General features: G+C 39.2%; 52 protein-coding genes, 2 tRNA genes and 2 pseudogenes (1 of these 56 only partly in view). 12 read left to right on the top strand and 44 right to left on the bottom strand.

Annotation, left to right across the window (positions count from 1 at the left end; translation table 11 throughout):
* Both HT724_RS07355 and HT724_RS07360 read right to left on the bottom strand, forming a co-directional pair.
* On the bottom strand, window positions 1-2,599 hold a 2,599-nt coding region (locus HT724_RS07355), incomplete at its 3' end, for a YSIRK-type signal peptide-containing protein (protein ID WP_173293572.1).
* 470 nt (window positions 2,600-3,069) lie between these two features.
* Window positions 3,070-3,777 (bottom strand): glucosamine-6-phosphate deaminase, encoded by a 708-nt coding sequence (locus HT724_RS07360; protein WP_173276866.1) that lies wholly within the window; start codon window positions 3,775-3,777, stop codon window positions 3,070-3,072.
* Between the two features lie 150 nt (window positions 3,778-3,927).
* Here HT724_RS07360 and queA point away from each other — a divergent pair, with 150 nt between their 5' ends.
* Window positions 3,928-4,956, top strand: coding sequence for a tRNA preQ1(34) S-adenosylmethionine ribosyltransferase-isomerase QueA (gene queA, locus HT724_RS07365; protein ID WP_050077733.1), 1,029 nt, complete (start codon window positions 3,928-3,930; stop codon window positions 4,954-4,956).
* A gap of 76 nt (window positions 4,957-5,032) precedes the next feature.
* Here the strand turns inward: queA and HT724_RS07370 are convergent, their stop codons facing one another.
* From HT724_RS07370 to HT724_RS07390, 5 genes are all read right to left on the bottom strand, one after another.
* Window positions 5,033-5,893, bottom strand: coding sequence for a YihY/virulence factor BrkB family protein (locus tag HT724_RS07370; protein ID WP_173276867.1), 861 nt, complete (start codon window positions 5,891-5,893; stop codon window positions 5,033-5,035).
* 178 nt (window positions 5,894-6,071) lie between these two features.
* On the bottom strand, window positions 6,072-8,126 hold the full coding sequence (locus HT724_RS07375; RefSeq protein WP_173276868.1) for a cation:proton antiporter: 2,055 nt from the start codon (window positions 8,124-8,126) through the stop codon (window positions 6,072-6,074).
* A gap of 11 nt (window positions 8,127-8,137) precedes the next feature.
* Window positions 8,138-8,392, bottom strand: a complete 255-nt coding sequence (locus tag HT724_RS07380) for a hypothetical protein (protein WP_000361085.1) — start codon at window positions 8,390-8,392, stop codon at window positions 8,138-8,140.
* Window positions 8,385-8,942, bottom strand: coding sequence for a class I SAM-dependent methyltransferase (locus tag HT724_RS07385; protein ID WP_173276869.1), 558 nt, complete (start codon window positions 8,940-8,942; stop codon window positions 8,385-8,387). Before HT724_RS07385 ends, HT724_RS07380 begins: the two co-directional genes overlap by 8 nt.
* A 1-nt stretch (window position 8,943) precedes the next feature.
* Window positions 8,944-9,882, bottom strand: coding sequence for a TIGR01212 family radical SAM protein (locus tag HT724_RS07390; protein WP_173276870.1), 939 nt, complete (start codon window positions 9,880-9,882; stop codon window positions 8,944-8,946).
* Window positions 9,883-9,973: 91 nt separating this feature from the next.
* On the opposite strand from HT724_RS07390, the gene HT724_RS07395 reads away from it, so the two are divergent.
* Window positions 9,974-10,333 (top strand): DUF3397 family protein, encoded by a 360-nt coding sequence (locus tag HT724_RS07395; RefSeq protein WP_033676723.1) that lies wholly within the window; start codon window positions 9,974-9,976, stop codon window positions 10,331-10,333.
* A 233-nt stretch (window positions 10,334-10,566) separates the two neighbouring features.
* On the opposite strand, the gene HT724_RS07400 is transcribed toward HT724_RS07395, so the two are convergent.
* The 5 genes from HT724_RS07400 to HT724_RS07420 all read right to left on the bottom strand — a co-directional run bounded on the left by HT724_RS07400 (window position 10,567) and on the right by HT724_RS07420 (window position 13,838).
* On the bottom strand, window positions 10,567-10,875 hold the full coding sequence (locus HT724_RS07400) for a hypothetical protein (RefSeq protein ID WP_173276871.1): 309 nt from the start codon (window positions 10,873-10,875) through the stop codon (window positions 10,567-10,569).
* A 190-nt stretch (window positions 10,876-11,065) separates the two neighbouring features.
* A tRNA-Thr gene (locus tag HT724_RS07405) sits at window positions 11,066-11,138 on the bottom strand.
* A 100-nt stretch (window positions 11,139-11,238) separates the two neighbouring features.
* Entirely contained in the window at window positions 11,239-12,024 is a 786-nt protein-coding gene (locus tag HT724_RS07410) for an ABC transporter permease (RefSeq protein WP_173276872.1), read from the bottom strand.
* 1 nt (window position 12,025) lies between these two features.
* Entirely contained in the window at window positions 12,026-12,844 is an 819-nt protein-coding gene (locus tag HT724_RS07415; protein WP_173276873.1) for an ABC-2 family transporter protein, read from the bottom strand.
* Between the two features lies 1 nt (window position 12,845).
* Entirely contained in the window at window positions 12,846-13,838 is a 993-nt protein-coding gene (locus HT724_RS07420) for an ATP-binding cassette domain-containing protein (protein WP_173276874.1), read from the bottom strand.
* Window positions 13,839-14,316: 478 nt separating this feature from the next.
* Here HT724_RS07420 and HT724_RS07425 point away from each other — a divergent pair, with 478 nt between their 5' ends.
* Window positions 14,317-15,843, top strand: a complete 1,527-nt coding sequence (locus tag HT724_RS07425; protein WP_173276875.1) for an IS1182 family transposase — start codon at window positions 14,317-14,319, stop codon at window positions 15,841-15,843.
* Between the two features lie 405 nt (window positions 15,844-16,248).
* Here HT724_RS07425 and HT724_RS07430 read toward each other — a convergent pair whose 3' ends face one another.
* The 19 genes and pseudogenes from HT724_RS07430 to HT724_RS07520 all read right to left on the bottom strand — a co-directional run bounded on the left by HT724_RS07430 (window position 16,249) and on the right by HT724_RS07520 (window position 37,656).
* Window positions 16,249-16,635, bottom strand: a complete 387-nt coding sequence (locus tag HT724_RS07430; protein WP_240156734.1) for a DUF2513 domain-containing protein — start codon at window positions 16,633-16,635, stop codon at window positions 16,249-16,251.
* 168 nt (window positions 16,636-16,803) lie between these two features.
* The gene (locus HT724_RS07435) at window positions 16,804-18,543 is read right to left on the bottom strand and encodes a DUF262 domain-containing protein (protein ID WP_173276876.1); all 1,740 of its coding nucleotides are present in this window, start codon (window positions 18,541-18,543) and stop codon (window positions 16,804-16,806) included.
* Complete coding sequence (locus HT724_RS07440) at window positions 18,543-19,547, bottom strand: restriction endonuclease subunit S (RefSeq protein WP_173226531.1); 1,005 nt, start codon at window positions 19,545-19,547, stop codon at window positions 18,543-18,545. The genes HT724_RS07435 and HT724_RS07440 overlap by 1 nt, the downstream gene beginning before the upstream one ends.
* Entirely contained in the window at window positions 19,537-21,498 is a 1,962-nt protein-coding gene (locus HT724_RS07445; RefSeq protein ID WP_173226533.1) for an N-6 DNA methylase, read from the bottom strand. The genes HT724_RS07440 and HT724_RS07445 overlap by 11 nt, the downstream gene beginning before the upstream one ends.
* A 77-nt stretch (window positions 21,499-21,575) precedes the next feature.
* Window positions 21,576-21,836 (bottom strand): annotated as a pseudogene (locus HT724_RS07450) (DUF5960 family protein).
* Window positions 21,829-22,191 carry a hypothetical protein gene (locus HT724_RS07455; RefSeq protein ID WP_173276803.1) on the bottom strand — a complete coding sequence of 121 codons (363 nt, stop codon included), beginning with the start codon at window positions 22,189-22,191 and terminating at the stop codon, window positions 21,829-21,831. Before HT724_RS07455 ends, HT724_RS07450 begins: the two are co-directional and overlap by 8 nt.
* Window positions 22,188-22,649, bottom strand: a pseudogene (locus HT724_RS07460) (DNA polymerase); the annotation flags it as partial. The gene HT724_RS07455 and the pseudogene HT724_RS07460, both read right to left, overlap by 4 nt.
* A gap of 187 nt (window positions 22,650-22,836) precedes the next feature.
* Window positions 22,837-23,718 (bottom strand): class II fructose-bisphosphate aldolase, encoded by an 882-nt coding sequence (locus HT724_RS07465; RefSeq protein WP_173276802.1) that lies wholly within the window; start codon window positions 23,716-23,718, stop codon window positions 22,837-22,839.
* Between the two features lie 140 nt (window positions 23,719-23,858).
* Window positions 23,859-25,187, bottom strand: a complete 1,329-nt coding sequence (gene vncS, locus HT724_RS07470; protein WP_173276801.1) for a sensor histidine kinase VncS — start codon at window positions 25,185-25,187, stop codon at window positions 23,859-23,861.
* Window positions 25,184-25,840, bottom strand: a complete 657-nt coding sequence (gene vncR / locus HT724_RS07475) for a response regulator transcription factor VncR (protein WP_173276800.1) — start codon at window positions 25,838-25,840, stop codon at window positions 25,184-25,186. The genes vncS and vncR overlap by 4 nt, the downstream gene beginning before the upstream one ends.
* A 164-nt stretch (window positions 25,841-26,004) precedes the next feature.
* Complete coding sequence (locus HT724_RS07480; protein ID WP_173293573.1) at window positions 26,005-28,809, bottom strand: LysM peptidoglycan-binding domain-containing protein; 2,805 nt, start codon at window positions 28,807-28,809, stop codon at window positions 26,005-26,007.
* A gap of 322 nt (window positions 28,810-29,131) precedes the next feature.
* A complete protein-coding gene (vex3, locus tag HT724_RS07485) occupies window positions 29,132-30,511 on the bottom strand; it encodes an ABC transporter permease subunit Vex3 (protein ID WP_055387837.1) in 1,380 nt (459 codons plus the stop codon).
* 55 nt (window positions 30,512-30,566) lie between these two features.
* Window positions 30,567-31,214 carry an ABC transporter ATP-binding subunit Vex2 gene (gene vex2, locus HT724_RS07490; RefSeq protein WP_173276176.1) on the bottom strand — a complete coding sequence of 216 codons (648 nt, stop codon included), beginning with the start codon at window positions 31,212-31,214 and terminating at the stop codon, window positions 30,567-30,569.
* A gap of 117 nt (window positions 31,215-31,331) precedes the next feature.
* Complete coding sequence (locus HT724_RS07495) at window positions 31,332-32,609, bottom strand: ABC transporter permease (protein WP_173276177.1); 1,278 nt, start codon at window positions 32,607-32,609, stop codon at window positions 31,332-31,334.
* A 142-nt stretch (window positions 32,610-32,751) separates the two neighbouring features.
* A tRNA-Leu gene (locus HT724_RS07500) sits at window positions 32,752-32,837 on the bottom strand.
* Window positions 32,838-32,916: 79 nt separating this feature from the next.
* Window positions 32,917-33,492, bottom strand: coding sequence for an isochorismatase family cysteine hydrolase (locus HT724_RS07505; RefSeq protein WP_166728039.1), 576 nt, complete (start codon window positions 33,490-33,492; stop codon window positions 32,917-32,919).
* A complete protein-coding gene (codY, locus tag HT724_RS07510) occupies window positions 33,492-34,280 on the bottom strand; it encodes a GTP-sensing pleiotropic transcriptional regulator CodY (RefSeq protein ID WP_000940732.1) in 789 nt (262 codons plus the stop codon). The genes HT724_RS07505 and codY overlap by 1 nt, the downstream gene beginning before the upstream one ends.
* 377 nt (window positions 34,281-34,657) lie before the next feature.
* Complete coding sequence (locus tag HT724_RS07515; RefSeq protein ID WP_173276178.1) at window positions 34,658-36,232, bottom strand: DEAD/DEAH box helicase; 1,575 nt, start codon at window positions 36,230-36,232, stop codon at window positions 34,658-34,660.
* A 197-nt stretch (window positions 36,233-36,429) separates the two neighbouring features.
* Window positions 36,430-37,656 (bottom strand): OFA family MFS transporter, encoded by a 1,227-nt coding sequence (locus tag HT724_RS07520; RefSeq protein WP_173276179.1) that lies wholly within the window; start codon window positions 37,654-37,656, stop codon window positions 36,430-36,432.
* A gap of 193 nt (window positions 37,657-37,849) precedes the next feature.
* Between HT724_RS07520 and HT724_RS07525 the strand changes: the two genes are divergently transcribed.
* The 4 genes from HT724_RS07525 to HT724_RS07540 all read left to right on the top strand — a co-directional run bounded on the left by HT724_RS07525 (window position 37,850) and on the right by HT724_RS07540 (window position 42,600).
* Window positions 37,850-39,166, top strand: coding sequence for an FAD-containing oxidoreductase (locus HT724_RS07525; RefSeq protein WP_173276180.1), 1,317 nt, complete (start codon window positions 37,850-37,852; stop codon window positions 39,164-39,166).
* Between the two features lie 98 nt (window positions 39,167-39,264).
* The gene (murT, locus tag HT724_RS07530; RefSeq protein WP_001050225.1) at window positions 39,265-40,608 is read left to right on the top strand and encodes a lipid II isoglutaminyl synthase subunit MurT; all 1,344 of its coding nucleotides are present in this window, start codon (window positions 39,265-39,267) and stop codon (window positions 40,606-40,608) included.
* Complete coding sequence (gene gatD, locus HT724_RS07535; protein ID WP_173276181.1) at window positions 40,608-41,390, top strand: lipid II isoglutaminyl synthase subunit GatD; 783 nt, start codon at window positions 40,608-40,610, stop codon at window positions 41,388-41,390. The genes murT and gatD overlap by 1 nt, the downstream gene beginning before the upstream one ends.
* A gap of 127 nt (window positions 41,391-41,517) precedes the next feature.
* The gene (locus tag HT724_RS07540) at window positions 41,518-42,600 is read left to right on the top strand and encodes a Xaa-Pro peptidase family protein (protein WP_173276182.1); all 1,083 of its coding nucleotides are present in this window, start codon (window positions 41,518-41,520) and stop codon (window positions 42,598-42,600) included.
* Window positions 42,601-42,618: 18 nt separating this feature from the next.
* Here the strand turns inward: HT724_RS07540 and HT724_RS07545 are convergent, their stop codons facing one another.
* Both HT724_RS07545 and HT724_RS07550 read right to left on the bottom strand, forming a co-directional pair.
* A complete protein-coding gene (locus HT724_RS07545) occupies window positions 42,619-43,887 on the bottom strand; it encodes a GHKL domain-containing protein (RefSeq protein ID WP_000961370.1) in 1,269 nt (422 codons plus the stop codon).
* Window positions 43,887-44,594: a LytTR family DNA-binding domain-containing protein gene (locus HT724_RS07550; RefSeq protein ID WP_050242000.1), complete on the bottom strand. Its 708-nt coding sequence runs from the start codon at window positions 44,592-44,594 to the stop codon at window positions 43,887-43,889. Before HT724_RS07550 ends, HT724_RS07545 begins: the two co-directional genes overlap by 1 nt.
* Window positions 44,595-45,034: 440 nt before the next feature.
* Here HT724_RS07550 and HT724_RS07555 point away from each other — a divergent pair, with 440 nt between their 5' ends.
* The 4 genes from HT724_RS07555 to HT724_RS07570 are packed head-to-tail and all read left to right on the top strand — an operon-like array spanning window position 45,035 to window position 48,322.
* Entirely contained in the window at window positions 45,035-46,168 is a 1,134-nt protein-coding gene (locus tag HT724_RS07555; RefSeq protein ID WP_023936973.1) for a ThiF family adenylyltransferase, read from the top strand.
* The gene (locus tag HT724_RS07560) at window positions 46,165-47,076 is read left to right on the top strand and encodes an ABC transporter ATP-binding protein (protein ID WP_079252898.1); all 912 of its coding nucleotides are present in this window, start codon (window positions 46,165-46,167) and stop codon (window positions 47,074-47,076) included. The genes HT724_RS07555 and HT724_RS07560 overlap by 4 nt, the downstream gene beginning before the upstream one ends.
* 1 nt (window position 47,077) lies before the next feature.
* A complete protein-coding gene (locus tag HT724_RS07565; protein WP_000191422.1) occupies window positions 47,078-47,800 on the top strand; it encodes an ABC transporter permease in 723 nt (240 codons plus the stop codon).
* A gap of 48 nt (window positions 47,801-47,848) precedes the next feature.
* A complete protein-coding gene (locus HT724_RS07570; protein ID WP_000155488.1) occupies window positions 47,849-48,322 on the top strand; it encodes a GNAT family N-acetyltransferase in 474 nt (157 codons plus the stop codon).
* A gap of 146 nt (window positions 48,323-48,468) precedes the next feature.
* Here the strand turns inward: HT724_RS07570 and HT724_RS07575 are convergent, their stop codons facing one another.
* The 8 genes from HT724_RS07575 to HT724_RS07610 form a co-directional block, all read right to left on the bottom strand.
* Entirely contained in the window at window positions 48,469-48,930 is a 462-nt protein-coding gene (locus tag HT724_RS07575; RefSeq protein ID WP_000814970.1) for an ECF transporter S component, read from the bottom strand.
* The gene (locus HT724_RS07580) at window positions 48,908-49,681 is read right to left on the bottom strand and encodes a bifunctional hydroxymethylpyrimidine kinase/phosphomethylpyrimidine kinase (protein ID WP_000794765.1); all 774 of its coding nucleotides are present in this window, start codon (window positions 49,679-49,681) and stop codon (window positions 48,908-48,910) included. Before HT724_RS07580 ends, HT724_RS07575 begins: the two co-directional genes overlap by 23 nt.
* Window positions 49,671-50,420 (bottom strand): tRNA pseudouridine(38-40) synthase TruA, encoded by a 750-nt coding sequence (gene truA, locus HT724_RS07585; protein WP_000199190.1) that lies wholly within the window; start codon window positions 50,418-50,420, stop codon window positions 49,671-49,673. Before truA ends, HT724_RS07580 begins: the two co-directional genes overlap by 11 nt.
* 318 nt (window positions 50,421-50,738) lie before the next feature.
* Entirely contained in the window at window positions 50,739-51,890 is a 1,152-nt protein-coding gene (locus tag HT724_RS07590; RefSeq protein WP_054392605.1) for an MFS transporter, read from the bottom strand.
* 239 nt (window positions 51,891-52,129) lie between these two features.
* Window positions 52,130-52,759 carry a Pr6Pr family membrane protein gene (locus tag HT724_RS07595; protein ID WP_000033949.1) on the bottom strand — a complete coding sequence of 210 codons (630 nt, stop codon included), beginning with the start codon at window positions 52,757-52,759 and terminating at the stop codon, window positions 52,130-52,132.
* Between the two features lie 2 nt (window positions 52,760-52,761).
* Window positions 52,762-53,100, bottom strand: a complete 339-nt coding sequence (locus HT724_RS07600; protein ID WP_001061591.1) for a zinc ribbon domain-containing protein YjdM — start codon at window positions 53,098-53,100, stop codon at window positions 52,762-52,764.
* 130 nt (window positions 53,101-53,230) lie between these two features.
* Window positions 53,231-53,902 carry a (d)CMP kinase gene (gene cmk, locus HT724_RS07605; protein ID WP_173276183.1) on the bottom strand — a complete coding sequence of 224 codons (672 nt, stop codon included), beginning with the start codon at window positions 53,900-53,902 and terminating at the stop codon, window positions 53,231-53,233.
* 8 nt (window positions 53,903-53,910) lie between these two features.
* Window positions 53,911-54,384, bottom strand: coding sequence for an SAG1386/EF1546 family surface-associated protein (locus tag HT724_RS07610; protein ID WP_173276184.1), 474 nt, complete (start codon window positions 54,382-54,384; stop codon window positions 53,911-53,913).
* 51 nt (window positions 54,385-54,435) lie between these two features.
* On the opposite strand from HT724_RS07610, the gene HT724_RS07615 reads away from it, so the two are divergent.
* Window positions 54,436-54,642: a ferredoxin gene (locus HT724_RS07615; protein ID WP_173218573.1), complete on the top strand. Its 207-nt coding sequence runs from the start codon at window positions 54,436-54,438 to the stop codon at window positions 54,640-54,642.
* 50 nt (window positions 54,643-54,692) lie between these two features.
* Here HT724_RS07615 and HT724_RS07620 read toward each other — a convergent pair whose 3' ends face one another.
* The 3 genes from HT724_RS07620 to HT724_RS07630 form a co-directional block, all read right to left on the bottom strand.
* Window positions 54,693-55,658: a glycosyltransferase family 2 protein gene (locus tag HT724_RS07620; protein WP_173276185.1), complete on the bottom strand. Its 966-nt coding sequence runs from the start codon at window positions 55,656-55,658 to the stop codon at window positions 54,693-54,695.
* Between the two features lies 1 nt (window position 55,659).
* A complete protein-coding gene (gene galE, locus HT724_RS07625; RefSeq protein ID WP_173276186.1) occupies window positions 55,660-56,679 on the bottom strand; it encodes a UDP-glucose 4-epimerase GalE in 1,020 nt (339 codons plus the stop codon).
* 102 nt (window positions 56,680-56,781) lie between these two features.
* A protein-coding gene (locus tag HT724_RS07630) for an FAD-dependent oxidoreductase (RefSeq protein ID WP_173276187.1) crosses the window boundary here: on the bottom strand, window positions 56,782-57,671 show its 3' portion. 214 nt of this gene lie beyond the right edge of the window; only the last 890 of its 1,104 coding nucleotides appear in the window; the start codon falls outside the window, past its right edge; its stop codon occupies window positions 56,782-56,784.

A 57,671-nucleotide genomic window follows, 5' to 3' on the forward strand; every position in this document is an offset into this window, starting at 1 on the left:
CTACTTCTGCTTGTGTCGCGTTTGGATCTTTTATTACAATATTTCCCTTCGTAATCGCTGAATCATATGCATCCCTTTTCGTTTTGTCTGTATTATAATATTTAAAGTTTCCTTTAACAGTAGATTCTTCTCTTACTACTTTTTCTAACTCTGTTTTGTTTCCTTTATCAACTAACAATCCTGCAGCTGTATCTAATTTTGTTTTTATTTCGGCTACCTTGCTTAATGCCGTATCAACCTCTGCTTTAGTTACATTATTCCCTTTAGCTATAATATTAGACACTTCTGTTTTTATCGAATTGAAATCTTGTTCAAACTTTTTAAACTCTTTATTGTATTCATCAATACTCTTTGGTGTTTTATCTGTTGTATCAGCTTTTATTAATGAATCTACATCTGCTTTTAACTTAGCTTTTTCTGCTGTTGTTGCTGCTGCGATTAATCCATCTTTGGCTTGTTGTAAAGCTGTTTTTTTGGCATTAACTGTTGCTAAAGCATCTCTAACCCCTACTACAGTTGCATTTTCGTCATTAATAACTGTTTCTGCTGCTTGAATTGCTTCTTGTGCAGCTGCTTTGGCATCGTTATATACTTTGGCACTATCTGCTGTTTTTCCAGGTGTTGGATCTGTTGCTGTTGCTAAAGTGTTTAACGCTTCTTTTGCATTTCTTAACTCTGTTTTATCAGTTTTCAAACCTAATTGTTTAGCTAACAAATCTTGTAAAGCTTGCTTGAAATTAGGAGTTCTAGTAGCAGGATTGACTAATAGTGTTTTAACTTTTTCTAATTCTGCTAAATACGCAGATTTTGTTTCATTTGTCTTTCCATCTGTATCTGCTGATTCTGTAGCTTTTAATTTATCGTAAATTCTTTGTAAAAGATTTCTCGCTACATTACTTGTATCTTGAGCAATCGAAAAATCTAATCCCGTAACAGGTAATGAATATTTTTCATCCCATGCTTGATAACTCATTCCTGTACGATTTTGATCTGCTAAAGAAATTCTAACTTTATAATGATCTGCACCTTTAGGTAATGCAATAGGCTTACTAGTAAATGTCCCAGCCGCTCCATTTGGTTTATTTCTAGGTTGTGCCATTAACTTTTCTGCTGCACTTTTTCCAATAAAATCTACACGTTGAGTATGATCTACTCCACCATCTATTGTAGTTCTATTTGGTGTTTTTGAAATTATAATCTTGGAGTTATTTGTTCCATCCTTTGCTTTTGTAACAATTTTTTGGGCATCATTTGCATCTTTTGAAGGATCAAAAGTTGTTTCATATACTAATTTCTCTTGATTTCCTGTAATACTATAGACTTGAACTTTATAGTTAGCTTTAGAACCATCACTATCTCCAACATAACCAGGTTTAAACTTAACTACTACATCTGAACCATCTAAAGTTGAATAAGCTGTAAAAGTTTTTTCAATCCCGTTATATCCAGCAACGTTCTTGGTAACTCCACTAGCTACTCCAGTTGGTCGATATACACTACTATCCCAAGCTGCTTCATTTCGATTTTTTCTAGTTATACTCTTTGAAAGTAGTAAAGTGTACTCTGTTCTTCTATCCAATGCTTGTTCTTGCAACCAAACAGTGTCATTTAAAGTTGAATTAATTGTTTCTAAAGGATAAACTCCTTCTGCAGTTTTTCTAGCAATAGCAAATTTCCCTGCAGTACCATCTGGTTGATTAATCGCTTTCCAACCACCAAATTCATCAATTTCTTTAACAGTACCTGCTTCGACATTTTTAGTTGCGCCTATACTATCAATATCTTTAATTTTATCATTATTTTCGATATGTTCTTCTAAATTTTTTAGTTTCTGAATTAATTCAGCTAAACTAGCATTCTCTGCCGGTGCAATATAAGTTTGATTCGCAGATGGATCATCATTTGTAGTAGTTGCATCTGTACGGAATGGATTATTGGTATCTAATGCTTTTCCATTACGTTCATCTTTAGAACCTGAGTTTGGAATAGAATTTGATTCTGTGGCTTTTTCAGTATTTGTTGCTTTAATACCTACAGTAGCTTTTCCATTTGTCGTATCAACTGCTGGTGCTTCTTTTTTCTCTTCTGGTTTTGTTTTTAGCTGTGTAGTTACTGTAACAAGTTTATTGTATGCTCTAGTTAATTCTTCTTGTATTTTTGCATTGTTTAATACAGACTTAGCTTCATCTAAGGCTGTTTTTAATTGATTCACACTATCTTCTGTTTTAGAAGCATATTTCCCGTTCGTAAATTTCCCATCAATATCTTCAATTAATTTTGTTAAGGCTGTTTTATTTAGAGTTTCTTTTGAGCTTCCTACCACATCTCCCTCTGGTTTATTCTCAACATTTGCAGCAGAAACTGAAGTATTAGTTTCTTCAGTAGACACACCTGTAGTAGATGAGTTACTCAATATAACAGGATCAGGAGTTTGTTTATTCTCATTCACACCCACTACATTTTGACTTTGTTCAGCCGCTTGTACATCTTCAACTGAACTAACTGCAAAAAAGACTGACCCTAATAAGACAGATGCAGCACCCATTGAAAATTTGCGAATGGAGAAACGTTGACGCTCATTAAATTTAAATTGTTTCATTGTTACCTTTCTTTTTATCTTATTCAAAATATCTCAAAAGCATATTGTACTCTAAGATTTTTAAAAATAAGAAGCGACCTCCTTATATCTTTCAGAAAGTAAGAAGCCTAGAACGATTTTATAATTTTATAACCTATTATATCAATTTTTATATCATTTGAGTATTAAAAACTCTTAAAAATATTGATTATATACGAGAGGTAACTTCCACCATAGCGGAACTTAATCTGAAACGCTTTCAGATAAGGGGATTTTGTGCGCTCTTTTTTCGATTCCTTTCGGCTACAAAATCTATAAAATCAAGCATGATTAAAACCAGTAGAACTTACCCTGACACGGATTTCCACTGGTTTTTAGGATTTTTATCAGACTAACTTCCACTTGGATTAGCGGTGGAACTTAGTTTGGGAATTTACCATTTTTTCTTCCATTTATACAAAAGTTGAAAGCGTTCAATAGAACATTGCTTTTTATTTTTCAAGTAAGCTGAGCGCTTCAGCATCTGCGATGATGGTCACATCAGGGTGATTTTGTAGGCTACTTGCTGGTAGACTCTCAGTCACTGGGCCAGACACTGTTCCAGCGATGGCTTCTGCTTTTGACTCACCGTAAGCAAAGAGAAGGATTGACTTGGCATCCAAGATGTTCTTAATCCCCATTGAAATAGCTTGGGTTGGGACGTCTTCAATCTTGTCAAAGAAGCGCGCATTGGCTTCAATAGTAGATTGGTCCAGTTCGACTAGATGCGTTTGACTGTCAAATGGAGTACCAGGTTCATTAAAGCCGATATGCCCATTGCGACCGATTCCCAAGATTTGGAGGTCAACTGGATGGTCAGCCAAAATTTGGTTGTAGCGTTCAACTTCAGCTTCAGCATGATCCTTAACCCCACGAGGCAAGAAACTTTCTTTAAATGGTTTTTGGTTGAACAAGTTTTCTTGCATGAAGTAACGATAAGACTGTGGATTATCTCCATCAAGACCTACATACTCATCAAGGTTGACACTGGTTAGATTTGAAAAATCGAGGTCACTTTCAACAATTTCCTTGTAAAATTCAAGTGGGCTACTTCCTGTCGCAAGTCCTAGGGTTTGAGCGCCATTGGCTAATTTTTCCTTCAAAATCTCAAAAGCTACTTTTCCACCTTCAACTTGGTTTTCAACTTTAATGACTTTCATCTTTTCATCCTCCATTTCTATCTATATTTATTATATGGTATAGACCAATTTTTGTCAAGTGAAAACGATTTAATTTTCAAAAAAAGAGCGTCCAAACTTGAAACATGTTATAATGGATAGGATTAGAACTTAGAAAGAATGAACACATATATGAATACAGCTGATTTTGATTTCCACTTACCCGAGGAATTGATTGCCCAAACGCCCCTTGAAAAACGAGATGCCTCTAAACTCCTCATCGTCAATCGTGAGACGGGAGAAATGCAGGATAAACACTTCCACTCTATTATTGATATGCTGGAACCTGGCGATGCTCTTGTTATGAATGACACCCGCGTTCTCCCTGCCCGTCTCTATGGTCAAAAAGAGGAAACAGGAGGCCATGTGGAACTTCTCCTGCTCAAAAATACTAGTGGAGATGAGTGGGAAGTTCTGGCAAAACCTGCCAAACGCCTCAAGGTCGGTACTCGTATCAGCTTTGGTGATGGTCGCCTCAGCGCTGTCGTTACAGAAGAATTGACCCACGGGGGCCGTATTGTCCGCTTTGAATACCAAGGAATTTTCCTAGAAGTCTTGGAAAGCCTGGGTGAAATGCCGCTACCACCTTATATCCACGAAAAACTGGATGACCGTGAACGTTATCAAACCGTCTACGCCAAGGAAAGTGGCTCTGCTGCAGCACCGACTGCTGGTCTTCACTTCACCAAAGAACTGCTGGCAGAAATCCAAGCTAAGGGTGTTCATCTAGTCTATCTGACTCTTCATGTCGGACTCGGAACCTTTAGACCTGTTTCTGTGGATAATCTGGACGAACACGAAATGCACTCAGAATTCTACCAACTTTCTGAGGAAGCTGCTGCCACCCTTCGCTCTGTTAAGGAAAATGGTGGTCGCGTCATCGCTGTCGGAACCACTTCTATCCGCACCTTGGAGACTATTGGTTCCAAGTTTGATGGGCAAATCCAAGCAGATTCTGGCTGGACCAATATCTTTATCAAACCTGGCTATGAATGGAAGGTCGTGGATGCCTTTTCAACCAACTTCCATCTGCCAAAATCAACTCTGGTCATGTTGGTTTCTGCCTTTGCTGGCCGTGAATTAGTCTTAGACGCTTATCACCATGCCATCCAAGAACACTACCGCTTCTTTAGTTTTGGCGATGCCATGTTTATCTATTAATTGTCATAATCAAAAAGCGCATATTATCAGGTATTATAGAACCTTGATACTATGCGCTTTTGTAATGGATAAATAGTTAGTCTTTTTTAAAGGCCGGATCTTTCAAACTCTGCACACTGGCATTGATAACCGCGCCTAGGATAACAATTTTAGCAATCAAGATAAACCAAAACATCATAACAACAAGAAGAACTGAACCTAAAATTCGGACGTCCACTAAATGATGGACATAGTAATTGAGATAACTAGAGAACAGAGTTAGTAGAACTAAAATCACTAAGAGAACAAAGGCACTGCCTGGTAGGGTATAACTAATTTTCCTGTTAGATAGATTGGGAAGAAAATAATAAAGCATGACCAAGATAGCAAAGAGCAGGGCGTAAGTCAGAGGACCTGCCAAACCTTGTAAAGCATGATAGATAATGCCATCTTTTGTCCAATAATGGGCAAGTAAATCCAAAATCATCTGCCCAAACAAGCTCAAAAACAAGGTAAAAGCAAAGAGGAGCTGCAAGCCAAAACTGACTAGGAGACTCACCATCTGATGGGAAATAAGTCCACGACTCTTTTCGACGCCATAAGCCTTGTTAAAAGCTTTTTGCAAGAAATTCATAGATTTTGAAAAACTCCAAAACGCCGATAAAACAGAAAAACTCAATAAACCTGTTGAAGGTTGCGTCAAGACTTCTCTGGCTATTTTTTCCACACCTTCATAGAGACTTGGGGGCAGGACGTCTTTCACAAAGCCCAGAAATTCTCCCACAGGAATCTGAAAATAGGGGAGGATATTGACCACCACCAAAAGCAGGGGAAAAATCGAAATCAACCAATAGTAGGCTACTGCGACACTGGTCAACTCACTATCTGATGCTTGATAATAATGCAAAAAAGCTTTTACTAAAGGCTTGTCTATCAGCTCGTTCCACCCTTTTTTCATGTCACACTCCTTCACTTACAATCTTATACTCAATGAAAATCAAAGAGCAAACTAGGAAGCTAGCCGCAGGTTGCTCAAAGCACCGCTTTGAGGTTGTAGATGAAACTGACGAAGTCAGTCACATATATAATCCAAGGCGACGCTGACGTGGTTTGAAGAGATTTTCGAAGAGTATTAACTAATTTCTTCTTACCAATTCCACCATATCATAAGGCAGGGTATTGGCAGCTTCCTTCAGAGAATAGTTCTCTAAGTTATTGACATTTTGTCGTAACTTCTTGGCATACTTAGTCGTAATCAATCGTTTTTCTTCGTATTCGAAAATCAACTTACGCTCCAAATAATAGCCTCTCAGCATTTCATCGATATTGTTGGGCTTAACGCGATTGATAACCCGTTCGACAAAGGCACCACTGGTGATGATAGCTGTTTCACGAAGACGAGACTCCTGCATAAAACTAATCAAAGAGCGTCTATAGACCCCCTTCAGGTTTTCCAAACTTTCAATAATCATCTCTGTATTGGCCAGATAGAGCTCTGCAATTTGGTCATAATCAAGAGCACGGAGACTGCTTTTCTCCTTGTCCTTCCAGCTACGGAAGGTCTTTCCGAGAGTAAAAATTTCATGAAGGAGAAAACGTAAAATCCGCAAAGAAACAAGGAAATAATAGGTCAATCGTGATGCAAATTTACGATTGATGCCTCGTTCTATATTTTTCAGATAACGTTGGTAAACTCGGTAAGCACGATTGCTAATGTTCCCCTCTTCATAGACCTGTTCCAATCCATCACTTTCAATACTAAGCATCAAGAGTTTCAAAGCAGCCCAGTCTTCTTGAGCCCCCTTATTTTCTTGACTCAGGATGAGATTTTCAATACGTCCATGGTAATTGTCAATAGCCGCATAGAGGGGAAGTTTATTTCTGGTGTCTTCCAACTCTTTTTCCAACTCTAGCGTTACTTCATTCAAAATGGCGATATGCATGAGATAGTCCTTGCTTTCTTCCTCTTCATCAGAAAGATGAGGTAAGACCAAGAGGCCTGTTAAAAAGCTTACAAGCGTCACACCTGCAACAAGGAAAAGCAAGAGAGGATACTCCTGTTCTAGATTACTTGGTATCAGAAGGATCGTAGCAATCGACACCGTTCCCTTAACACCTGAAAAGGTCAAGAGAAGCATGTCCTTTATATACTTATTTAGCTTTTTCTTGAGACGTAGAGTCCTATAGGCATAATAGCCATAGATCATGACAAAACGAATGGCAAAGAGTACAAAGGTAAGAGCGACAAGAGATACCAACAAGAGCAAGGGATTATAGATTGGATTGGTCAAGATAGGCTCTGCTATCATTTCCAGCTCCATCCCTAAAATCACAAAGACAGAACCGTTGAGCATAAAGTTCACTGTATGCCAGACCGTCTCGGTTACCGTATCCACTTGGGCTTCGAGGAGTGTAATTTTCTTAAAACGGCTTGCCTTTAAAATCCCAGCAACTACAACGGCAATAATCCCTGAAACGTGGACTTCTTCTGCCAGGAAGAAGGTTACCAAGGGCAAACTCAATTCTAATAAAAGTTCGCTGGCAATATCCGTTGCTCGCACACTTAGCAAGAAGCTATGGAGGAAACGATTGGTCATGGCTGTTAAAAAGCCAATCAAAAAACCGCCTAGGATTGAAAAGATGAGCGAACTACTCGCTTGCCCAAGGGAAAAGGCTCCAGTTGTCCAAGCTGTCAAAGCTACCTGAAAAGCCACCAAACCAGATGCATCATTCAAAAGTCCTTCACCCTTAAGGATATTGGACACGCGCTTAGGAAAGCTAAACCGCTCTGAAAGAGAGGCAAAGGCCACCAAATCCGTAGGCCCAAGAGCTGCCCCAACAGCCAAGCAAGCTGCCAAGGGAAGGCTGAGCCAAAGAAGATGGGCCAAACCTCCCAAACTCAGGGTCGAGATAAAAATCACTGGAAATATGAGATAAACAATGATTCGCCAGTGTTTTAAAATAGCCGTAATATCCGCTTCTTCCGACTCTCGAAAAAGCAAGGGTCCAATAACCAGTGCCAAAAACAACTCTGTATTGAGGTGAAAGTCGGTATTGGGTAAAAATAGACCAATCACAATTCCCAAAAGAATCTGCACCAAAGGGAGTGGCAAAAAAGGCAGGAGCTTATTGGTTGTACTCGAGACAATCAAGACCAGTAAAAATAGGATAAGGTAAATCAGTAATTCCACGCACGACCTCCTTAATCTTTTTTACAACAAGATTCAAAAATCTCCTTCTGCTCTTTGATTTTTTGGTCAATCTTGGAACAGTCTTTGTGCTCAATTTTTCTCTGGCACCGTTCCATTTCAAGAGCAACTAATTTTTTCTTGATTTTAAGCATTTTTTTGCTCATATGTGCTTGGTCTAACACACCCACCGCTCGTTCGTGGTGGGTTGATTCAACAAAATTCTGGCGCATGGCATCCAGCTTTTCACGTAGGTATTGTTTATCCATGTCTATATCTCTCTAATTTTTCAATCATCACTAAAAATGGTGGGTTGTTGACTTGGTTTAAAGTTCGGTAAATGGCAGCTGTGTACTCTTGTTGATTCAACTGTCCAACAAAATCCAAGACAGCATCCCTCTCGAGGTCGCCTCCTTCATGACCATAGTAGATCATGATAGCAATCCGTCCCCCTTTGACAAGCAAATGACACAGCTTTTCTAATGCTTCAATCGTTGTCTGAGGTTGGGTAATGACAGACTTATCAGCAGACGGCAAATAGCCCAGATTGAAAATTCCTGCCTTGGCTTCTGTCACAAACTGGTCCAGTGTCTCATGACCTTGCAAGATTAACTGGGCATTTGTCATTCCAGCTTGCTTCAAACGCTCTTGGGTCTTTTCCAAGGCTTGCTCCTGAATATCAAAAGCATAGACTTGCTTAGCTAGCTTGGCTAGAAAAAGCGTGTCATGACCATTTCCCATTGTCGCATCCACTACGATATCATCCTGAGTCACTACCTCAGCCAAAAAATCATGTGCCATCTCAAGTGGTCTTTTCATATCAAAACTCCTGTTTTACAGCCTTGCAGCCCTGTACACTTCCTCGTCTTCTCATCTCTGTTTCAATCGCATTTAGAACTTCCCATTTATTGAGGCTCCACATAGGCCCAATCAGCATATCTCTAGGTGCATCTCCTGTGATTCGATGGATGACGATATGCTTGGGAATGATTTCCAATTGGTCACAGATGACCTTGACATATTCGTCCTGACTCATCAACTGCAAGCGGCCTTCGTGGTAATCTCGTTGCATACGCGTATTGGTCATCAGGTGAAGCAAATGCAGTTTAATCCCTTGAATATCGTTATCCGTGACACAGCGGCGGACATTTTCAATCATCATTTCATGGGTTTCACCAGGCAAACCATTGATCAAATGGGAAACAATCTCAATTTTTGGATACTTTCTCAAACGCTTGACCGTTTCCACGTACAACTCATAGGAATGGGCACGGTTAATCAGGTCAGAAGTTGTTTCATAAGTGGTCTGCAATCCCAATTCAACCGTCACATGCATGCGCTCCGATAACTCAGCCAAATATTCAATGGTTTCGTCTGGTAAACAGTCTGGGCGCGTTCCAATATTGATTCCTACTACACCTGGCTCATTGATAGCCTGCTCATAGCGCTCTCGGATGACTTCCACCTTTTCATGGGTATTGGTAAAATTTTGAAAATAAACCAGATACTTCTGAACATCCGGCCACTTACGGTGCATAAAGTCAATTTCCTTATAAAATTGCTCACGGATAGGCGCATCTGGTGCTACAATAGCATCTCCAGAACCAGAAACCGTACAAAAAGTACAGCCTCCATGAGCCACAGTTCCATCACGATTGGGACAGTCAAATCCCGCATCAATAGGGACTTTAAAGGTCTTTTCTCCAAAGAGTTTTCGATAATAATCATTCAAGGTATTATAAGATTTCATAACCTTCATTATAACAAAAAACACCCACAATCTCAAAAGCCTGACTTTCCTATAAATTCCTCTGTTTCTCGTTTCCATTAGCGATTTTTTATGATACAATATGGGTATGATTTTAATGAAATTAGCATCTATTTTATTATTGATACTGACCTTAGTCGTCTGCATTATCATAACCAAACTTTTTAGATTAAAAAAACTAGGACGAAACTTTGCGGATTTGGCTTTTCCAGTTTTAATATTTGAGTATTACTTGATTACAGCTAAAACCTTTACCCATAATTTCCTCCCTAGACTGGGCCTAGCCCTGTCACTCCTAGCTATTATTCTCGTTTTTTTCTTTCTTTTGAAAAAACGTAGCTTTTACTATCCTAAATTCATCAAATTCTTCTGGCGTGCAGGATTCTTATTAACCCTTGTCATGTATATAGAGATGATTGTTGAATTGATGGCTCAGAAATAAAAAAATGAAATCAAAAACACCTCAATCAAGCTGAAATACAGTGATTGAAGTGTTTTTTCTTTATATCTTTTTTAATAATTCTTATACTCAATGAAAATCAAAAAGCAAACTAGGAAGCTAGCCGCAGGCTGCTAAAAGCACTGCTTTTAGGTTGTAGATAGAACTGACGAAGTCAGTAACCATATATACGGCAAGGCGAAGCTGACGTGGTTTGAAGAGATTTTCGAAGAGTATTATTTTCCTTCTTTATCAGGAAGGAGGTAACCAATACCTACACAGGCCAGCACACCTGCTCCAATCACCAAGCCGCTTGAAATTGGCACAAGGTCCAAAATTGCATTTGCGATGATAAAGGCAATAATGAAACACATCAGACTAGCCTTGTAATCCTTTTTCAAAAGATTCTCTAGAGTGAAAAAGAGGAACAAGCCTACCGGAATCAGTGACCATAGGTTGACATCCAAATTTGGCCATCCAACAGAACCAAAATACACTACTGTCGCTGCTGCTAGTAAAAATACAATCCCTAATAATTTTTTCATTTCTTTATCTCCAATTTCTTTTTTAGGAACTTGAGTTATCTGATAGTGACGCCTCCTGTTCCTTACAAAAATCATTATAGCAGAGGTCAGTTTCAAGAACAAGTTCTTTTGCCTATCTGGTCTCTATACCGGTCTAAGTGGTCTGATTTTCTTTAAAAAGAAAAAGAAGCCCTAATGAGCTTCTTCACTTTGCCGATTGCAGGGATCGAACCTGTGACCTAGGCTTTACGAGTGCCTTGCTCTACCAACTGAGCTAAATCGGCGATTACACTTACAGTATAGCACTCTGAGAATAGATGTCAAGGAATTTTCATCTCTATTAGAAAAAGCCTGTCCTGAGACAAGGCTTTGAGTTTCTTCATCTTAGGACCCAGCACTTTCGTAAGAATCCAAGCCCCTGTCCCAGAGTTTAAGGGAAATACCAAAAAAGACAAGGGAAATCAAAATCAAACCTCCGATGTTAAAGATTACATCCTTGTTCTGCAAGAAATAGCTGGCAGGATAGTAGGCCGTAAAGGCAAAAGGTACAATAAAACTGATTAACCAACGAAGAAGAGAATTATAAATCGAAATCGGGTACTTGGCAAAATCATTAAACATATAGAAGATGTAAATCATGGCGCCTGACTGTTTGGTCCAAAAAGCGATACTAGCTGTCGCGATTTTAAGAGAAGTATAAATCAAAGTCGCAAAAGGAATGCAGACTAGGAAAATCAGGAATTTTGGAAGAGTCCAATCAATGCTAGTCACTGTTGTTCCCAGTAGGATACCACCGACCAAAAGTTCGCCCAAGGCATCAATCTGAAAGGTCTCAACTAAAATATGGAAGAGAGGATTGATAGGACGAGTCAAATACTTGTCAAACTCCCCTTTTCTCACCAGGCGTTGCCCTAGCGCCCAGAGATTATCAAAAAAGAGATGGTCCAACCCCTTAGGAATCAAGGAAAAGCCATAGATAAAGGCGATTTCTTGAAAAGTCCAGCCTTCTAGGGATGGAATATGTTGAAAGATGACATTGAGAAACAAGAGATTCAAGCCTTGAGTCAAAAAAACTCCCAGCACACCAACCACAAAATCCACCTTGTATTCCATAATTTGTTTGATGTATTGTCTGATAAAAATCAGATGCATGCGTTGATATTTTTTCATACTAACCTCCTTGAATGGTGATAAAGGACTGGACTCGTTTCCAAATCAACTGAGACAAGCCCACCATCACTAAAAGCCAGAAAAACTGCAAAAGGAGCGCCTGAATCATCTGACTGGCATCGTATTTCCCAACAATAATCATGACCGGAGTGTAGATCAAGGATGAAAAAGGCAGGAAGGACAGAATATCTGAAACAACCTTTGGAAAGAAAGCCAAGGGAATCAAACTTCCAGACATAAAGGCCACTATGGAAGTCTTAAGTAGATTGGAACCCCAAAGATTTTTAAACACAAAGGCAGAAAATCCAAAGCAGATATTAAAGAAAAAGTTAATCAGATAAGCCAGCGTTAAGCTAAAAAGATAAAGGACAGTTAATCCCAGCACTTCTGCAATCCCGTGCCCAGATACGATTTTCATCAAAACAATGACACTTAAAAATGGAAGGCCAACGCTAATAAAAATCAACCACTTGGAACCAAGTTCTGTGAAAAGATAAGAAGCTGCAAAATGTACTGGTCTCAACAAGCGCATGATAATGGAACCATCCTTGACCTCCTCCCCGATCATAAAGGACGAATCAGATCTAGTCAGAAGATTGGTTACAAAACTCATGATGATGTAGAGGGTGATATCTGCCATACTAAAACCCTGAATTAAAGACTCCTGAGAGGAATCAAAGACAGCCTTCCAGAGATAAAAGGCCACAAAAGCCCCCATGACATCGCCAATCCGATAGAGAATAAAGTTGACTCGATAGGTAATCAACTCCTGAACACCTGCATTGATAAAGGGTTTATAACGTCTCCACAATTTGACCATCTTAAAGCTCCTTTCGGTAGAAGCGACGGATAATATCCTCAATATCCGTATCCACCATCTTCAAATCGCGGATTTCAAAATCAGACAGGGTTTGCTTGATAATGTCAGCTGATTGGTAGCGAGAACTATCAAATTCAATGTTGAGGCTGTTTCCTTGTCTATCAACGGTCATATCAGGCAGGCCTTCATAGTGAGAGACGAGATGACTTTGACCTGGTAGCAGTTCAAAGGAGAGTGTCTTCATCTTACCAAAGGTCTCCTTGAGTTGGCTCACCGTCCCATCAAAAATCTCCTGCCCCTTGTCAATCATAAAAATCCGATCACAGAGTTGCTCAATATCACTCAAGTCGTGAGTGGTTAGGAGAATAGTTGTTTCTTCCTCCTGATTGATCTGAGTAATTGCCCGACGAATGTTGTCCTTGACCGAAACATCCAAACCAATAGTCGGCTCATCTAAAAAGAGAACCTTGGGATTGTGAAGCAAGGAAGCTGCAATGTCCGCCCGCATGCGCTGCCCCAATGAAAGAGTCCGCACGGGGTCCTTGATAAAGTCCTTCAAATCCAAGACTTCATTCAAAAAGTCCATACGCTTATGAAAGAGCGAGTCTGGCACATCGTAAATCTCTTTTAAGACCGTGTAGGTCTCTTGCAGTGCCAAATCCCACCATAGCTGGGTTCTTTGCCCAAAGACCACTCCAATATCCTTGACATAATCTTGACGATTGTCCTGGGGAATCTTGCCGTTAATCCGACAAAAACCAGATGTCGGTTTTAAAATCCCAGTCAGCATTTTAATGGTTGTCGACTTCCCAGCACCATTAGCACCGATGAAGCCTAAAATTTGCCCCTTGGGAACCTCAAAGGTCAAATCCTTGACCGCTTCAAAGGTCTGTTTTTCAGGATGAATGAAGGAGCGCAAAGCACCCTTCAAGCCCGGTTCCTTAACAGTCTTCACAAAATTTTTCTGAAGATGTTCCACTTCTATCATTGCCATATCTATCTCCCTATGGTAAGGAATAGCAACATTGTCTTTTGACTACAAATATTCTAAATCCTTACTTTCTACACCTTCTACATTTTATTATTACAGAAAGCTTTATACCAACCTATTATAATCCAATAAAAACTAGAATGCAAGCGTTTGCCTAAAATTTGTGAAATTGAAAATTTTTCTCTTAAAGTGGTATTTGTATACTCAATGAAAATCAAAGAGCAAACTAGGAAGCTAGAGGCAGGTAGCTCAAAGCACAGCTTTGAGGTTGCAGATAAAGCTTACGTGGTTTGAATTTAATTTTCGAAGAGTATTAGTCCAAAATTCTGGTTTAATTGTTTCCTTAAAACACCAAAAAAGTCTGGGACAATAGTCTCTTATCTCCAAAAAAAGCAACGGATTTGCCGTTGCTTTTTTTGCATGGTTGCGATAGTCTTGGTAAAATAGAATTGCTTAATAAACCATTTAGAAAGGCTATCCCATGCATATTCACTATAACACAAATCAAACAACTTTACCACTAGAAATCAGTTCTTTCTTGCCACAAGACCATCTCGTCTTTACGATTGAAAAAGTGGTAAATGCCCTGGAGGATTGTCATTTCTACGCCTTCTATCATGCCTTTGGTCGCCCGTCTTATCACCCTAAAATGCTTGTATCTACTCTTCTATTTGCCTATTCACAAGGGATTTTCTCTGGTCGAAAAATTGAAAAAATGATGATTGAGAATCTGGCTATGCAGTACCTAACAGGACAGTTGGTTGTCAGCTACCGCACCATCAATCGTTTTCGAGTCGCTGAAGGCATGGAAGAACTGATTCGTGATCTTTTCATCGACCTCAATATTCGTTTAAAAATGGAAGAGTTAGTGACCTTAGATTGTCTGTTCATTGACGGAACTAAGATTGAAGCCAATGCCAACAAGTATAGTTTTGTGTGGAAAAAAGCAACGGACAAGTTTTCCGTCAAACTTCAAGAACAGATACAGATCTATTTTCAAGAAGAAATCACTCCCATTATCCATCAGGCTATCGAACTGGATACACAAGAGCCTATCTCCTCAGAGCAGTTGCTTGCATTCGCTCAAGTCCTTGAAGAAGAATTGGAAAAACTGAACCAGGACATTGAGGAGACACCAGTTAAAGGAAAGGATAAACGTAAAACCCAACGTCGTAAACTCAAGAAAGTTTTGCGTAAAGTCAAAGAGGATTTTTCAGTGCGTGCTGAAAAATATGAGAACTATCAGGAGACATTTCAAGGGCGTAACAGTTTTTCCAAAACCGATCCAGATGCCACTTTTATGCGGATGAAAGAAGACCATATGAAAAATGGCCAACTCAAGGCTACTTATAATCTTCAAATCGCTACTGAAAACCAATTTGTTCTTCACTATGATATCTTTTCAAATCCGACAGATACCAAGACTCTTCTACCCTTACTTGAAACCTATCCGCATGAATTGAAGACAGTTGTCGCAGATGCTGGATATGGAAGTGAAGAGAACCTCCTTCGTTTAGATGAAAAGCAGATGAACCATCTGATTAAATATGCCATGTTTGACAAGGAACAGAAGAGAGGGTATAAACAGTCAGCTAGAAACTTAGCGAATTGGCACTATGATGATAAGGAGGATAGCTACACACATCCTGATGGCTGGTATTATCGTTTTCACCATACCAAACATCAGAAGACACAGACAGACTTTCAACAGGAAATCAAGGTTTACTACGCTGATGAACCTGAATCAGCTCCTCAAAAGGGACTGTACATGAACGAACGCTATCAACACTTGAAAGCTAAAGAATGTCAGGCGCTTTTATCTCCTGAAGGTAGACAGATTTTCGCTCAACGCAAGATTGATGTGGAACCTGTCTTTGGACAGATAAAGGCTTGTTTGGGTTACAAGAGATGTAATCTGAGAGGGAAGCATCAAGTGAGAATTGAAATGGGATTGGTACTTATGGCCAATAACCTCCTAAAATACAATAAGAGAACGACTCAAAATTAAAAAGCTAGAGTTCCGCAATTGGAAATCTCTAGCTTTTTTGTGATTGAGAACTATTTTGTCTCAGGCTCCTGTATGTATTGTTCAGCTAGATTAAGCTTTACCTTCTGAACATAAAGCATTTATTTACTATACTTTCTAATACATTAAAAAGGCCCATATTTATACATTCATCCACCCACACTATATTTGGATAATACTCATTGTTCCCTTAAGTTCTTAAAAATATATGGCAAAATGGGGGACAAAATTTTAAGTTGAACTTGGCACAAATTATAAAATCTGATTTGATAAAGTTTTTGTTTAACAAATTCTAAAATAGATTTATATAAACATTTAAAAGACTTTGATTGCTTATTAATTTCAAAAAATTGAGTTACTTATAAAAATTTGGATAATTTATTATTCTTATAAAGATAAAGAATCATTTAAATATACACTTAGCTGATCATTTATAAGACTAGTTGCTATAGTTTTAATTACTTCCAAAGTCATAGGCAGGGCATTTTCTTTGATCCTATTCTTAGTCCTATTCCACATAGTATTTTCTCTTATTTTATCTAGAAAATCATGCCCCTCCCAAGTCAAAGCGCCAACACTAAAAAAATAGATTTTATCACTAGCATATGTGGATTTATAACTTTTTATCAAACCTGCTTCAAACAACAAGTCACAATGGTAGGCTATTATCTCTATGTCATATCCGTCAATTTGTAAATGAGACAACGCAGTTGATTTATACTCATCCTCAATTTTAAAAAGTATCAAGCGACATAAATCCATATTTCTCTTCATCCAAATAAACCTCTACTCGGTGATATATAATTACAGTGTACAACTTATTAATAGAAGGGTCAAGTGATAAATCAGTGGATTTTACCATAATATATACCGTTCTTTTTTCCGAAAAATAAGTATTTTCCCGAAAAAAATATTAATTCTCTACATCCTCACTTATAAATCCTAAGTCAATAAACCTATTACTTTTTCATAGAAACATATCGCTAAATATCTTCCTCTACGATAAATAGCTTGTTCAGAAAAATTATCTATCTCCCATTCAATATCATTCTGTGCCCTATAACGATTATCAAAATTTCTATGTTCTTTATTGAGAAATTCTTTTATTTGTTGATAGCTCGAATTTTGATATTCTGTGATTTTTTTTGATAAATCACATTCTCCACTTAACCTAGTATTAATAATATCTTCAAGCACTACTAAATTTCCTATTTTGAATTGATACGCTTCAGGTTCATTACCCAATGATTTCTCAATAATATGTTCTATACTATATTCTGGTTCATCATAGACTCTATATGCCTCTCCTTGAGTAGGACGCCTCACTTCTAACCAATTATTTAACGTATAAATCGCATATCTAGAGTACATAATCTCTTCGTTTTTTCTATCGAAATAAACTCCATTACCTGCATATCTCAATTTTGAAAAGAAATCAATAAAGTCTTCCCTGCTAGGTAATTTTCTATTTAATTTATCTTTTAAAACAGCTATATCTGTTCTGATTTGCGCTGCTACTGAATTAGTTGCAAGTGTGGCCATTTTAGATGCAAACTCAGAATATGCTTCCTCAATTTCCTCATATGTATAGCTTATCCCTGGACGTGTCCAACCATCAATACGAGAAGCCATAGTATCTGGAGGTGGTGTAATAGCGCGTACAAATTCATACACTGAAAGTATTTCAAAGAGCCTAATTTTACTATCGAATGATATATCTACTATAGAAATGATTACATTATATATCTTGGAAGAGTTCGATATTTTTATCAGATACTCTAAGTTTCTTTTTATTCTATTCGGTGACCCAGTATTATCTAGAATAAGTTTAGAAATATTTTTTGCTGTATACAGTAACCCATCCAGTATTCTGAGGTAATCCGATTCATCTATCATGTCGCAAAAATTTTGATATAAATTTTCTGAACTAAAATTATACTTAACTTCAAACCACGCTGTGAAATATCTCGTAAAATTCATCTTACAAACTTCTAATTGCCTATGAATTTCATTCCACTTATCCAAGACAGAATCACCACCTGCGACACCCATGGTTCTTTCTGTCTTCTGAAAAATTTCGTATTTAATTAAATCAATATCTGTGAGCCTTATCCCTCTTGTGTTTAATCTACCAAATAGTAAATAACTCTCAACTTCGTCTTGTGAAGTAACTATAGAAAACTGAGTTTGCATTAAGAAATTAAAATACCGAGTCTTCATATGTTTTGATTCAGAAGCCAATTTTCGTTGGAAGAATCTAAATGCTCGATAAAAATTATTACCTCTTCGTTCATGAAGCTCCTTAGGAACTCCATTATCTTCCACATCAAATAAACTTTCCCAAACTCTATTTAACTCAGAATTTTTGAATTTTAAAGGAATTTTTCCATTATTATTAATTTTTTTCCCTAAACTGTGAATAAAAACAATGAAGGTTATTATTCTTTGTTGACCATCAACAACTTCGTAACTGCTTCCATTATCATAAATTAATATGTTTCCCCAATAATCTGTTGAGTTTTTTCTTTCATATGCACGTAAAAAGTCATTGTAAAATTCTTCCCAGTTTTTTTCCTCCCACGAATACTCTCTCTGATATAGCGGCACTTCCAGAGTCTTACTATTTGTGAAGGAGGTTAGTAGTTCCTCAACCGTCTTTTGTGAACTTTCAATTAAAACCATTAATTTAATCTCCAGTTCTTTATAATTCTATTTTCGAGTCGCTTCATGTATTGTTCCATGAAAACAAAATCAGGTAATCCATCTTTACTTGGTAACATTATTTTTCCAGCTTTATACCTTGATAAAGAATTTGCTCTACCATGATTAAAAACTTCCTTATATTTAGAAAGTAAAGTAACAATAAATAACTGATTGTATTTATTGGCTGGAAATTTTGCATATAGTACAAACACATGTGAATCAACTGCAAACTTAAATTCTTGATAGTAGGCTAATCCTGCTCCACCATCACCATCTTTATTCCAAGTTATCACATTTGATGATTTAATTTTTCGTGGTTCAGTTTCAACGAATCCCTTTAGACCATTTCCAAATTTTCTAGCAGAAATTAAAGGTAAGTTGCCTTTTGCCAAAGAATCCATGTTGCTTTCACTTCCTCTTTCTTTATTAACATCGAAATAGTCCGATATTAAAAACTCTCCCCACTCGACTTCGTCTAATTCTCTAAAATCTGATATTTTATGTTGTTCAGGAAACTTATAGGTGTCCTTAATTTGATTATATTTGATTTGAACATATTCTTCCATAAATGCCCAATCAGGCGTCCCGTAATTTGTAACAGGAAGCATAATTTTCTGCCTTTTAAAATTTCCTAGTCTATACTGTTTTCCATAACCAAATTGATTTGCATTATCAAAAACTGAAGTAATAAATAATTTACAGTTTTCTGAAATATCATCATTAATTAACACTAGAATATTATCATCTGCACTATAGGAATAATTACGGTAAAATGCATTTGCAAACATATCAATCGTGATTGTGTTTTTAGGAAAAATTTCCTGCTCACTATTTGCAATAAAACTAGCAATTCCACTGTTATGAAAACCTGCTGTTATAAATGGGCGCATTCCCGCAATACGACTACTTTCGACAAGACGTTTGCCACGTTTTACTTGGAATAACTCTGCGAGTCTAAACTCTTTCCATTTTCTATTCTTCATCCTGTACCTCTTCAAATAAATAGCCTCTACCATGGGTATACATATCAAATTGGAAACTCAGATAATCTGCAATTGTTTTTTCAAATTCCTCATCACTTGGAATTTCATCGTTAAAATAATAGAAACTATGTAACCATTCATCCTCTGCTTGGATTGTTGATTTTACCATAAACTCAGTCGTATAATCCTCCTCGTTACCATTGATTACATCAAAGAGGAAGCGTCTTTTCTCCTTGGCCGAATCGTCATCAATCAGACCTATGTGTTTTCTCACTACAAATCCATCATCTTCAAAATTTATAAACTTAACTTTTTTTCGTTCAATATCATGTGGTTTACCCGCCTCAAAAATTGCGATAACAGGATTAGTCCCCACACCATGGAAAGTATTTTTATTTACAGTAATTACCATATCTAAAGTATGTTTTTCAAGAATTCTTTTCTTATATTCCTTTTCTTCCTTAGATTTACCAACCATAGTTGATTGAGGGACAATCACCGCTAGTTTCCCCCCAGTTACCAGCATATCTAGCGCATGACGAATAAAATTAATTTCTGTTAGAGTTTTATCTGTTTTCCCTTGGGAATACGGGGGATTAAACAAGATTTTATTTACTCTCTGCTTTTGGATCTCTTCACCGGTAACAGAAAACATATCGTTTAACTGTAGATTACTTTTGCCATCCCCTCGTAAAATCATGTTCGTTGTCGCTACGGTGAACATCTTTTCCTGCAACTCTATCCCCAGTAGTTGATGCTGTTTAATATGTTTGATTTCGTCCTCATCTTTTGCTAGCTTAGTCATTCTATTCATTGCAGAAATCAAAAAAGCACCACTACCGCAAGCAGGATCCAATACATAATCAGTCGGTAACACATCAATTAATTCCGTCATAAGCGTCGTAATATGGTGAGGTGTCAAAACAATTCCAAGACCGTTCCCATCACTTCCACCATATTTCACAAACTCACCATAGAAATTACCCAAAATATCGTAATCTGTATTTTGTTTAAAGTGATGGATAACTTTATCTTGTAATTTTTTAGTAAAATAATGAAGCGGTGTAACTCCTAATGTCTCGTTTTTTTCATTCAGCCGGACATTCGTTTCTAAAAACGAGAACTTATTGAGAAGAATATTGACCTTGTCTTCTGGCAAAACACCTTCAGATGCAATGTAATCTTTAACTGCTTTTAGAATTCTCATTCCATCATTATCAATTACTGGTCTTGTTGTATCCTCTCTACCATCAGTTTTTCTAGGATACTTATTACCTGTTAATTTTTTGATATCAAAATCTTCTTCATTAAGGGCTAAAAGAATTGCAGAAATTACTGTTGCTTTATTCTCACCTTCGAGCGAAGCGTAGTTTCGTAAATCTTCATGTAATTCTTTTGAAACATTTTGCAATTCAAAAATACGTTTTTGCTCAATAGAATATTCTTCAAGTACATTTACTGAATACCATTCATTTATATTGTTTGGATGAAGTTCCTGAAGATCAGTTAACTTTGGAAGTTTTTTTTCAGTAATTCCTTCTTCAGTGATAGAAACTAATACAGGTTGAATGCTATGAAATTCCTCATCCCCAGTAATACCTATTGCGATTACTTCATCAAAAGAGCTTGTTTTCGTTACGATATGGTTTGCGTAGTGTACAGCACCATTTACAGCAAAACCTGACAATGATGGAATATCTTTAGCAATAGAACCATCCCCGGAAAGATTAATAAGTTTATCATTGTCCCTTTTATCTTCAATCACAATAAGGTAATCTGAGATCTGCATAACAAATTCAGGCTTTCCAATTCCAGATTTACCTTGTTTGCTAGCTCCTTTTAGCGCTTTAGCAATTTCTGGATGAGAAGAACCTTGCTCATCATAGCGGATACCAAATTTTTCTATCTCTCTTCTGACGTATTGGTCAGTTGCTGTTGCTTCGTTTGCCATATTTTTTCACTTCCTTAAGTTTATCATTTCCCATTATATCAAAGAAAGTAGCAANNNNTTGCTACTTTCTTTGATATTTATATACTTAATTTTCTTATTAATTGACTTTCACTAACTTCAAAATAAAAATAATGATCCCTGCCATCCTCGGCGTTCTCTTTATTCAACTTGAAGTAGTTTTTCTAATTCATTGCCATTGTTCTAAGGATGTCATCAACTAGAAAAGTTAATGGAACATCCATTGAAGAATACTTCTGGAAGTCTTCTTCAAATCGAATATAGTTGTCTGAGAAATAGTCCATCTGTAATTTATTCTCATAGAGTTCTTTTCTACTCATAGGTAACCTCTTCTAATAACTGTATGCTCACGAAGTCTTCCACTTGAATCAATCGGTATCCTTCATAGGTCTTGATGGATACTTCTTTTGCTGAAATTTCTCTCACTTCACCAATCAAAGTTACTTTTTGAGTTTTTTGTTTGACTATAAAGCGACCCTTTAAATTCCCAACATAAACCTGAGAAAGTAACAATAATTTTTCTGTTCTGTTCAAGTCACTAGTTAGATCGACACGATATTTCTCTTCCCCTAGTGATGTGGTATGTTCAGATAAAAAGAAGCCCATCCACTTTTGCATACCTGAGTCTTGATATTCTCGGGCAGACTGATAGGGCAAATAGGAACGATCAATTATTTTAAACCATCTAGTCCACCAGCAGAATGACCTCCGATTAGTTTACTTCTAGCGATACTTCTTGATGCTGACTCAAGCGCATTGGCTTTTAAAAGTGAAGTGAACCCAAACTGATCTCGTATGCTGTCAATCGCTGATTGGAGCCTTTCTTCTTTTTCTATTTTTTCAACATCATCAAATAAAGAAACTAGTCCAAACAATTCATACACTAGACCCGAATAGTTGACGGCAACGTTCCTTACAGCACCTGAACTGTATTTCTGATGAAATAACTGTAAAACTACATTAGTTAGCGTGTCCGTATGATTAGTTGCTTCGTTCTTTTTTTGTGTGTTGATTGATTTTTTATTTTCCTGTTTGGAATAGCCTACATGAATTGAGACAACAGTTGTTTTCTTACCTGATCGTCTAAGACGAATAGCGACCTGTTCTAACATTTTTCGAAGCAATTCAAAATCGTGTAGGACACACAAGAGGAAGTAGTGTTACAGATATCTATTTGCACGTTACACAAAAAACAAAAGAAGTAATCATTCCTGTTTTAGATTCGTTAACTATATAAGTGTGGCAAATTTGTGGAAAAACAAAGAAAAAAGGTTTATCCAAATCAGATAAACCTTTTTATATCAAGCTTTTACAAGCTTCTTATGCTTTACCTTCTGAACCGAATACGTCGATACGTTCTTCAACTGATGCTTGGATAGCTTTTACACCGTCAGCCAAGAATTTACGTGGGTCGAAGAGTTTTTTCTTGTCGTATTCTGCTTCGTTTGCTTCGTAGTCACGAGCAAATTTACGAGTTGCGTTAGCGAATGCGATTTGGCATTCTGTGTTAACGTTAACTTTGGCAACACCAAGTTTGATAGCTGCTTGGATTTGCTCATCAGGAATACCTGATCCACCGTGCAATACGATTGGGAATCCAGGAAGAGCTTCTGTCAATTTTTGCAAGTGATCAAGGTGAAGACCTTTCCAGTTTGCTGGGTAAGGACCGTGGATGTTACCAATACCAGCTGCCAAGAAGTCGATACCAGTTTCAACCATTGCTTTAGCGTCTTCGATTGGAGCCAATTCACCATCACCGATGATTCCGTCTTCTTCACCACCGATAGTACCAACTTCAGCTTCCACTGATACACCATTTGCATGAGCAAATTCTACAACTTTACGAGCTTTTTCAAGGTTTTCTTCAACTGGAAGGTGTGAACCATCAAACATAACTGAAGTATAACCAACTCGGATACACTCAAGTGCATCTTCGTAGTGACCGTGGTCAAGGTGGATAGCTACTGGTACAGTGATACCCATTGATTCAACAAGGTTAGCGATCAAGTTGCGAGCAACTTTGTAACCACCCATGTATTTAGCAGCACCCATTGAAGTTTGGATCAAAACTGGAGCTTTTTTAGCTTCTGCTGCGCGCAAGATAGCTTGAGTCCACTCAAGGTTGTTTGTGTTAAATCCACCAACTGCATAACCGTTGTCACGAGCTGCTTGGACAAATTTTTCTGCTGAAACGATTGCCATTTTATCAGGCCTCCTGTATATTTTTATGGGTCATCCCATTTACATTGTTCATTTTATCACTTTTTGACAAAAAAATCTAGTTTTTCCCGCAGTTTCGATTGAATTTCTTCTAGCTTCATCTATGTAAACCCTTTCTACACCTATTCTTGAGCGACTTTTGGAAAAGCTATAAAGAAGGTTAAACGATTCTCCGCCATCTCAAAACGATAAGCTAATTTTTCATGTTCCAATAGACTTTTGACCACAAAGAGGCCCATACCAGACCCCTTGGCCTTGCGACTAGCATTATCAGAAAAAGATTGGGCTAGTTTTTCTTGTTCTTCAGGACTGCAGCTATTTTCTATAAAAAATTCCCCTTCTCTTTCTCCAATTCGAACCAAGCCACCTGGAACAGAGTGCTTGATAGCATTGCTGATAAGGTTAGACAGAATCAATTTCATGACAGATGGATTTAGATAAGCTTGCTGGTGGGTCAAGCTATTGTCAATCTGGAGTTCTCTTTCCTTGGCTAGCAAGGCATAATCCTTGACTAGACTTTGCGTCATCTGGAGGAGGTCAATTGTTTCCCTATCATCTCGCAATTCCTGCACAGACGAGAGAGAAAGTATCTGGAGAACGTGGTGATTGAGCTCATCCACAATCCCCAAAGCAACTCCCAGATAGTGGTCTCTGTCCTTATAGCGACCGACATTTTCTTTCATGTTTTCAATCAGGATTTTCAAACTAGCCAGAGGTGTCTTCAATTCATGAGAAGCACCTCGTAGGAATTCGACCTTCATCTTCTCCAGCTGGAGAATGGCTTCATTCTTGTCATGCAAGTCCGCAATAACAGTCAAAAGATGCTGGTAGAGACTATTGATTTGTTCCTTGAGATCACCAATCTCATCTCTAGAATCCACGCGCAATCGCACTTGGGCATCCAAATCCATCATCCGTCGGGTCACCCGCTTGATTTCCAATATCGGGGCCACAATGGTCCGAGCATATATGTAGGCTACCAACAGAGAAATCAGAAAGGATGCCAGCAAGGTATACGGGAGAAATTGGAGACTGATTTGCTCTGCTTCCTTTTGCAAATCCATGGACGCTAGAAACTGGAGAGTCATGGTACCACCGTCCTGCGTTTTTACCTCACGCTCCTCAATAAAGAGGGAGGTGGTTTGGCGATCTGTGTCCAGAGGAAGGCTGTCCTTGATTTCTAACTTGTCCTCGGTCATCTCGCCCTTGACGGCCCCCTTGATCTCACTGGTCTGGGAATACAAGTCTAAGACTTGCTCGATACTCTGCCTGTCTTTCCCTTCTAGGGACTGGGCAATGGCTGTCGCTTTCTGACCAATAGTTTCTTGACGGTGGCTCAGATAAGTCGAGGGAAAGAGAAAATAAATGGCTAAATGGAGGCAAATAACCAGAACACTAAAAATCGAGAAGGTATAGATAAATATCTTTGTAAATAAACCTGTTCGTTTCATTTTCGCTCCAATTTATAACCAACATTGCGCACAGTGAGGATGCAGTCCAGGTCTAGTTTTTTCCGCAATTCCTTGATATAAACATCAATGACGCGGTCAAAGGGAACCTCATCTGTCGCTTTCCAGACGGCATCGATTATCTGAGATCGAGTCAAGGCTCGTCCTTCATTTTTCACTAAATAATCAAGAATTTCCAACTCTTTGGCATTGATAGGCACTTCTTGACCTGCGAGGCTGGCACTGTAGCTCTCAAAATCCACCTTGGCATCCTTATAAGAGAAGATTCGTCCTGTATCATAGTAGCGCTTGAAAATCGCGTCCACCCTCACTTTTAAGAGGGAGAGGGAGAAAGGTTTTTCCAGATAGCCATCTGCCAGAGAGGCAAAGGCACTCATCTTGTATTCCTCATCCTGAAAGGCGGTCAGCATCAGGACAGGGACTTGGCTGGTTTTGCGAATCTCAGCTAGCACTTCTAGGCCATTAAGCTTGGGCATCTGGATATCCAGTAAAACCAAGGCTACTTCATAGCTGGAAAATTTTTCTAAGGCTTCCTGACCATCTGCAGCCTCAATGGTTTCATAGCCACAATCCGTCAAATAGTCACTGACCCCCTCACGGATCATCTCTTCATCTTCTACAATTAAAATTTTCATACTTTAACTGCTCTCTATTTTTTATTTTTCTTAGAATAAATACCTACTCTATTTTCTATTATAGCCTCTTACTGGCCTTTTGTCTGTAAGCAACTGACCACTAGATAAAACAAAGAGAGCCTATCGCTCTCTCTGCTCACATTTCACTCTCTGTGGAATGAAGGTTATTTGGTTGCTTTTGAAAATGTTACAACGTAGTTATAATCTTTCCCATTAGCTTGATAGACATAGTCCTCTTTGAAAGTATAGCCGCGTTTGCTCAACTCTTCCTTCTTAGCATCAACTTGGCTCTTGACAGCTGCTTTAACCTGTTCATTTGATAAACCTTCCGCAATTTCAAGAGAAGTTCCATTGATATCTCCTAGGAAACCTGCAATATCTTTCATTTGATCAAAGTTATAAAAAACATTGACTTTGACCTTTTGAGGAACTGGTTGTTCTATACTTCTACGATTTCTGCTAGCGCGTGGTTGAACTGCTGGAGCCATTCTGAAACCTGAAGTTCCTGTAGCCTCCTTAGTGAATGTAACGACATAGTTATAATTTTTCACAGTAGTATCTTGTTCAAAAATAATGTCATTTTTCACATAATACCCTCTAGCAGCTAAGTCTTTTATCTTTGCTTGAATTTTTTCTTTTACTAATTCTTTTGCCTGTGCTTCACTCGTTCCTGCAGGAATTGTGACAGTGTTATTTTCTCCTGGATCAGATAGGAAGCCATGAATATCTGGCATTCCAGCGAAGTTATAGCTAATATTTACAGTTCCATCTGGTTCTGATGTTGAACGTGCCACTCTTCTTGCTCTTGCTTGAACCGATGGGGCATTTCTAAAACTTGAAGCCCCTTCTGAAGTTGAAGAAGGTTGTGTTGGAGATGCTGTCGAAGTCGTGCTTTCTTCACTAGCAGGCTGTGTCGGAGTTGTTGAGGTAGCTTCACCTGAACCATGACCTATTACCGTACTTCCATTGTCAATAGTAGTACCTTCATTACGGCCATTTGTTAAATTATCTTTATTATAGTTTGGTGCTGGTAATTCTTCACCTGGAACATTAATTTCATCAATTTTAGTTTGATATTCATCCGCAGCAGCTACTGCTGCATCATGATCTTTAGCATTATTTATTGCGGCTAATGCGTCTTCTTTTAATGTTTTTAATTCCGCTTTTAATTTTTCTTTTTCGGCTTCGTCTTTAACTTTTTCTATTTCACCTAGTTTTGAAGATACTCGTTCATTAATAATATCTTCCCCATCTTTTTGTGCATCTGCTAGTTCCTTTTTAGCTTTTGCTTCTTCAGAAGTTAGCTCTTCCGCTTTCGGCTCAGTTGTTGCTGATTCTTCTGCTTTGGGTGCTGAGGTCGCCGGTGATTCAGAACTTGAATTTGAAGCTACAGGTTGATCTGCAGCCCCTGTGTTTGAAGGGGCGTTGTCTGTTACTGAACTTGATTCTGCTGCATTCCCTGATTCATTTGTAGCTTCCGCAGATGGAGTATTGGAAGGTTCTGCAGTTGTTTCAGAGTTACCTGTTGCTCCAGCTGGCTGTGTAGTAGAATTGGTATCGCCTGATGTGACCGGTGACGATGTTGAATCACTTGGTTGGGTAGCTGTTGAGTCGCCTGTAGGAGTTGTAGATGGCGCTCCAGACTCTTCTGAATGATTACTTGTCGTTGGAGATTCAACCGAAGAACCTGATTCATCGTTTTTCGGTGCTGGAGCCACTGGTTCTTCAGAACTTGGGTTTGAAGCTACAGGTTGTTCTGTAGTCCCTGTGTTTGAAGGGGCGTTATCTGTTACTGGACTTGATTCTGCTGCATTCCCTGATTCATTTGTAGCTTCCGCAGATGGAGTATTGGAAGGTTCTGCAGTTGTTTCAGAGTTACCTGTTTCTCCAGCTGGCTGTGCAGTAGAATTGGTATCGCCTGAAGCGACCGGTGTTTCTTCACTTGGGGTTACCGGTGACGATGTTGAATCACTTGGTTTTGGAGCTGTTGCTTCGGTTTTTGGAGCTGAAGTTTCAGGTTGATCTGCAGTTCCTGTGTTTGAAGAAGTATCATCTGTTACTGAACTTGATGACTCTGAATTCCCTGATTCATTTGTAGCATCTGCAGATGGAGTATTGGAAGATTCTGATGTTGTTTCAGATTTACCTGTTTCTCCAGCTGGCTGTGTAGTGGAATTGGTATCGCCTGATGTGACCGGTGCTTCTTCACTTGGGGTTACCGGTGACGATGTTGAATCACTTGGTTGGGTAGCTGTTGAGTCACCTGTAGGAGTTGTAGATGGCGCTCCAGACTCTTCTGAATGATTACTTGTCGATGGAGATTCAACCGAAGAAGCTGATTCATCGTCTTTCGGTGCTGAGGCCGTTGGTTCTTCCGCTTTTGGTGCTGGGGTAGTCGCTGCGTGTTCTGCTTTTGGCGCTACTGGAGCTGATACAGGCTGATAGACTGAGCTATAGTTCACAGTCATTTTTTCAACTTTCTCAGTGACATCTGTTAATTCAAAGGTAACATCTTTTGTTTCCTGATCTTTCTTGAGCAAGACTTCGTAAGTGCGAACTTCGCCACTTGCACCGCTTTCTTTGATGACAATCTTGTGTTTTGTGACTGTATCTGAAACCGTTTCAGCTTCGGTAAAGTACAATTCATTGTGCGGTAAGAATAAATTCTTGCCTGAAGCTTGATTCATTTCTTGGAGTACATCTACAGGGATATTACTTGCTTCGCTGATAACACTTAATGTATCTCCCCACTTAATAACATACTTAAATAAATCACCTTCTTTTTGAAGGTCATCTTTCACTTCCTCAACTGTTCTGGCTACCCAAACACCATCTTGTTCACTGGCTGATACAGTTGGAGCTAAAAAGCCCAGACCTAGCAAAATCACACCTGTCGCAACAATTGCACCAGTTCTCAATTTTCTAAAGCCACGGAGGGACAAGCTTCCTCTAACATTTGTTTGTCTCATAATGTTTATTTTTCCTCACTATTCTATATTTTCCAAGGTAGACCCTGCCTAGGTCTACTAGCCTATGTTTGCGATATGGATAGGCTTCTACAGATTTATCTATCTATTTTCAAGATAAGATTTCTATAGATTTTTATGCACAATTCCATATATAAGTTGCGAAACTCCTTTCTAATAAATTCCATAGCTTTAGTATATCATATTTAAACACTAAAGTACAACGAAAGCAACTGAAAGCAATGATTTTCACCATTGCTTTCTGCTTCATTTATCATTTTAAAACTTTCAGTTGCTAGCCTCATTTTTCAGTCTGGCATCAGTATTATTCACCATCCAGCAAAAGCTCTTTTGGTTGTTTTCTGAGGAGATTGCTTGAAGCAAGCGCCATAACGAGAACCACTAGAACCAAGGCTAGAACAAAGACGATGATAAAGTCTGATGTCTGAATAGAAATATCTAGGCTCGACAAGGTCTTGCTAAAGCCATCTACTTCTGCACCACCACCAAGGTTAGAGGCTTGAGCCGCCTTGCTAGCCTGTTTGGCAACACCTGAAGTGACATTGGCAAGAACAGTATTTCCAATCGCACGCGCTGTGTAGTTGGCTAGGAAATAAGCAGAAACGAGAGCAGGGATAGCAATCAAGATGGATTCGGTGATGAATTGCCCCAAGATACTTGCCTGCTTGAGACCGATAGAGAGGAGAATTCCCACTTCCTTGCGACGGGCATTGATCCAAAGGCTGAGCAAGAGGGCAAGGAGAAGAACTGAGAAACTCAAGCTACCCCAGAAGAGGAGGTTGGCCATCTTGTACATACCAGAGATAGATTGCTCAAGGGCTGGATAGTTAGACGAGCTCTTCACCAGTGTATAGCTCTTCCAGTTGATACCACTTATGCCATTCAACTCTTTCATAACATCATCCAAGTTCTTGTCCGCTGTTACAAAGAAGGTTGCGTCCCCATAAATAGCTGTGTCTTCTGTGTAACCATATAGTTTAGCAGCTGTATGGATGTCTGTGATAGCTGTGTTTTCATAGAGTTCTTGTGAGTAGGTAACTGCCGACTTGTTGTGACCATCAAAGAGTCCCTTGATTGTCACTTCGACTGTTTCCTTGGCACCTTTTTCATTGTCGGCATCGTAGATATTAGAGTCTAGTTTGACCTTATCCCCTACTTTCCAGCCGTGTTTGGCTGCCAAGTCCTTGTGCATGAGAATCTTGTCTTTGTCATCGTTGGTTAGGTGCTCACCTTCGACCAGCTTATAAGAACCGGAAACAAACTTGTCTTCTTTAGAGGAGTCATTGACACCTGTAATCATCAAGCTACTTCCAAAATGTTTAGCACGGTCAGGAGTCAGATTTTTCTTGGTTTCTGGCGTTTCGATAAGTTCATATCCAGTCAAATCTCCGATAGCGTTGATGCGTTTCACATAAGACTCAATGGCCTTGTTTTCGGTGATTTTTTTGATATCCTCACCCTTGATATTCCCAGCACCACGAGGCGTTCCTTGATTGACGCGACGATTGATTTGCATGGAGAAGCTGTTAGTGATATTTTTAAAAGTCTCCTGAGAAGCCTTGGCAGTAGCTCCCTTGATCGACAAGCCGACCAAACTCAAGCTCGCCATGAGGAGAATAATCAGGAAGATGACAATCGATTTGAAAAACTTCCTTGTAACATAGGCAAATGCATTGTGTAACATAGGTTCCCTTTCTAGATGTTGTTCTATTTTATAGTTCTAACAGAAAAAGCTCGTATTATTTCGTAGTATTGCGAGTTTCAGTCAGTTTCTTATCCTTCAACTCAAGTGTAATGTCTGACGCTTGTGCCACTTCTTTGCTGTGAGTTACGACGATGACACATTTACCTGTTTTCTGGGCAAGTGATTTGAGCAGTTCGATAATATCTCCAGCAGTTTTAGGGTCTAGATTTCCTGTTGGCTCATCTGCAAGAATAACTGGAGCTTCTGAGACCAAACTGCGAGCAATAGCAACACGTTGCTGTTGCCCACCTGATAACTGGAGAACATTTCGCTTGATCTGACTTTCGTCAAGACCAAGTTCAAGAAGAGTCTCCTTGCTGGCCTTTTTGTTGACCAAGCGGATATTTTCCAGTGGAGAAAGATAATCTATCAAGTTATAATTTTGAAAGACCAGGGAAATATGGTGCATGCGATGGTAGGAATAGCCCTTCTTACGAATGTCCTCTCCTTGAAAAAGGATAGAACCTTCAACAGGACTATCTAGACCAGCAAGTAGAGATAAGAGAGTGGATTTTCCTGCTCCTGACTCCCCAATAATACTGTAAAATTTTCCGGGTTCAAAATGATAATTAATCTGATATAGGACTGCTTCAGCAGTGTTCTTATAACGGTAGGTAAGGTCTTGTAATTGTAATAAAGTCATGATTTCTCCTTCTTATACTCAATGAAAATCAAGGAGCAAACTAGGAATCTAGCCGCAGGCTGTACTTGAGTACGGCAAGGCGAAGCTAACGCGGTTTGAAGAGATTTTCGAAGAGTATTAACTAATAGATGATAAAATTTCTTTAGGCGATTTTCTAAATAAGAATAGGAAACAAAGAGCTACAGATAAGCAACTAAGCAGAACTAGAAAAACATAGGATTCTGCAAAAGATAGGATACTGGTTGATAAACTGCTTGCTTTAGCTAGCGTGTCTTGTAGGGCTGCCTGGTCTCCACTTGCTAGTAGGGTTTGTAGTAGGTAAGTTGTGATTGCGTTGCCTGCAACAAATGCTGGAAGTAAAGCTCCAAGAGATACCAAAACTACCTCTAAACAGAACTGTAGGAAAATCGAGCTTTTGCCTTTGCCAAGTGCAAGTAAAATTCCCACTTCGTAGACCCTTTCTCTCAACCAGAGAGACAAGACCAGAATTAAGGCTCCTGCTCCTGCTATCAACATCCCATAAAGGAAGATGGTCAGAAAGGTTTGGAAGGTTGCTACTGAGTCTTTGATTTGTTCAAAAGCCTTGCTTTCCTTCTCGACTTGGTAGCCTTGACTTTCCAAGGCTAAGTTTTCCACCTGCTTCATAAGTTCGTCCATTTCCTTAGGATTTTCTACATAGAAGCGAGCTGCACTGACTTGAGGTTCACCATTTCCCAAAAGGATTTGGCTACTTTCATAGTCTGTAAAGACTTGGTTTTCACTGAAGTCGGAAGATAAGCCTGTGAATTTCTCTTGTTTTTTACCAGAAAAGATGCCGACAATCTCAAATTCTACTGTTTGTCCTTTACCAGCTTCTGACTGACCAGCATCTAAGGCAATCTTGTCATGAAGGGAAAGACTATTCTTCTTAGCCAGCTCTTCGTGGATGATGATTTTCTTTGAATCTCCTTTTTGAAGATGTCGCCCTTCTTTTAAGTTGAAAGCCGAGCTGGTAAAGGTAACATCCTTTGATGAATCTTCAAAAGCCATTAAGCTAACCAAGTTCTTGTCTGCAGCTGATAAATCATCACGCTCCACGCTCTGCTCGCCACTCACTGCTTCCTTGTCTTTTAGTTTTGCGACCGTCTCCAGTTCAGGAGAAACATTTTCTAGTCCCTTAATCTTGCTTACAGATGCTAGGTCCGACAACTTAAAAGTCTGTCCGTTTTCTATCTTTTTAATAGAAAAAGATGTGTTGAGTGATTTGTAAAGATTGGTTTCAACTGTTTTGTTGGACTTCATCAGAGTCAAACAGGCTGAAATTCCGGCCAATAGGACCAATAAAATCAGAAATAAAATAAAACTTCTCAGTCGTTTTCTGCTGACATAAGCCCAAGCTCTTTGGATTGGATTCATTTGTCACCTCCATATTTGTAAGACTATTATAAAATCCAAATATGAAATGTTTATGAAATACGAAAAAAGAACAACAATTTTTTTGCTCTATGTAAAGTTAGATAAAAAACAAAAGAGCTAGCCTAAGCTAACTCTTATCCTATGCGGAGAGAGGGACTTGAACCCTCACGACCTAAAGCGGTCACAGGATCCTTAGTCCTGCGCGTCTGCCAATTCCGCCATCCCCGCGTCGATTACTTTACTAGTATATCAACTTTTGGGATGCTTGTCAACACTTTTTTCAAATTTTTTCATTTCATTAACCAAATTACTCTAAAATTTCATTTAGATTTTCATCTACTAACTTAGCTCCAAGTGTGTTTTTGAAATGACCTAGGGCAAATTGATGATTTTCAGGCCAGATGGAAGCAACAGCTGGTTTAACAATCTCGATGTCATATCCTAGATTATAGGCATCTATAGCTGTATGTAGGACACAGATATCCGTCAAGACACCTGTTAAGATAACGGTAGAAATTCGACGCTCTCTCAAACGGATATCCAGGTCAGTCCCTGAAAAAGCTGAGTAATGGCGTTTATCCATCCAAAAGACACGACTGTCTGAACCATGCTCTTGATAAAAGGTCCCCAAATCTCCATATAAATTCCGTCCGCTCGTCCCAATCAAATTGTGAGGAGGAAATAGTTTACTTTCTGGATGAAAACAATCGTTTTCTTCGTGAGCATCAATGGTAAAGAAGACGTAGTCTCCACGTTCAAAAGCTAATCGAGTCACCTTGCTAATGGCTTCTGAAATAGCTTGAGCTGGAGCCCCTGCTGTCAATTTACCACTATCAGCAACAAAATCTTCTGTATAATCAATCGAAATCAAAGCCTTAGTCATTAGTAATCTCTTTTCTTCACTTCTTCAAAAATATCTGAAATCAAGACCTTAAGATAGGTTCCCTTCATTCCAAGAGAGCGACTTTCAATAATCCCCGCAGATTCAAGTTTACGCAGAGCATTGACAATCACAGAACGAGTGATTCCGATACGGTCTGCAATTACAGACGCAGTCAACTGCCCTTCATTTCCATTTAATTCTCCTAAAATTGCTGAAACAGCACGGAGTTCGGAGTAAGAAAGGGTATTAACCGCCATAGTGACAGCAGTACGGCGACGGATATTTTTCTCATCTTCTTCACGCTGGAAGTTAAGAAGCTGAATCCCAACAACGGTACTGGCAATCTCAACAAGAATCAAGTCCTCATCTTCGAATTTTTTATCATTGCGCCAAATAATCAAAGAACCAAGGCGAATCCCCGATACATGAATCGGTGCAATAGTCGTCAAGCCATCTGGAAAATCATCTCTACTCTCAACAGGGAAAATACTCATATCATGCTCAACAGGCAAGTTTGCTTCTGTTTCGTAAATCATATTAGCCCCTTGAACGTAGTCATCTGGGAAAATCTTAGTTTGGAAGAATTGCTCTACGCGATCTGTATTTGTTTTATAACGCATAAAATAGCCAAGCAGACGTCCCTTACTATTGATAATGCAGGCATTGCAATGAATAATATCCGCTAACTGACGCGTAATAGCGTTGTAAGGAAGCTCATCCTGCAACTGCTCCTCTGAGCGCTTCAAAATTGATGTAATCTTTCTTGTTTTTTCTAATAAATGTGCCATTTTTCACCTCGAATTTAATCGCTATCATTATAACATAAAAACGTCTCTTTTTCAATAATTATCTGAAAATTGCTTATTTAATTGCAATTTGAAAAAACAAGAATATTTTTAATTAAATTGCTTCTTTTCTATTGACAAGCCCCCTATTTTTGTGTATTATAACATTATAAAAAGATAATACAACAATTTTATTTATACTCAATGAAAATCAAAGAGCAAACTAGGAAACTAGCCGCAGGCTGCTCAANNNGACGAAGTCAGTAACATATCTACGGCAAGGCGACGTTGACTAGGTTTGAAGAGATTTTCGAAGAGTATTATCTTTTCACATTCGGTCTCCTTATATAAAAAAGCGATTCATTTTGAACCGCTTTTTCTTATTTATCTCCCTTGTTACGAATAACAAAGCCTGTTTTCTTTTCGCTTGAGGTATTGCGTGGTTTTTTATTATCCTTACGGTAACGTTTTTCCTTATCAAAACGATCGTTGCCACGACTTCCTTTTTTGAAATCATCACGGCGATCACCACGACGGTTGTCTCCACGGCGATTATCACGACGGTCATCTCCACGACGACCTCCCTTAGCTTTACCACCGAAGCCATTACCTGATGGTTTAAATGGCAGTGGTTTTTCACGTGCAATCTCCACTTCAGGAAGGCTATCTGGATCTTGAACAGTCAGACTCAAGATATACATTGCCAATTCTTCTGGAGTAAATTCGGCAGCTAGCTTACGAGCATCCTTACCAAATTTCTCAAAGTTGGCACGAATGGTTTCATCTGCAAAATCACGTTCGATTTTCTTGAGAGCTACTTGTTTTTTAGCTTGGAAGGCTTCTTCTGCACTTGCAGGTTTGAGACCTTTCATGCGTTTCTTAGTCAAGTTTTCAATAATTTGAAGGTAGCCCATTTCGTTTGGAGCAACAAAAGTAATAGATTGACCTGATTTACCAGCACGACCTGTACGACCGATACGGTGAACATAACTTTCAGGATCTTGTGGAATGTCGTAGTTATAGACATGGGTCACACCTGAAATATCCAAACCACGCGCTGCAACGTCTGTCGCAACCAAAACATCAAGATTGCCGTTTTTGAAGTCACGAAGGACACGAAGACGTTTGTTTTGATCCAAGTCGCCATGAATTCCTTCTGCACGGAAGCCACGAATTTTAAGTCCACGAGTCAATTCATCCACACGGCGTTTGGTACGACCAAATACGATAGCAAGTTCTGGTTGTTCCACATCCATGAGACGAGTCATGGTATCAAATTTTTCTTGTTCTTTAACACGGATGTAGTATTGGTCAACCAATTCTGTTGTCAATTCCTTAGCAGCAATCTTCACATGCTCAGGTTCTTTCATAAATTGAACACCGATACGTTTGATGGCATCTGGCATAGTTGCTGAGAAAAGCAAAGTTTGTCGATTTTCAGGGACACGGGAGATGATAGCTTCAATGTCTTCAAGGAAGCCCATGTTGAGCATTTCATCGGCTTCGTCAAGGATAAGAGTTTCAATATCTTGTAATTTCAAGGCCTTGCGTTTAATCAAGTCTAAGAGGCGACCTGGAGTTCCCACCACGATATGGGCACCCGATTTAAGAGCCTTAATTTGTTTTTCGATGCTTGATCCGCCATATACTGAACGGACTTTGACTCCCTTACTACGACCAAATCGGAAGAGTTCTTCTTGACTTTGGACAGCGAGTTCACGAGTTGGTGCAATCACCAAGGCTTGGATGGTCGCTTCTTCTGTACGGATTTTTTCAAGGGTAGGCAAGCCAAAGGCTGCAGTTTTTCCTGTACCAGTCTGAGCTTGACCGATAACGTCCTTGCCTTCAAGGGCCAAGGGAATAGTTTGTTCTTGGATCGGACTAGCTTCTACAAAACCAGCTTTTTCAATCTCTGCTAGCAAATCAGCAGACAAGTTTAATTCATTAAATTTCACGTTATTCTTCTTTCTAAAGGTGGTGCGAAGCCACCCTATAGGGCTTAGTGTATACTTTTCTTTTTATGACGTATTTTCATATACTGGATACAAAATCGTGTTGCTTCTTTTCCACAAAAGAAAAGTACTGTTTTCTTTGCAACCTATCTAGTATAACACAAGACCTGAGCAAAAGATAGCCCCATTTCTACAGAAAATCATGTAAGCGGTTTTTGACTTTCCTTTTTGATGGAACGACCTAGATAATAAGACAAAGCCAAGGCGATACTATATAAAATGATAAAAACGAACAAGGTTTGTGTGTAAGAATGAGCCATTTTATAAGTCTCTGCTAATAAAATAGGTCCTGCTAAACCAGCCATTGCCCAAGCTGTTAAAATATATCCATGCAGAGCGGCCAATTCCTTGGTTCCAAAAATATCACTGAGATAAGCTGGAATCAAAGAAAAACCAGCTCCATAGCAAGTCATCAAAATAGACATAGCGACTACAAATAAAACGGAATCTGTAAAGAGCCAAAGTGAGAGAGAAAAGAAAAGATTGACAAGCAGTAATATACTAAAGGTTAGAGGGCGACCGATATAGTCAGACAAACTCGCCCAGAGCAAGCGACCAAATCCATTGAAAATCCCTAAAACGCCCACCATTACTGCTGCATGACTTGTAGACAAGCCAGCCATCTCCTGTGCCATTGGCGATGCCGCTGAAATTAAGCCTAAACCACAAGCTATGTTGATAAAGAAAATAATCCAAAGTATATAAAACCGATTGCTTTTTAGAGCCTGATTTGCAGCCATTCCTTGCGTCAAAGAGGCTGTTTTTTCTTTCCCTGAAACAGATAAAATTGCAAGCTCTTGCTCATTTGGACGCTTAATGAATTGTGAAGCTAGGAGCATGATAATAAAGTAACTTGCACCTAAAATATAAAAAGTTTCTACAAGCCCTACCCCTGCGATGAGATGTTGCGCTATGGGACTAGTCAATAAAGAAGCAAAACCAAACCCCATAATCGCTAAACCTGTTGCGAGACCACGTTTATCAGGAAACCATTTTATAATCGTTGACACAGGAGTAATATAGCCGGCTCCCAAACCAAGCCCACCTAAAATACCATAAGCGAGATACAACAACCACAGTTCCTGACGGTCTATTGCAAATCCTGTTAAGATATTTCCACCTGCGTATAGAAAGGCAGATAGACTCCCCATGACTCTCGGACCAAATTTTTCTACCAAACGCCCCATAAATGCAGCCGATAAGCCCAAACAAAAGATTGCTAGACTAAAGGCAAAGGCAACAGAAGCCTGATCCCATCCCGTTTTTTCAATAATAGGGTTGCGATAAACACTCCAAGCATAAGTAGAACCCAGCATTAAGTGTAAAATGACCCCAGCAAAGGCAATAATATAACGATTCGATTTCATAAAACCTCCTATTTTCGAACATTTATTCTATCTTATATAAAAATAGATAGGATTTTAGTTTATCAAGCTTGTCAAAAAATTACTAGTTTTTTGTCTGGAAAGCGTTTTTATCTTTTTCTGTCTTTTTCGTAGCAGAATTGTGCAAAAGTTTTTTTCTTGTGCTAGAATGAAATTCGAATAGGAGGAACTCTAAATGTTAACTTATGATTTAATCGTTATCGGATTTGGGAAAGCTGGTAAAACACTAGCAGGTAAATTGGCTTCAGCTGGTAAAAAAGTTGCCCTCATTGAACGTAGCAAAGCTATGTACGGTGGAACTTGTATCAACATCGGTTGTATCCCAACTAAAACCTTGCTAGTTGCTGCTGAGAAGGGCTTGTCTTTTGAAGAAGTCATTGCTACCAAAAACACTATCACTGGTCGCCTCAACGGTAAAAACTATGCTACTGTTGCTGGTACAGGCGTGGACATCTTTGATGCGGAAGCTCACTTCCTTTCAAATAAAGTCATCGAAATCCAAGCTGGTGATGAAAAGAAAGAACTGACCGCTGAAACAATCGTCATCAACACTGGTGCTGTTTCAAACGTCTTGCCAATCCCTGGACTCGCTACAAGCAAAAACGTCTTTGACTCAACAGGTATCCAAAACTTGGATAAATTGCCTGAAAAACTTGGAGTCCTTGGTGGTGGAAATATCGGTCTTGAATTTGCTGGCCTTTACAACAAACTTGGAAGCAAGGTCACAGTCCTAGATGCCTTGGATACTTTCCTACCTCGTGCAGAACCTTCCATCGCAGCTCTTGCTAAACAATACATGGAAGAAGATGGCATTGAATTGCTTCAAAATATCCATACTACTGAAATCAAAAACGATGGTGACCAAGTCCTTGTCGTGACTGAAAACGAAACTTACCGTTTCGACGCCCTTCTCTACGCAACTGGACGCAAACCAAATGTAGAACCACTTCAACTTGAAAATACAGATATTGAACTAACTGAACGTGGCGCTATTAAAGTAGACAAACATTGTCAAACAAACGTTCCTGGTGTCTTTGCAGTTGGAGATGTCAACGGTGGCCTTCAATTTACTTACATTTCACTTGATGACTTCCGTGTTGTTTACAGCTACCTTGCTGGAGATGGTAGCTACACGCTTGAAGACCGTCTCAATGTACCAAACACCATGTTTATCACACCTGCCCTTTCACAAGTCGGTTTGACTGAAAGCCAAGCGGCTGATTTGAAACTTCCATACGTCGTTAAGGAAATCCCTGTTGCAGCAATGCCTCGTGGTCACGTAAACGGAGACCTTCGTGGGGCTTTCAAAGCTGTGGTTAATACTGAAACAAAAGAAATTCTTGGAGCAAGCATCTTCTCAGAAGGTTCTCAAGAAATCATCAACATCATCACTGTTGCTATGGACAACAAGATTCCTTACACTTACTTCACAAAACAAATCTTCACTCACCCAACCTTGGCTGAGAACTTGAATGACTTGTTTGCAATTTAAGTTGAGATTCAATCGTATCGAACAGCCCTCTTTGGGCTGTTTTTGCTTCTGCGAAACACCAAATCTGTCTTTTCCCTCTTTTGTGATATAATAGAAACATGAACTTAAAAACTACTTTGGGCCTTCTTGCTGGGTGTTCTTCCCACTTCGTTTTAAGCCGTCTTGGACGTGGAAGTACGCTCCCAGGGAAAGTCGCCCTTCAATTTGATAAAGATATTTTACAAAACCTAGCTAAGAACTACGAGATTGTCGTGGTCACTGGAACAAATGGAAAAACCCTGACAACTGCCCTCACTGTCGGCATTTTAAAAGAGGTTTATGGTCAAGTTCTAACCAACCCAAGCGGTGCCAACATGATTACAGGAATTGCAACAACCTTCCTAACAGCCAAATCTTCAAAAACTGGGAAAAATATTGCCGTCCTCGAAATTGACGAAGCCAGTCTATCTCGTATCTGTGACTATATCCAGCCTAGTCTTTTTGTCATTACTAATATCTTCCGTGATCAGATGGACCGTTTCGGTGAAATCTATACTACCTATAACATGATATTGGATGCCATTCGGAAAGTTCCAACTGCTACTGTTCTCCTTAACGGAGACAGCCCACTTTTCTACAAACCATCTTTCCCAAATCCTATACAGTATTTTGGTTTTGACTTGGAAAAAGGACCAGCCCAACTGGCTCACTACAATACCGAAGGGATTCTCTGTCCTGACTGCCAAGGCATCCTCAAATATGAGCATAATACCTATGCAAACTTGGGTGCCTATATCTGTGAAGGTTGTGGATGTAAACGTCCTGATCTCGACTATCGTTTGACAAAACTGGTTGAGTTGACCAACAATCGCTCTCGCTTTGTCATAGATGGCCAAGAATACGGTATCCAAATCGGCGGGCTCTATAATATCTATAACGCCCTAGCTGCTGTGGCCATCGCCCGTTTCCTCGGCGCAGATTCCCAACTCATCAAACAGGGATTTGACAAGAGCCGTGCTGTCTTTGGACGCCAAGAAACCTTTCATATCGGTGACAAGGAATGTACCCTTGTCTTGATTAAAAATCCAGTCGGTGCAACCCAAGCTATCGAAATGATCAAACTAGCACCTTATCCATTTAGCCTATCTGTCCTCCTTAATGCCAACTATGCAGATGGAATTGACACTAGCTGGATCTGGGATGCAGACTTTGAGCAAATCACTGACATGGACATTCCTGAAATCAACGCTGGCGGTGTTCGTCATTCTGAAATCGCTCGTCGCCTCCGAGTGACTGGCTATCCAGCTGAGAAAATCACTGAAACGAGTAATCTGGAGCAAGTTCTCAAGACCATTGAGAATCAAGACTGCAAGCATGCCTATATTCTGGCAACTTATACTGCCATGCTGGAATTTCGTGAACTGCTGGCTAGTCGTCAGATTGTTAGAAAGGAGATGAACTAATGGTTTATACTTCACTTTCCTCAAAAGATGGCAATTACCCCTATCAGCTCAACATTGCCCACCTCTACGGAAATCTCATGAATACCTACGGGGACAATGGAAACATCCTCATGCTCAAGTATGTGGCTGAAAAACTGGGAGCACATGTGACCGTTGACATCGTTTCTCTCCATGATGACTTTGATGAAAATCACTACGACATCGCCTTTTTCGGTGGTGGTCAAGACTTTGAACAAAGTATCATTGCAGACGACCTACCTGCTAAAAAAGAGAGCATTGACAACTACATCCAAAACGACGGTGTAGTTCTGGCTATCTGCGGTGGTTTCCAACTATTGGGTCAATATTATGTTGAAGCTTCAGGAAAACGTATCGAAGGGCTAGGGGTCATGGGACACTACACGCTCAACCAGACCAATAACCGTTTTATCGGGGATATCAAGATTCACAATGAAGATTTCGATGAAACCTACTATGGCTTTGAAAATCACCAAGGTCGTACCTTCCTCTCTGATGACCAAAAACCGCTGGGACAGGTTGTCTATGGAAATGGAAACAACGAAGAAAAGGGCGGTGAAGGGGTTCATTATAAGAATGTCTTTGGTTCCTACTTCCACGGACCTATCCTCTCTCGTAATGCCAATCTGGCTTATCGACTGGTCACTACTGCCCTCAAGAAGAAATATGGTCAGGACATCCAACTCCCTGCCTATGAGGACATTCTCAGCCAAGAAATCTCTGAAGAATACAGTGACGTCAAAAGGAAGGCTGACTTTTCTTAAACAAAGTGAAACTATATCAAAGAACTCCGTTATCTTGTCGGAGTTCTTTTTGTCTGTTCTTTTACCCTTCTCCCTTGCATTTTCTCTCATTTTTTGCCAAAATAGAGGGGTAGAAAGAAGGTAGCATATGTCTAAATTACAACAAATCCTAACATATCTTGAATCAGAAAAACTAGACGTCGCTGTCGTATCTGACCCCGTCACAATCAATTACCTCACTGATTTTTACAGTGATCCCCATGAACGCCAAATGTTCCTCTTTGTCCTAGCAGATCAGGAACCTCTCCTCTTTGTCCCAGCTCTTGAAGTAGAACGTGCAAGTAGCACCGTTTCCTTCCCAGTAGTGGGCTATGTCGATTCTGAAAATCCATGGCAAAAAATCAAACATGCTCTTCCACAACTTGCCTTCAAACGTGTCGCTGTTGAGTTTGACAATCTTATCTTGACCAAATACCATGGCTTGAAAATAGTTTTTGAAACTGCTGAGTTTGAAAACCTCACTCCTCGCATCCAACGCATGCGCCTCATCAAATCAGCTGACGAAGTGCAAAAAATGATGGTTGCAGGTCTTTATGCTGACAAGGCTGTTCATGTTGGTTTTGACAATATTTCTCTTGATAAGACTGAGACAGATATCATCGCACAAATTGACTTTGCCATGAAACGTGAAGGTTACGAAATGAGCTTTGATACCATGGTCTTGACTGGTGATAATGCTGCGAATCCACACGGCATTCCAGCAGCTAATAAGGTTGAAAATGATGCTCTTCTCCTCTTTGACCTGGGTGTTCTGGTCAATGGCTATGCGTCAGATATGACTCGTACAGTCGCTGTCGGCAAACCAGACCAATTCAAGAAAGATATTTACAACTTGACTCTTGAAGCCCAACAAGCTGCTCTTGACTTTATCAAGCCAGGTGTGACTGCTCATGAAGTGGACCGCGCTGCCCGTGAGGTCATCGAAAAAGCTGGTTATGGTGAGTACTTCAACCACCGTCTCGGGCATGGTATCGGTATGGATGTCCATGAATTCCCATCTATCATGGAAGGAAACGACATGGTCATCGAAGAAGGCATGTGCTTCTCTGTTGAACCAGGTATCTATATCCCTGGTAAAGTCGGTGTTCGTATTGAAGACTGCGGTGTTGTTACCAAGGATGGCTTTGACCTCTTTACAAGTACCAGCAAAGACTTGCTTTATTTTGATTAAGATAGCAACAAACCCTAGTTAGACAAGAAGAATCACTTCTGTTTTATGACGTCCATTCTGAATGAAATTCTTCATTGTTCCCCTATGATTGGTTACAAGTCTCTCAATATTTTTAAGCCCCCATCCCTCTGTCTGACGTTCCTTTCGTATTACCAATTCATTCTCATCAAATGAATTCTCGATAGCAATAAAGAGTTTCTTCTGAAAATATCGTATTCCTAAGATCAAGACCCTATCTTCTTTATTACTCAAGCGCATACAGGCTTCAAGACTATTGTCCAACAAATTACCAAGTAAAACCGCTAAAATATCTGGATTGATTTCTAATCGTTGAGGTACAAAACAATCAATTTCCAATTGTATGTCCTCTACCTTATCCTGTAATTTTTGATTGAGTAAAAAGTTAATTGTTGTATTCTTGGAGTAACAGACAGTTTGGTTCTCTATACTATTTGTCATGCTTTGGAGATAAGACTTCGCTTGTTCAGGATCTTCTTTTAAAAGTGCAAGGAGGATTAAATGTTGATTTTTCAAATCGTGTTGAATCCTTTGAATCCTCCTATAATCTTTTTTAGATTGTTTCATTTCTCTCAGTTGAAAGGTCATCTGTTCCGTCTCTAGTATGCTTTGATAATACCTCTGTTGTTGCTGAGAAAGATATAGGGTGAAATAGAGAGAAGAGAACGTTAACACAATGAGGGCTAATACAGAAACAAAAGAAAGATAATCCTTCTCAAACACTTGCCCTTGAATCGCTGATACTGTAAAAGCAAAACAAATGGACAAAAATGGTACAATAAACTGGTATAACCAAGTCCCTTTAGAAACAGTATAAACTAACTTTTGATGTGCACGAAAAAGTTGTCGAAGAACCAGGGTCACTAGCAATGATAAAAGAAAAGCTACAGCGAGATAAAAAAGCATGGCTATTAGATTTTCTGAAATGACTGATAAAGGGGAAAATAGTTGCACTGCTTGATTGAGTATAGTACCAGCTAGTAAAGTTAGACTCATCTGACAAAAAATCCAAAACGAAGATTCTTGAACAGCATATCCAAAATAAAGACCTAAAAAATAATACTCTGCGATACTGAGAATAAGATTCCCTACTAAGAAAAGATTAGCTCCTGAAAATAATATCGTCAACAAGGCATGGAAAAATAAAAGGAGAGAAGTAAAGATACAAATTCTCCTAGACTTTTCTTTTTGGGACAGAGGTCTATAAAAGAAAATAATTCCCAAAAATAAATCAAACAGAATACTCACAATCCGCAAACTGACTAACATTAAAAATTCCTCTCACTCAGATAATAATAATACTTTTCTCTAAAAGACGTTTGAAATTTTCGGCTAATTGGAAGGTGATTTTCATCCATTCCATTTAAAATTGTGACTATTTGCGAATCAAACTCTGTCACATATCTAGGATTGATAATATAGGAAGAATGAATTTGAATAAAGTAATCAGGTAATTTCTCTAAAATATCTTTCGTTTTAAGCAAAGCTTTGTAAGTCTGATCTTTAGTGTAAATAAAGACAGCACGCTTATCCTTTTCAAAAAATACAATGTCATCTAAAGGCAGTGAATAATGCTGCTTTCCAAAAGTAAACGTAAATACAGCTTGCCCTAAATTCAAAAAACGTACCACTCTATCCAGAGTTTTATATAATTTTTTAGAAGTCACTGGTTTAAGTAAATAATCAAAAGTCTGCACTTCAAAAACCTGCTCCATATAATCTCGATAACTGGTAACAAAGATAATCGGGATAAAAGGGTTTACCTTACGGATTTTTTGTGCCATATCAATTCCTGTTATCTGTGGCATCTCGATATCCAAAAAAACACAACTGTACTTCTCTGTCAATTGTTCTAATAGTTTTTGGGGATTCGTATAAACACTCGTTTCTATTTTGATGTCCTTATAAGATAAGAGTAAGTTTTCTAGCTGACTACCATCCCTATTAGAATCATCACAAATCGCAATTTTTAACATCAAATTCCTCACTACAAGCATGATTTTGCCAATTATAACGTCAAATACGTCAATTATGACATGCTGATAAAAAAATCGTTAATTTATTATACAATATTCTTATCAAATATGAAAGGAGTTACAAAAATGAAAAATATTCAAGTGCGTAAAGTTATTGCTAAAACTGATATTAGCTGGGGTGTTTTCTAAATTTTGGGCACCTCTAAAAACTATCGGTTTTCTATGTTTAGTAACCAGAAAAGGTTGAAAAATTAGCATTTTAAAATTGAGTTTTTAGAGGAGTTCTTTTCTATTTATTCCTACTGTTGGAATTGAGTAGATAGGTTCACCATTTTCTTTCTACTTATTTCCATTTGTAATAGGAACTAGGAGTTGCAAGACGAGGATATATGATTTATAATCACCTCGTCTTCCTTTTTTAATAAAATAGTGAGGTTAAAATGAAATTCTATCATCCAAGAATAAAAGAAATATATCCTGTTTATAAACTTCATAAAAATTTATTTAGGATTGGGCTACAAATTGGTATAACCACAGAAATTAAGGATGATAATAATAAAATGTGGAATTTAGTCAATATTTTGGACGGACGTCCTTTTCAAGATATTCTCAATATCATGCTAACAAAATATGATGATTTAACTGAAGAAGACATCACAGGCGCTCTTGAACTCTTAGATAATGAGGGGGTTCTCGAAGAAGCGGGCGAAATTCAAGATATTAAAGAACGTTATCATTCAAATATATATTATTTCAGTCGCTATTTAAATAGCTTCCAAGATAGTATTGCAACACAGAAAAAAATTCATCAGTCTACTATCCTTTTACTAGGTCTTGGTGGTGGGGGTTCTAACATACTGACATTACTAGCAGGCTTGGGACCTAAAAAGATAAAAATAGTGGATTTTGACATTGTTGAGCAAAGTAATCTAGGAAGACAATTTCTATACAAGGAAGATGATATTGGCTTATCTAAAGTTCAAATTGCCCATAGAGAAGTTACAAAAATGAATTCCGATATTGAAGTAGAAACCCATAATATACGTATCACCTCTGTAAGTGACTTGATTCCTTTACTTGATGATGTTGATATTACGATATGTGTGATTGATGAACCTCAATATGATATTCAACGTATCGTAAATAAAGCAATCGTTACAAAAAATATTCCCTGTATATTTGGCGCCAGTCAAGTTAGTCGTGGTCGTGTCTATTCAGTTATCCCTTACCAAACAGGCTGTTTTGATTGTTTAAATATTTATTATACAAAAATTGACACTCTATTCCTTGAACAATTCCACGGTGTTCGTACGATTACAAAAACAATCCCTACAATAGCCTATGGTCCAGCAATATTTCAACTGACTTCTGCCATTGTTGATGAAACTATCCGATTATTAACTCAATATACGGAACCAATTAGCCTTAACCATCAATACGAAATCAATTATGAAAACGGAGCCTCATTCACACACGATTCTTGGGGACGCTATCTTGATGAATGTCCAACATGCGGCACAGGTAAAGAAGACGATTGGGAAATTTTTTCTAAGTACGGAGAATTAAAGTTATGACAACTGCAAAACTCGTAATTGATAATTTGACTAAATCTTTTGATGGTCAGCACTTAGCCAATAATCATATTTCCTTAGAAATATCACCAGCAAAAATCACGGCTTTTTTGGGACACAATGGAGCTGGAAAATCTACTCTATTGAATCAAATGATTGGTTTTACTAAACCTGACCAAGGAGATATTTTGTATGGTGATATTTCTTTTATATACAATCGTAAACAAGCACGCACCTTAATTAGTTATATGTCTCAACAATATGCCCCACTCGACAAATTAACCGTAGAACAAAATTTAGAAATACTTGGAAAAATGCGAGGATTGAGTTCCCAAGAACTAGAAAAAACAATCAGCCAGCTTCTCACTGATTTAGAAATTGAAGACTATCGTTACAAAAAAGGTAAGGATCTTTCGGGCGGTCTCAAAAGACTAACTTCCTTCGCTATGACACTAATCGGTAGCTCAGACATCATTCTTCTTGACGAACCAACAAATGATGTTGACCCCATTCGTCGTGAAAAGCAATGGCAATTATTGCAAAAGTTAGCTAGCAAGGGGCATACCATTATTATCGTTACTCATAATCTTCTGGAGGTTGAAAAATATGCAGATAATTACGCCCTCTTTAATAATGGTAGATTGCTCAAATCAGGAAAGGTTAAGCAAATCATCCATGACAAACTGTATCAGATAAGCTTTGATTTTAAGACTAGAAGTATATTAGACAAAATAGAAGATTATACAATTATCAATGGTGTTAGTTGTCAATTAGAGATTGAGGAAAGAAGTCTAGCTCCATTGATAGCACAACTGACAGAAGAACTTGGTCAAAAAACAATTTCCAATCTCTCTCTTCATCAAAAAACATTGACTATTTCTGACCTTTATAGAGAGGAGCTAACCAACTAATATGACTCAATTTTTTTACTTACTTCATTGGAACTACTTGCGCCAAAAAGAGCTTTTCATCCTTTTTACACTAGCACAGCTCCTCTTATCCATTTCTCTTCTTTTTGGCTACCCTCTAGTTATTGGCGATATCGATTCGACTACTGCCTACTATCTTTCGTCTGGTTCTGTTTTAATTGGAATTATCTCCATGGGTTGTACAATTTCCTCCCCTGTTATAGCAAATGATAAGTTGGAAGGGCATTTTGATTATATTCGTGCCTTACCCATCCCTAGGATATTCATTTCTCTCGCTGACTTGTGGATGTGGTTAATTGCCATTTTGCCGGGAGTTTTTATTTCTATTCTACTTGGGTATGTCCGTTTTTCTGTTCGTCTCCATCCATCTTTTCTTGGTGTTTTTATTGTGCTTCTGATTTGTCTTACTATGATTAGTCTGGGATTTGCTATAGCCTACACCTTTTCTCCAAATACAGTAACCCTTATGTCGCAGCTAATTCTTATGATTGGACTCATGTTCTCACCACTCATGTATCCTGCAGATCGACTACCTGAGTGGGTAAACCATCTTTACCGTGCCCTCCCTTTCGTCCCTTCCTCAAATCTTCTGCGAGCCAGCCTTTACGACTACGGAAATGTTTCTCTATTGGACATGAGTATTCTCATTCTTTGGATTATGTCAACACAGTTAATTATTTTAAGAACTCTTCATAAAGAAAAATGATTGCTCCTAAAGCTTTTCTTATAGACTAAGCCAATAAAAAGAACCTTCATGACTATTCGAAAAGCTAAACAAGAAGATATTCCTAAATTACTCGATTTATTACAACAAATCCTTACGCTTCACCACCAAGCTCGACCAGATATTTTTAAGCAAACTGGGACTAAATATAGTTCCTCTGAGTTGCAAAATATTCTCTCTCAAGAACATACCCCTATTTTTGTTTTTGAAGATGAGAAGGGACAAGTTCTCGGACACCTATTTTGTACCATAAAAGATAAAACAGATAATCCTGTTCTCCAAGAAATCAAAACCCTTTTTATCAAAGATTTATGTGTAGATCAAAATGCTCGTGGTCAAAAAATTGGTGATCAACTCTATCAATTCGCTCTCAATTATGCTAAAGAAATTGGCTGCCATAATCTAACCCTAAGTGTCTGGAATGATAACGAGGGTGCTCTCCGCTTTTATCAAAGACAAGGGATGAAACCCCAAGAAACAACAATGGAAATGATAATTGATTAAGAAGTAATCTATAAAAAGATGTTAGAAAAAGTTCAATTTCACTAGAAAATGAGGAAAATCTTCCCACAATAAAACGCATAGTATCAAGCTTTTCAAACCTGATACTATGCGTTTTTCTTATTTGAAAGACTTTTGACTCAGCCTCTTTACTTAATCTTCTTGATACTTTGACTAAGAATAAATCCTACAATCATCCCTACCATATTTTGCATGAAATTTGGTAAAATTTCTGGTAGGGCTGCTGCCCAGCCATTCATCAATGTAGAACCCAAGGCGTAACCCCCTACCATGGCAATCGTTGCTAAGATAAGGCCTAACCACTGAGTTTTTCCTTTAAATCCTGCGAAAAATCCCTGCAAGCCATGGTTGACCAAGCTAAAGAACATCCACTGAGGATAGCCTGATAAGAGGTCAATCAAGAAACCTGCTAGTCCTCCGACTACAGCTCCTTCACGACTACCAAAGTAAAAGGCCGCAAAGAAAACACCCGCATCTAAAAGAGTTAGAATACCTGTCGGTGTTGGAATTTTTAAGAAATAGCCTAGAACCACAGAAAGGGCGGTTAAGAGGGATACAAGGGCGATTTTAGTTGTTTTGGTTTGCTTCATATTGTCTTACTCCATACTGATCTGCCTGTGCAATGGCACGGTAAACGAAAGCCTTTGAGCTTTCTACTGCTGGTAAAAGTTCATCACCTTTGACTAGATGACTGGCAATGCTGGAAGCAAAGGTACAACCTGCACCAGCATTTTGCCCTTGAATGACAGGATTTTCTAGAACTGTAAAGTTTTGTCCATCATAAAAGACATCCACAGCCTTGTCCTGACTAAGGCGATTGCCTCCCTTAATAATGACTGCTGGCGCTCCTAAATCATGCAATTTCTGCGCTGCAGTTTTCATGTCTTCCAAGGTTTTGATTTCTTGACCAGCTAATAATTCTGCTTCTGGGAGGTTAGGCGTAATCACACTGACATAAGGGAAAAAGCGAATCAACTCTTGGCAAAGTTCACTAACTGCTACGTCGTGCGTTTCCTTGCAGACCAAGACAGGGTCCAATACCACAGGCACTCCTGGGCGTTTCTTGATAAAGTCCAATGCCTTCTCAGCCACACTGACAGTAGGGAGAAGACCAATCTTAATTCCCCCAAACTCCACATCACGCAAGCTATCCAATTCATGTTGAAAAATGGTATCGTCAGTTGGAAAGACTTCAAATCCTTTTTCTGTCAAGGCTGTCAAACAAGTCACTGCTACAAAGCCATGCAAGCCGTTCAAAGTATAGGTAGCCAAATCAGCTGACAGGCCACCACCACTAAAAATATCATTTCCAGAAAGTGCTAAAATACGATTATTCTTCATAACGAATCTCCTTTAAATATAAACCATTTGGTGCTGCAGTGGGACCTGCAAGCTGCCTGTCCTTTTTCTCCAAGATCAGGTCAATCTGCTCTACTGGCATACGCTTGTTGCCGATTTTGAGCAGTGTCCCCACCATATTGCGAATCTGTTTATACAAGAAACCATTTCCTGAAAAGGTAAAAGTCAAAAACTGGCCTGTCTCATCAACCCTAAGACTGGCTTCTGTAATAGTGCGAACCTTATCCTCTACACTAGTCCCAGAGGCTGTAAAGCCAGTGAAATCATGGGTTCCTTCTAGCTTTTTGACGGCCTCCTGCATCCTCTCCACATCAAGTGGGTAAGGGAAGTGGGTGGCATAGTGACGGCGCATGGGATTTTTGGGACGTCCTCTATCCACGATAAACTCATAGGTCTTGCTATGCTTAGCATAACGGCAATGAAAATCATCCGCTACCAGATCAATCGAAATCACATCAATATCTTCAGGGGACTGGGTGTCCAAGGCAAAGCGAAGTTTTTCCTCATCCATTTGATAGGGCAAGTCAAAATGAAGCACCTGTCCCAGAGCATGAACCCCACTATCTGTCCTACCAGCACCGTGAACAGTAATAGCTTGCCCTTTATTTAACCTGGTCAAGGTTTTTTCAATTTCTTCCTGAACGCTACGCGCATGAGGCTGGCGCTGAAAGCCAGCAAAGGCATAACCATCATAGGAAATAGTTGCTTTATATCTCGTCATAACCTCTATTTTATCAAGAAATTAGTCTGTAAACAAGTACCTAAAACAAATATTGTATGGGTATAAAAATCTCATACTCTTCGAAAATCTCTTCAAACCACGTCAGTTTCCATCTGCAACCTCAACACACTATTTTGAGCAACCTGCGGCTAGCTTTCTATAGTAGATTGAAATAAGATATGAACAACTCTATTAGGAAAGTCAAATTAATTTCTAGAAATGTTTTAGCAGCTACAGCGTACTATTACAAACTCAATCAACTATAGTTTGCTCTTTGATTTTCATTGAGTATCAAAAGAAAAACTTAGGAAACCAATCCTAAGCTCTCTTTTGAAATAGGTACATGACAAAGATAGAGGTTACAATCAACCAACCTCCTAAGATGGCAAAGACCAGCATCCCATTGTGCGTTAGTAACCCTATTGCACCTAGAATGAATGGGGTCGTAAAAGCTCCGAAACTACAGCCTAAAACTGCAAATGAAGTTGCTTGATTGAGGAGTTTAGCTGGAATTCGTTCAGAGACAAGTTGAAAGACCGTCGTCAAGACTACACTATAGGCAAATCCAGCCAGAACACTTCCTGCTACTACCACCCACAAGGATGGAGACAAGGCAATCACGATTTGCCCCAAGCCAAATGTAATACCAGACCAGAGGAGCAGTTTCTCTTTAAAGATAGAAATCAAGAAAGAAAAACTCACTCCAGCCACAATCCCGATTAACTGCATGAGACTAAGAACAAAACTAGATAACTGGGCATCCCCCAATCCTCTTTCCACCATCAAACTTGGAATACGGATGGTAATAGCTGTATTGGTACAAACTACAGCTGCCGCTTCGATAGCTAGGGTAAAAATCAAGCCTTTCATTTCTCGAGTTAAACGACTTGCTTCCTTCGCTCTTTTCTTGACTTCTTTCTTTGATTTTCCATAAGGGACAAAGAGCAGATAAAGGGGCAGCACCAAAAATCCAGCACTATAGGCTAGAAAGATAGCTGTCCAACCAAAGGCCAACAACTGACCGACGGCCAAGGTAATGAGAGAAGCTCCAACGACCTCTGCAGAAGCGCGTAGCCCTAACATCTGAATTCGCCTTTTTCCTTGATAGCGTTCACTGATAATAGAAATGGCCTTGGCATTGATCATCCCAACACCTAAACCAAAAAGAAGCCGTGTTCCAAAGACAAAGGGATAGGCTTGGTACCAGAAGGGAGCTGTACCGCTCAATGATAAAATCAGCAAGCCCAAACTAATCTGTAAGCGCTCAGGAAATATTTTTTCTAAGAAACCATTTAGCAGTAACATCATCATGATTCCAAAGGAAGGCAAGCTCACCAAGAGCTCAATTTGTTCCTTAGAATAACCCTGATAATAGTCAAACATGGCTGGTAGGGCACTCGAAATGGAAAAGGAGGTAATCAAAACGAGGGAGAGAGCCAAAATGCTGGCCCGTTCTAAAAATTGTTTCATGAAATCTCTTTCTATATTTCTCTTAATCTTCTACTTTTTTGATAGTTATCAAAAAAGCAAGAAAAGAAGAAGCCTCATTGGTACACAGACTCCTTCTCAAACTCGAAAATGAATCCCTTGTGTCTTATACTCAATGAAAATCAAAGAGCAAACTAGGAAGCTAGCCGCAGGCTGCTCAAAACAGTGTGTTGAGGTTGCAGATGGAAACTGACGTGGTTTGAAGAGATTTTCGAAGAGTATTAGAATGACTTTCTCTTGATTTGCTTAATAAAGTAGAAGATAAATCCTGCTACCATATAGGCAACAAAGATAATCAGACACCACTTGAATACGACATCCCAACCCTTGTTCACATTTAAAAAGAAGTAAGGGAAAGGATTATCCTTGGCATTTGGAATATTGAGTTTTAGAACCAAGCCATTAAAAAGAGCAAACATCATATACAGCAAGGGTAAAATGGTCCACACTGCTGGATCCCAAATCTTATATTGACCCTGTTTGTCAAAAAAGAGGGTATCCGCTAAAAACCAGATGGGAACGATATAGTGGCAAAGGAAATTTTCTAGGGTATAGAAATTAGTCGCAATGGGCGCCAAGAGGAAATGGTAAATCACACAGGTAATCATGATACTCATGGTGACCCCACCTTTTAAGCGCAAGAGACTTGGCCTTTGCCAATTTTCACCTACACGGCTCATAACCTTTAGAAGATAAAGGGTAAAAATAGTTACCAAGAGGTTGGACAGAACCGTGTAATAGAGAAGCATCCCAAAACCACCATGCTTAGTAATTTCAAGATAAACTCCCGTAAAAGCCGCTAGAAACAAGAAGATACGGCTATAAAATACAAGTTTATAGTGTTTTGACATGCTTAAATCTTCCTCACAAACTCTGATTTAAGTTTCATGGCACCAAAACCATCAATCTTACAGTCGATATTGTGGTCGCCTTCTACGATGCGGATATTTTTCACGCGCGTCCCTTGTTTCAAATCTTTTGGCGCACCTTTTACTTTCAAGTCCTTGATGAGAGTTACTGTATCACCATCAGCCAATTTATTTCCGTTGGCATCGATAGCGACAAGACCTTCTTCTACTTCTGCAACTTCAGCAGGATTCCACTCATGAGCACACTCTGGGCAAACCAGTAGGGCACCGTCTTCGTAGACATACTCTGAGTTACATTTTGGACAATTTGGTAAATTGTTCATGGTTTCTCCTTATCATCATTCACTATTCTTTGAAAATCAAAATTTCTCGAACAGCAACTATTATACCCTAAAATCAGCATTTTGACAAATTTAGAAAAAAACCGATATCAATCTATCGGCTTTTCTACATTTACATTCTTTTTTCAGCTTCTGCTTTGATTTTTTCAACTACTTCTTGAATGTTCAAACCAGTTGTATCAAGGTAGACAGCATCCTCTGCTTGTTTGAGAGGAGAAGTCTCACGATGACTATCCTTGTAGTCACGCGCAGCAATTTCCTTTTTTAGGGTTTCAAGGTCTGTTTCAATTCCCTTGGCAATATTTTCCTTGTAACGGCGCCCTGCTCTCTCATCAACAGAAGCTACTAGGAAAATTTTCAATTCTGCTTGTGGCAATACAACAGTTCCAATATCGCGACCATCCATGACAATCCCGCCTTGCTGGGCAATTTCTTGTTGGAGAGAAACCAGTTTCTCACGCACTTGAGGAATTGCTGCAATAGCAGAAACATGATTGGTCACTTCATTTTCACGGATAGGATGGGTAATATCCACATCTCCTACAAAAACAAGCTGGTCTCCAGTTTCTGAACGTCCAAAACTGATTGGATGCTGGTCCAACAAGGCTAGAAGGGCTTCGACTTCTTCAACTCCTAATTGGTTCTTAAGAGCCATATAGGTCGCTGCACGATACATAGCTCCTGTATCAAGGTAGGTGAATCCAAAATCCTTAGCAATAATCTTTGCGACCGTACTCTTACCGCTGGAAGCAGGACCATCAATAGCAATTTGAATTGTTTTCATATCGGCTCCTATTTTATTTTTATAACATCACCTGGATTAGCAAACCAAGACCCTGTAGCCATGTGCCCAGGATTCAAGGCTTCTAACTGAGCAATCGAAATCCCAGCACGAGCTGCAATGGCTGCTTCCCCTTCTCCTGCGAGAACTTTAATCGTTCCTTCAGGATTAGCAGCTTCTTCTGAACTACTAGAAGTAGATTCTGGCTCTGAACTTTGCTCAGGCTGGGAACTGCTTGAAGATGAGACTTGTGCTACACTTGCATCAGAATCGTGAAAATCTTTCAAGGCTGCTGTGCGATTACTCCCCCCCGATGATAGATAGATGAGAACGATGACCATCACCACCACAATTACAAAGAAAATACTAGCTAAGATCGTCAAAATACGATTAGCCACTACATCTCTGCCTTGAGTTCTCTTACGACGCTCTGCTCTTGATTCTTCTTGATCATAAATATCTTCTTGCCACGGTTCTTTTTCCATACCCTACTCCTTGTTTTTTTTTACTTTTCTTATTACAATATAAATATGAACATGAAAATCACACTTATACCTGAACGATGTATCGCCTGTGGGCTTTGCCAAACTTATTCTGATTTATTTGATTACCACGATAATGGAATCGTGCGTTTTTACGATGACCCTGACCAACTAGAAAAAGAAATTTCTCCTAGCCAGGATGTCTTAGAGGCTGTTAAAAATTGCCCAACTCGCGCCCTGATTAGCAATCAGGAAGCCTAAATCAATGGCGATAATCCACTCCCTCTAGTTTAGCACATTTCCATGTAAAATTATAGTCTTTTCACTTTATTTTTTTCTGTAAAATCAGGAAGGTCACTTTTTTCTTTGATAAGATAAAGTGGTCTTTTTTTAGTCTCTAAATAAATCTTACTGATATACTTGCCGAGAATCCCAATGGTCAAGAGTTGAATGCCTCCAAGAAAGAGAATGACAGCCATCAGAGAGGTCCAACCCGATGTCGGATTGCCCAAAATGAGGGTCCGAACCACAACAAAAAAGGTCATCAGCAGAGAAATGAAACAAGATAGGAGACCAGCCGCAAAGGCGATAATCAAGGGAAAATCTGAAAAATTCACGATCCCTTCAATGGAGTAGAAAAAGAGTTGCCTAAAACTCCAACTGGTCTTACCAGCCTGCCTTTCAACATTTGGATAGTCCAGATAGTGGGTTTTAAAGCCGACCCAAGCAAAGAGTCCCTTTGAAAAACGATTGGACTCGGTCAAGGATAAAATAGCATCGACTACAGACCGTCTCATCATGCGAAAATCACGGACACCTGACGGCAGGGCTACTGGGCTGATTTTTTTCATAAGGCGATAAAAGAGATTAGCGCAGAGACTACGTAAAACTGGTTCTCCCTCCCGACTGGTTCTCCGTGTCCCAACACAGTCCAAATCTACATTTTGGTCTAGTAAGTTTTTCATCTCAAGCAACATACTAGGAGGATCCTGGAGGTCTGCATCCATTACCACCACCAGATCTCCTGTCGCATATTGTAAGCCTGCATACAGAGCTGCTTCTTTTCCAAAATTTCGTGAGAAAGAAAGATAATGCACTGCCGGATTTTGTTCCCGATAGGCCTTTAAAAGTTCCAAGGTCCCATCGCTCGATCCATCATCGACAAAGACATACTCGATTTCTATTTCCAAATCTGGAAGTAAAGCTTCCAAAGCCTGATAAAAAAGAGGAAGTACTTCCTCTTCGTTTAAACAGGGGACAATGATTGACATCACCATCTTAGTCTTCAAATCCATTTGGATGCTTGCTTTGCCAACGCCATGCGTCTTCACACATTTGGGTGATGCCTATTTCTGCTTCCCAGCCCAGTTCTGCTTTGGCTTTTGCAGGATCTGAATAGCAGGCTGCGATATCCCCTGGGCGACGGTCTACAATGCGGTAAGGAATTGGACGTCCCACTGCTTTTTCCATATTTTGGATAATTTCAAGAACTGAGTAGCCTTTCCCTGTTCCAAGGTTATAAATGTTTAGGCCTGAACCCTTTTGGATTTTTTTCAGAGCTGCAACGTGACCTTTAGCCAAGTCAACAACGTGGATATAGTCACGAACACCAGTTCCGTCTTCCGTATCGTAATCGTCTCCAAACACTTGCACTTGCTCTAATTTTCCAACGGCTACTTGAGTCACATATGGCAAGAGATTGTTTGGAATACCGTTTGGATTTTCCCCCAAATCACCACTCTCATGGGCTCCAATTGGGTTAAAGTAACGAAGCAAGACCACATTCCATTCTGAGTCTGCCTTGTAGATATCTGTCAAAATTTCCTCAAGCATAAGCTTGGTACGACCATATGGGTTGGTCACTGAAAGTGGGAAATCTTCCAAGATGGGCACTGTGTGCGGATCCCCGTAAACTGTCGCAGAAGAACTGAAAATGATGTTTTTACAGTTGTTTTCTTCCATGACCTTCAAAAGACTAACAGTTCCAGCGATATTATTGTCATAATAGGCAAGAGGAATACGGGTAGATTCGCCAACAGCCTTCAAACCAGCAAAGTGAATGACCCCTGTTGGTTCTTCTTGTTTGAAAATGTCACGAAGATTATCTGTATCACGGATATCTGCCTCATAGAAAGGCACTTCAACTCCTGTAATTCTCTCAACAACTTCTAAACTTTTTCGATTGCTGTTGACAAGGTTATCCACCACAACAACTTGATGACCTGCTTGGATTAACTCAATAACAGTGTGGGTTCCGATAAAACCTGCTCCACCCGTTACCAAAATCTTTTCTTGCATCTTTTTTCCTCGATTCTCGGATTATTTTTTCTTATTTTACCATTTTTGATAGGGAATGTCATTTGCCATCCTAGAGGGGAGGCTAAAATTTCAGTAAAATTCTTATTCGCTTTTTAGTCGTTTGACATAGTTTTCAATTGGATAGTTTAGAGGGTCCAAGATCAACTTCTTGTCTTGGATCAGTTGAGCTAGATGGTAGCCAATGATAGGACCAGTTGTGAGGCCTGATGAACCTAGACCACTAGCTGCATAGACACCAGTTAAGCCAGGTACTTGCCCAAAGAAAGGTGAGAAATCACTGGTATAAGCACGGATTCCCACACGCTCACCAGCTCTGGTAGCTTCTACTAAACTAGGATAGCAAGGCAGGGCTGCCTCCTCCATTTGTTGGAGCAAGGTTTCATCCACCGTCAAATCAAATCCCATATCATTTTCATGGGTAGCGCCTAGGGACAATTTCCCACCTGCAAAAGGAATCAAATCCCACTCCCCTTCGGGCATAACAACAGGGTAGGATTCCAGGTCTTGAGCAAACTGATAATCTCGGAGTTGCCCCTTTTGGGGACGAACATCTACTTCATAACCCAAGGGTTCTAATATGTGACCCAACCAAGCTCCCGTTGCCAAAACAACCTGGTCAAACACCTCTTCACCAATCTGGTAACCTGATGCTAACGGTGTCAGAGTTACTTTTTCTTTGACAAGCTTGACCTGACTGGCTTCTAGCAAACGAGTCACTAAGAGTTGGCCATCTACTCTCGCTCCACCAGAAGCATAGAGCAGGTGGTCAAATTCCTGCAAACCAGGGAATAATTCATTAGCTGATGCTGGGTCCAGAATGGCTAATTGCCCTATCAAGGGAGATTCTTCTCTGCGCTGGAGGGCTAGTTGATAAAATTCTTCCAACTTAGTTTCATCCTTTTTCAGGAGAAAGACTCCCGAACGCTGGTAAAAGTCGATTTCTTGCCCTGACTTCTCTAAATCAGCTAATA

Origin of the sequence: Streptococcus sp. k-402 (assembly GCF_013277515.1) — a bacterium.
Classification (GTDB): domain Bacteria; phylum Bacillota; class Bacilli; order Lactobacillales; family Streptococcaceae; genus Streptococcus.

Bases quoted from the DNA above. Each gene is read 5' to 3' on its own strand.
- queA (WP_050077733.1), top strand. From the start codon at position 3,928: ATGAATACAGCTGATTTTGATTTCCACTTACCCGAGGAATTGATTGCC.
- HT724_RS07505 (WP_166728039.1), bottom strand. From the start codon at position 33,492: ATGACTAAGGCTTTGATTTCGATTGATTATACAGAAGATTTTGTTGCT.
- HT724_RS07620 (WP_173276185.1), bottom strand. From the start codon at position 55,658: ATGGTGATGTCAATCATTGTCCCCTGTTTAAACGAAGAGGAAGTACTT.
- vncS (WP_173276801.1), bottom strand. From the start codon at position 25,187: ATGAAACGAACAGGTTTATTTACAAAGATATTTATCTATACCTTCTCG.
- HT724_RS07420 (WP_173276874.1), bottom strand. From the start codon at position 13,838: ATGGCAATGATAGAAGTGGAACATCTTCAGAAAAATTTTGTGAAGACT.
- HT724_RS07385 (WP_173276869.1), bottom strand. From the start codon at position 8,942: ATGAAAAGACCACTTGAGATGGCACATGATTTTTTGGCTGAGGTAGTG.
- HT724_RS07540 (WP_173276182.1), top strand. From the start codon at position 41,518: ATGTCTAAATTACAACAAATCCTAACATATCTTGAATCAGAAAAACTA.
- codY (WP_000940732.1), bottom strand. From the start codon at position 34,280: ATGGCACATTTATTAGAAAAAACAAGAAAGATTACATCAATTTTGAAG.
- HT724_RS07395 (WP_033676723.1), top strand. From the start codon at position 9,974: ATGGGTATGATTTTAATGAAATTAGCATCTATTTTATTATTGATACTG.
- galE (WP_173276186.1), bottom strand. From the start codon at position 56,679: ATGCAAGAAAAGATTTTGGTAACGGGTGGAGCAGGTTTTATCGGAACC.
- HT724_RS07360 (WP_173276866.1), bottom strand. From the start codon at position 3,777: ATGAAAGTCATTAAAGTTGAAAACCAAGTTGAAGGTGGAAAAGTAGCT.
- HT724_RS07595 (WP_000033949.1), bottom strand. From the start codon at position 52,759: ATGTCAAAACACTATAAACTTGTATTTTATAGCCGTATCTTCTTGTTT.
- HT724_RS07430 (WP_240156734.1), bottom strand. From the start codon at position 16,635: ATGAAGAGAAATATGGATTTATGTCGCTTGATACTTTTTAAAATTGAG.
- HT724_RS07370 (WP_173276867.1), bottom strand. From the start codon at position 5,893: ATGAAAAAAGGGTGGAACGAGCTGATAGACAAGCCTTTAGTAAAAGCT.
- HT724_RS07445 (WP_173226533.1), bottom strand. From the start codon at position 21,498: ATGGCAAACGAAGCAACAGCAACTGACCAATACGTCAGAAGAGAGATA.
- HT724_RS07545 (WP_000961370.1), bottom strand. From the start codon at position 43,887: ATGTTAGTCAGTTTGCGGATTGTGAGTATTCTGTTTGATTTATTTTTG.
- HT724_RS07410 (WP_173276872.1), bottom strand. From the start codon at position 12,024: ATGAAAAAATATCAACGCATGCATCTGATTTTTATCAGACAATACATC.
- HT724_RS07440 (WP_173226531.1), bottom strand. From the start codon at position 19,547: ATGAAGAATAGAAAATGGAAAGAGTTTAGACTCGCAGAGTTATTCCAA.
- HT724_RS07415 (WP_173276873.1), bottom strand. From the start codon at position 12,844: ATGGTCAAATTGTGGAGACGTTATAAACCCTTTATCAATGCAGGTGTT.
- HT724_RS07580 (WP_000794765.1), bottom strand. From the start codon at position 49,681: ATGAAGAATAATCGTATTTTAGCACTTTCTGGAAATGATATTTTTAGT.
- HT724_RS07590 (WP_054392605.1), bottom strand. From the start codon at position 51,890: ATGAAACAATTTTTAGAACGGGCCAGCATTTTGGCTCTCTCCCTCGTT.
- HT724_RS07495 (WP_173276177.1), bottom strand. From the start codon at position 32,609: ATGAATCCAATCCAAAGAGCTTGGGCTTATGTCAGCAGAAAACGACTG.
- HT724_RS07390 (WP_173276870.1), bottom strand. From the start codon at position 9,882: ATGAAGGTTATGAAATCTTATAATACCTTGAATGATTATTATCGAAAA.
- cmk (WP_173276183.1), bottom strand. From the start codon at position 53,902: ATGAAAACAATTCAAATTGCTATTGATGGTCCTGCTTCCAGCGGTAAG.
- truA (WP_000199190.1), bottom strand. From the start codon at position 50,420: ATGACGAGATATAAAGCAACTATTTCCTATGATGGTTATGCCTTTGCT.
- HT724_RS07615 (WP_173218573.1), top strand. From the start codon at position 54,436: ATGAAAATCACACTTATACCTGAACGATGTATCGCCTGTGGGCTTTGC.
- HT724_RS07435 (WP_173276876.1), bottom strand. From the start codon at position 18,543: ATGGTTTTAATTGAAAGTTCACAAAAGACGGTTGAGGAACTACTAACC.
- HT724_RS07550 (WP_050242000.1), bottom strand. From the start codon at position 44,594: ATGTTAAAAATTGCGATTTGTGATGATTCTAATAGGGATGGTAGTCAG.
- HT724_RS07570 (WP_000155488.1), top strand. From the start codon at position 47,849: ATGACTATTCGAAAAGCTAAACAAGAAGATATTCCTAAATTACTCGAT.
- HT724_RS07380 (WP_000361085.1), bottom strand. From the start codon at position 8,392: ATGGATAAACAATACCTACGTGAAAAGCTGGATGCCATGCGCCAGAAT.
- HT724_RS07480 (WP_173293573.1), bottom strand. From the start codon at position 28,809: ATGAGACAAACAAATGTTAGAGGAAGCTTGTCCCTCCGTGGCTTTAGA.
- HT724_RS07425 (WP_173276875.1), top strand. From the start codon at position 14,317: ATGCATATTCACTATAACACAAATCAAACAACTTTACCACTAGAAATC.
- gatD (WP_173276181.1), top strand. From the start codon at position 40,608: ATGGTTTATACTTCACTTTCCTCAAAAGATGGCAATTACCCCTATCAG.
- HT724_RS07525 (WP_173276180.1), top strand. From the start codon at position 37,850: ATGTTAACTTATGATTTAATCGTTATCGGATTTGGGAAAGCTGGTAAA.
- vex2 (WP_173276176.1), bottom strand. From the start codon at position 31,214: ATGACTTTATTACAATTACAAGACCTTACCTACCGTTATAAGAACACT.
- HT724_RS07610 (WP_173276184.1), bottom strand. From the start codon at position 54,384: ATGGAAAAAGAACCGTGGCAAGAAGATATTTATGATCAAGAAGAATCA.
- HT724_RS07575 (WP_000814970.1), bottom strand. From the start codon at position 48,930: ATGAAGCAAACCAAAACAACTAAAATCGCCCTTGTATCCCTCTTAACC.
- HT724_RS07520 (WP_173276179.1), bottom strand. From the start codon at position 37,656: ATGAAATCGAATCGTTATATTATTGCCTTTGCTGGGGTCATTTTACAC.
- HT724_RS07560 (WP_079252898.1), top strand. From the start codon at position 46,165: ATGACAACTGCAAAACTCGTAATTGATAATTTGACTAAATCTTTTGAT.
- HT724_RS07465 (WP_173276802.1), bottom strand. From the start codon at position 23,718: ATGGCAATCGTTTCAGCAGAAAAATTTGTCCAAGCAGCTCGTGACAAC.
- vncR (WP_173276800.1), bottom strand. From the start codon at position 25,840: ATGAAAATTTTAATTGTAGAAGATGAAGAGATGATCCGTGAGGGGGTC.
- HT724_RS07400 (WP_173276871.1), bottom strand. From the start codon at position 10,875: ATGAAAAAATTATTAGGGATTGTATTTTTACTAGCAGCAGCGACAGTA.
- murT (WP_001050225.1), top strand. From the start codon at position 39,265: ATGAACTTAAAAACTACTTTGGGCCTTCTTGCTGGGTGTTCTTCCCAC.
- HT724_RS07600 (WP_001061591.1), bottom strand. From the start codon at position 53,100: ATGAACAATTTACCAAATTGTCCAAAATGTAACTCAGAGTATGTCTAC.
- HT724_RS07555 (WP_023936973.1), top strand. From the start codon at position 45,035: ATGAAATTCTATCATCCAAGAATAAAAGAAATATATCCTGTTTATAAA.
- HT724_RS07565 (WP_000191422.1), top strand. From the start codon at position 47,078: ATGACTCAATTTTTTTACTTACTTCATTGGAACTACTTGCGCCAAAAA.
- vex3 (WP_055387837.1), bottom strand. From the start codon at position 30,511: ATGTTACACAATGCATTTGCCTATGTTACAAGGAAGTTTTTCAAATCG.